This window comes from Arthrobacter sp. UYCo732, assembly GCF_040547265.1.
GTDB lineage: Bacteria > Actinomycetota > Actinomycetes > Actinomycetales > Micrococcaceae > Arthrobacter.
This window is the reverse complement of sequence record NZ_JBEPPJ010000002.1, coordinates 370935-423960: the sequence shown is the minus strand read 5'-3', so window position 1 is coordinate 423960 and position 53026 is coordinate 370935. Positions and strand designations below refer to the sequence as shown.

General features: G+C 63.5%; 71 protein-coding genes (2 of these 71 only partly in view). 11 read left to right on the top strand and 60 right to left on the bottom strand.

Annotated elements, in window-relative coordinates:
• Window positions 1-449: the final stretch of a helix-turn-helix transcriptional regulator gene (locus tag ABIB45_RS05945; protein ID WP_354214988.1), read on the top strand. It extends 1609 nt beyond the left edge of the window; 449 of the gene's 2058 nt are visible here — the last part of the coding sequence; its start codon lies beyond the left edge, outside the window; the stop codon is at window positions 447-449.
• Window positions 450-551: 102 nt separating this feature from the next.
• On the opposite strand, the gene ABIB45_RS05940 is transcribed toward ABIB45_RS05945, so the two are convergent.
• From ABIB45_RS05940 to ABIB45_RS05865, 16 genes are all read right to left on the bottom strand, one after another.
• Entirely contained in the window at window positions 552-908 is a 357-nt protein-coding gene (locus ABIB45_RS05940; RefSeq protein ID WP_354214987.1) for a DUF7455 domain-containing protein, read from the bottom strand.
• Between the two features lie 32 nt (window positions 909-940).
• The gene (locus ABIB45_RS05935) at window positions 941-1357 is read right to left on the bottom strand and encodes a hypothetical protein (RefSeq protein WP_354214986.1); all 417 of its coding nucleotides are present in this window, start codon (window positions 1355-1357) and stop codon (window positions 941-943) included.
• Window positions 1354-1770 carry a hypothetical protein gene (locus tag ABIB45_RS05930; protein ID WP_354214985.1) on the bottom strand — a complete coding sequence of 139 codons (417 nt, stop codon included), beginning with the start codon at window positions 1768-1770 and terminating at the stop codon, window positions 1354-1356. Before ABIB45_RS05930 ends, ABIB45_RS05935 begins: the two co-directional genes overlap by 4 nt.
• Window positions 1767-2042: a hypothetical protein gene (locus ABIB45_RS05925; RefSeq protein WP_354214984.1), complete on the bottom strand. Its 276-nt coding sequence runs from the start codon at window positions 2040-2042 to the stop codon at window positions 1767-1769. The genes ABIB45_RS05930 and ABIB45_RS05925 overlap by 4 nt, the downstream gene beginning before the upstream one ends.
• Before the next feature lie 38 nt (window positions 2043-2080).
• Window positions 2081-2941: a hypothetical protein gene (locus ABIB45_RS05920; protein ID WP_354214983.1), complete on the bottom strand. Its 861-nt coding sequence runs from the start codon at window positions 2939-2941 to the stop codon at window positions 2081-2083.
• A gap of 76 nt (window positions 2942-3017) precedes the next feature.
• Window positions 3018-3341, bottom strand: coding sequence for a hypothetical protein (locus ABIB45_RS05915; RefSeq protein WP_354214982.1), 324 nt, complete (start codon window positions 3339-3341; stop codon window positions 3018-3020).
• A gap of 56 nt (window positions 3342-3397) precedes the next feature.
• Window positions 3398-3679, bottom strand: coding sequence for a hypothetical protein (locus ABIB45_RS05910; protein ID WP_354214981.1), 282 nt, complete (start codon window positions 3677-3679; stop codon window positions 3398-3400).
• 82 nt (window positions 3680-3761) lie between these two features.
• Window positions 3762-4013 (bottom strand): hypothetical protein, encoded by a 252-nt coding sequence (locus tag ABIB45_RS05905; protein ID WP_354214980.1) that lies wholly within the window; start codon window positions 4011-4013, stop codon window positions 3762-3764.
• A 37-nt stretch (window positions 4014-4050) separates the two neighbouring features.
• Entirely contained in the window at window positions 4051-4563 is a 513-nt protein-coding gene (locus ABIB45_RS05900) for a hypothetical protein (protein WP_354214979.1), read from the bottom strand.
• On the bottom strand, window positions 4560-4835 hold the full coding sequence (locus ABIB45_RS05895; protein ID WP_354214978.1) for a hypothetical protein: 276 nt from the start codon (window positions 4833-4835) through the stop codon (window positions 4560-4562). Before ABIB45_RS05895 ends, ABIB45_RS05900 begins: the two co-directional genes overlap by 4 nt.
• 35 nt (window positions 4836-4870) lie before the next feature.
• Window positions 4871-5335 carry a hypothetical protein gene (locus ABIB45_RS05890; protein ID WP_354214977.1) on the bottom strand — a complete coding sequence of 155 codons (465 nt, stop codon included), beginning with the start codon at window positions 5333-5335 and terminating at the stop codon, window positions 4871-4873.
• 39 nt (window positions 5336-5374) lie between these two features.
• On the bottom strand, window positions 5375-6016 hold the full coding sequence (locus ABIB45_RS05885) for a hypothetical protein (protein ID WP_354214976.1): 642 nt from the start codon (window positions 6014-6016) through the stop codon (window positions 5375-5377).
• On the bottom strand, window positions 6013-6291 hold the full coding sequence (locus tag ABIB45_RS05880; protein WP_354214975.1) for a hypothetical protein: 279 nt from the start codon (window positions 6289-6291) through the stop codon (window positions 6013-6015). Before ABIB45_RS05880 ends, ABIB45_RS05885 begins: the two co-directional genes overlap by 4 nt.
• Complete coding sequence (locus ABIB45_RS05875; RefSeq protein WP_354214974.1) at window positions 6288-6527, bottom strand: hypothetical protein; 240 nt, start codon at window positions 6525-6527, stop codon at window positions 6288-6290. Before ABIB45_RS05875 ends, ABIB45_RS05880 begins: the two co-directional genes overlap by 4 nt.
• Window positions 6528-6616: 89 nt before the next feature.
• Window positions 6617-8083 (bottom strand): hypothetical protein, encoded by a 1467-nt coding sequence (locus ABIB45_RS05870; RefSeq protein WP_354214973.1) that lies wholly within the window; start codon window positions 8081-8083, stop codon window positions 6617-6619.
• Between the two features lie 111 nt (window positions 8084-8194).
• A complete protein-coding gene (locus ABIB45_RS05865) occupies window positions 8195-8575 on the bottom strand; it encodes a hypothetical protein (protein ID WP_354214972.1) in 381 nt (126 codons plus the stop codon).
• Window positions 8576-8693: 118 nt separating this feature from the next.
• Between ABIB45_RS05865 and ABIB45_RS05860 the strand changes: the two genes are divergently transcribed.
• Window positions 8694-8879 (top strand): YegP family protein, encoded by a 186-nt coding sequence (locus tag ABIB45_RS05860; RefSeq protein WP_354214971.1) that lies wholly within the window; start codon window positions 8694-8696, stop codon window positions 8877-8879.
• A gap of 57 nt (window positions 8880-8936) precedes the next feature.
• On the opposite strand, the gene ABIB45_RS05855 is transcribed toward ABIB45_RS05860, so the two are convergent.
• The 6 genes from ABIB45_RS05855 to ABIB45_RS05830 all read right to left on the bottom strand — a co-directional run bounded on the left by ABIB45_RS05855 (window position 8937) and on the right by ABIB45_RS05830 (window position 11365).
• On the bottom strand, window positions 8937-9527 hold the full coding sequence (locus tag ABIB45_RS05855; RefSeq protein WP_354214970.1) for a hypothetical protein: 591 nt from the start codon (window positions 9525-9527) through the stop codon (window positions 8937-8939).
• Between the two features lie 3 nt (window positions 9528-9530).
• Window positions 9531-9896 carry a DUF3846 domain-containing protein gene (locus ABIB45_RS05850; RefSeq protein ID WP_354214969.1) on the bottom strand — a complete coding sequence of 122 codons (366 nt, stop codon included), beginning with the start codon at window positions 9894-9896 and terminating at the stop codon, window positions 9531-9533.
• Between the two features lie 83 nt (window positions 9897-9979).
• A complete protein-coding gene (locus ABIB45_RS05845) occupies window positions 9980-10279 on the bottom strand; it encodes a hypothetical protein (RefSeq protein WP_354214968.1) in 300 nt (99 codons plus the stop codon).
• A complete protein-coding gene (locus ABIB45_RS05840; protein WP_354214967.1) occupies window positions 10276-10437 on the bottom strand; it encodes a hypothetical protein in 162 nt (53 codons plus the stop codon). The genes ABIB45_RS05845 and ABIB45_RS05840 overlap by 4 nt, the downstream gene beginning before the upstream one ends.
• Window positions 10438-10669: 232 nt before the next feature.
• Window positions 10670-10858 carry a hypothetical protein gene (locus ABIB45_RS05835; protein ID WP_354214966.1) on the bottom strand — a complete coding sequence of 63 codons (189 nt, stop codon included), beginning with the start codon at window positions 10856-10858 and terminating at the stop codon, window positions 10670-10672.
• A 36-nt stretch (window positions 10859-10894) separates the two neighbouring features.
• Window positions 10895-11365, bottom strand: coding sequence for a hypothetical protein (locus tag ABIB45_RS05830; RefSeq protein WP_354214965.1), 471 nt, complete (start codon window positions 11363-11365; stop codon window positions 10895-10897).
• Between the two features lie 53 nt (window positions 11366-11418).
• Here ABIB45_RS05830 and ABIB45_RS05825 point away from each other — a divergent pair, with 53 nt between their 5' ends.
• A complete protein-coding gene (locus ABIB45_RS05825) occupies window positions 11419-12081 on the top strand; it encodes a DUF7255 family protein (RefSeq protein WP_354214964.1) in 663 nt (220 codons plus the stop codon).
• Here the strand turns inward: ABIB45_RS05825 and ABIB45_RS05820 are convergent.
• The 13 genes from ABIB45_RS05820 to ABIB45_RS05760 all read right to left on the bottom strand — a co-directional run bounded on the left by ABIB45_RS05820 (window position 12076) and on the right by ABIB45_RS05760 (window position 24146).
• Complete coding sequence (locus ABIB45_RS05820; protein ID WP_354214963.1) at window positions 12076-13335, bottom strand: matrixin family metalloprotease; 1260 nt, start codon at window positions 13333-13335, stop codon at window positions 12076-12078. The genes ABIB45_RS05825 and ABIB45_RS05820 overlap by 6 nt on opposite strands.
• Window positions 13335-13976 (bottom strand): hypothetical protein, encoded by a 642-nt coding sequence (locus ABIB45_RS05815; RefSeq protein WP_354214962.1) that lies wholly within the window; start codon window positions 13974-13976, stop codon window positions 13335-13337. Before ABIB45_RS05815 ends, ABIB45_RS05820 begins: the two co-directional genes overlap by 1 nt.
• A 100-nt stretch (window positions 13977-14076) precedes the next feature.
• Window positions 14077-14379 carry a hypothetical protein gene (locus ABIB45_RS05810; protein ID WP_354214961.1) on the bottom strand — a complete coding sequence of 101 codons (303 nt, stop codon included), beginning with the start codon at window positions 14377-14379 and terminating at the stop codon, window positions 14077-14079.
• 289 nt (window positions 14380-14668) lie between these two features.
• Window positions 14669-15001 carry a nucleoside triphosphate pyrophosphohydrolase gene (locus ABIB45_RS05805; RefSeq protein WP_354214960.1) on the bottom strand — a complete coding sequence of 111 codons (333 nt, stop codon included), beginning with the start codon at window positions 14999-15001 and terminating at the stop codon, window positions 14669-14671.
• The gene (locus ABIB45_RS05800; protein WP_354214959.1) at window positions 14998-15591 is read right to left on the bottom strand and encodes an exonuclease domain-containing protein; all 594 of its coding nucleotides are present in this window, start codon (window positions 15589-15591) and stop codon (window positions 14998-15000) included. The genes ABIB45_RS05805 and ABIB45_RS05800 overlap by 4 nt, the downstream gene beginning before the upstream one ends.
• Window positions 15588-15782 carry a hypothetical protein gene (locus ABIB45_RS05795; protein ID WP_354214958.1) on the bottom strand — a complete coding sequence of 65 codons (195 nt, stop codon included), beginning with the start codon at window positions 15780-15782 and terminating at the stop codon, window positions 15588-15590. The genes ABIB45_RS05800 and ABIB45_RS05795 overlap by 4 nt, the downstream gene beginning before the upstream one ends.
• A 119-nt stretch (window positions 15783-15901) precedes the next feature.
• Window positions 15902-18277, bottom strand: coding sequence for a cutinase family protein (locus ABIB45_RS05790; protein WP_354214957.1), 2376 nt, complete (start codon window positions 18275-18277; stop codon window positions 15902-15904).
• A 538-nt stretch (window positions 18278-18815) separates the two neighbouring features.
• A complete protein-coding gene (locus tag ABIB45_RS05785; protein WP_354214956.1) occupies window positions 18816-19529 on the bottom strand; it encodes a hypothetical protein in 714 nt (237 codons plus the stop codon).
• A 51-nt stretch (window positions 19530-19580) separates the two neighbouring features.
• Window positions 19581-20567 carry an endonuclease/exonuclease/phosphatase family protein gene (locus ABIB45_RS05780; protein WP_354214955.1) on the bottom strand — a complete coding sequence of 329 codons (987 nt, stop codon included), beginning with the start codon at window positions 20565-20567 and terminating at the stop codon, window positions 19581-19583.
• Window positions 20564-21982 carry a hypothetical protein gene (locus ABIB45_RS05775; protein ID WP_354214954.1) on the bottom strand — a complete coding sequence of 473 codons (1419 nt, stop codon included), beginning with the start codon at window positions 21980-21982 and terminating at the stop codon, window positions 20564-20566. The genes ABIB45_RS05780 and ABIB45_RS05775 overlap by 4 nt, the downstream gene beginning before the upstream one ends.
• 12 nt (window positions 21983-21994) lie before the next feature.
• Window positions 21995-22894, bottom strand: coding sequence for a hypothetical protein (locus ABIB45_RS05770; RefSeq protein WP_354214953.1), 900 nt, complete (start codon window positions 22892-22894; stop codon window positions 21995-21997).
• A gap of 72 nt (window positions 22895-22966) precedes the next feature.
• Entirely contained in the window at window positions 22967-23368 is a 402-nt protein-coding gene (locus ABIB45_RS05765) for a hypothetical protein (RefSeq protein ID WP_354214952.1), read from the bottom strand.
• A 40-nt stretch (window positions 23369-23408) separates the two neighbouring features.
• Window positions 23409-24146, bottom strand: coding sequence for a PspA/IM30 family protein (locus tag ABIB45_RS05760; protein WP_354214951.1), 738 nt, complete (start codon window positions 24144-24146; stop codon window positions 23409-23411).
• A 129-nt stretch (window positions 24147-24275) separates the two neighbouring features.
• Between ABIB45_RS05760 and ABIB45_RS05755 the strand changes: the two genes are divergently transcribed.
• Complete coding sequence (locus tag ABIB45_RS05755) at window positions 24276-24470, top strand: hypothetical protein (RefSeq protein WP_354214950.1); 195 nt, start codon at window positions 24276-24278, stop codon at window positions 24468-24470.
• 2 nt (window positions 24471-24472) lie between these two features.
• Entirely contained in the window at window positions 24473-24826 is a 354-nt protein-coding gene (locus tag ABIB45_RS05750) for a hypothetical protein (protein ID WP_354214949.1), read from the top strand.
• A 238-nt stretch (window positions 24827-25064) separates the two neighbouring features.
• On the opposite strand, the gene ABIB45_RS05745 is transcribed toward ABIB45_RS05750, so the two are convergent.
• The 6 genes from ABIB45_RS05745 to ABIB45_RS05715 all read right to left on the bottom strand — a co-directional run bounded on the left by ABIB45_RS05745 (window position 25065) and on the right by ABIB45_RS05715 (window position 29679).
• Entirely contained in the window at window positions 25065-25439 is a 375-nt protein-coding gene (locus tag ABIB45_RS05745; RefSeq protein WP_354214948.1) for a hypothetical protein, read from the bottom strand.
• A complete protein-coding gene (locus ABIB45_RS05740; protein ID WP_354214947.1) occupies window positions 25436-25714 on the bottom strand; it encodes a hypothetical protein in 279 nt (92 codons plus the stop codon). The genes ABIB45_RS05745 and ABIB45_RS05740 overlap by 4 nt, the downstream gene beginning before the upstream one ends.
• A 43-nt stretch (window positions 25715-25757) precedes the next feature.
• The gene (locus tag ABIB45_RS05735) at window positions 25758-26420 is read right to left on the bottom strand and encodes a hypothetical protein (protein WP_354214946.1); all 663 of its coding nucleotides are present in this window, start codon (window positions 26418-26420) and stop codon (window positions 25758-25760) included.
• A gap of 39 nt (window positions 26421-26459) precedes the next feature.
• Window positions 26460-27821, bottom strand: coding sequence for a TM2 domain-containing protein (locus tag ABIB45_RS05730; protein ID WP_354214945.1), 1362 nt, complete (start codon window positions 27819-27821; stop codon window positions 26460-26462).
• 114 nt (window positions 27822-27935) lie between these two features.
• Complete coding sequence (locus tag ABIB45_RS05725; RefSeq protein ID WP_354214944.1) at window positions 27936-28691, bottom strand: lytic transglycosylase; 756 nt, start codon at window positions 28689-28691, stop codon at window positions 27936-27938.
• 646 nt (window positions 28692-29337) lie between these two features.
• On the bottom strand, window positions 29338-29679 hold the full coding sequence (locus ABIB45_RS05715) for a hypothetical protein (protein ID WP_354214943.1): 342 nt from the start codon (window positions 29677-29679) through the stop codon (window positions 29338-29340).
• 69 nt (window positions 29680-29748) lie between these two features.
• Here ABIB45_RS05715 and ABIB45_RS05710 point away from each other — a divergent pair, with 69 nt between their 5' ends.
• Both ABIB45_RS05710 and ABIB45_RS05705 read left to right on the top strand, forming a co-directional pair.
• Window positions 29749-30258, top strand: coding sequence for a Panacea domain-containing protein (locus ABIB45_RS05710; RefSeq protein ID WP_354214942.1), 510 nt, complete (start codon window positions 29749-29751; stop codon window positions 30256-30258).
• Between the two features lie 6 nt (window positions 30259-30264).
• Entirely contained in the window at window positions 30265-30567 is a 303-nt protein-coding gene (locus tag ABIB45_RS05705) for a hypothetical protein (RefSeq protein ID WP_354214941.1), read from the top strand.
• Here the strand turns inward: ABIB45_RS05705 and ABIB45_RS05700 are convergent.
• From ABIB45_RS05700 to ABIB45_RS05685, 4 genes are all read right to left on the bottom strand, one after another.
• Window positions 30564-31019, bottom strand: coding sequence for a hypothetical protein (locus ABIB45_RS05700; protein WP_354214940.1), 456 nt, complete (start codon window positions 31017-31019; stop codon window positions 30564-30566). The genes ABIB45_RS05705 and ABIB45_RS05700 overlap by 4 nt on opposite strands.
• A 72-nt stretch (window positions 31020-31091) precedes the next feature.
• Window positions 31092-31466, bottom strand: a complete 375-nt coding sequence (locus ABIB45_RS05695; RefSeq protein ID WP_354214939.1) for a type II toxin-antitoxin system death-on-curing family toxin — start codon at window positions 31464-31466, stop codon at window positions 31092-31094.
• 112 nt (window positions 31467-31578) lie between these two features.
• Window positions 31579-32193, bottom strand: a complete 615-nt coding sequence (locus ABIB45_RS05690) for a hypothetical protein (protein WP_354214938.1) — start codon at window positions 32191-32193, stop codon at window positions 31579-31581.
• A gap of 166 nt (window positions 32194-32359) precedes the next feature.
• Window positions 32360-33121: an SHOCT domain-containing protein gene (locus ABIB45_RS05685; protein ID WP_354214937.1), complete on the bottom strand. Its 762-nt coding sequence runs from the start codon at window positions 33119-33121 to the stop codon at window positions 32360-32362.
• 327 nt (window positions 33122-33448) lie between these two features.
• Here ABIB45_RS05685 and ABIB45_RS05680 point away from each other — a divergent pair, with 327 nt between their 5' ends.
• Window positions 33449-34366, top strand: coding sequence for a DUF2510 domain-containing protein (locus tag ABIB45_RS05680; RefSeq protein WP_354214936.1), 918 nt, complete (start codon window positions 33449-33451; stop codon window positions 34364-34366).
• A 117-nt stretch (window positions 34367-34483) separates the two neighbouring features.
• Here the strand turns inward: ABIB45_RS05680 and ABIB45_RS05675 are convergent, their stop codons facing one another.
• Together ABIB45_RS05675 and ABIB45_RS05670 are read right to left on the bottom strand one after the other, a co-directional pair.
• Complete coding sequence (locus ABIB45_RS05675) at window positions 34484-36052, bottom strand: TM0106 family RecB-like putative nuclease (protein WP_354214935.1); 1569 nt, start codon at window positions 36050-36052, stop codon at window positions 34484-34486.
• Window positions 36053-36124: 72 nt separating this feature from the next.
• Complete coding sequence (locus ABIB45_RS05670) at window positions 36125-36610, bottom strand: hypothetical protein (protein ID WP_354214934.1); 486 nt, start codon at window positions 36608-36610, stop codon at window positions 36125-36127.
• A gap of 171 nt (window positions 36611-36781) precedes the next feature.
• On the opposite strand from ABIB45_RS05670, the gene ABIB45_RS05665 reads away from it, so the two are divergent.
• Complete coding sequence (locus ABIB45_RS05665; protein WP_354214933.1) at window positions 36782-37240, top strand: hypothetical protein; 459 nt, start codon at window positions 36782-36784, stop codon at window positions 37238-37240.
• Window positions 37241-37382: 142 nt separating this feature from the next.
• Window positions 37383-39761, top strand: a complete 2379-nt coding sequence (locus tag ABIB45_RS05660) for a PxKF domain-containing protein (RefSeq protein WP_354214932.1) — start codon at window positions 37383-37385, stop codon at window positions 39759-39761.
• 65 nt (window positions 39762-39826) lie between these two features.
• Here the strand turns inward: ABIB45_RS05660 and ABIB45_RS05655 are convergent, their stop codons facing one another.
• The 3 genes from ABIB45_RS05655 to ABIB45_RS05645 all read right to left on the bottom strand — a co-directional run bounded on the left by ABIB45_RS05655 (window position 39827) and on the right by ABIB45_RS05645 (window position 42156).
• A complete protein-coding gene (locus tag ABIB45_RS05655; protein WP_354214931.1) occupies window positions 39827-40600 on the bottom strand; it encodes an HNH endonuclease family protein in 774 nt (257 codons plus the stop codon).
• 93 nt (window positions 40601-40693) lie between these two features.
• Complete coding sequence (locus ABIB45_RS05650) at window positions 40694-41029, bottom strand: hypothetical protein (RefSeq protein WP_354214930.1); 336 nt, start codon at window positions 41027-41029, stop codon at window positions 40694-40696.
• A gap of 104 nt (window positions 41030-41133) precedes the next feature.
• Window positions 41134-42156: a hypothetical protein gene (locus ABIB45_RS05645; RefSeq protein WP_354214929.1), complete on the bottom strand. Its 1023-nt coding sequence runs from the start codon at window positions 42154-42156 to the stop codon at window positions 41134-41136.
• A gap of 66 nt (window positions 42157-42222) precedes the next feature.
• On the opposite strand from ABIB45_RS05645, the gene ABIB45_RS05640 reads away from it, so the two are divergent.
• Complete coding sequence (locus tag ABIB45_RS05640) at window positions 42223-43074, top strand: hypothetical protein (RefSeq protein ID WP_354214928.1); 852 nt, start codon at window positions 42223-42225, stop codon at window positions 43072-43074.
• A 63-nt stretch (window positions 43075-43137) separates the two neighbouring features.
• On the opposite strand, the gene ABIB45_RS05635 is transcribed toward ABIB45_RS05640, so the two are convergent.
• The 10 genes from ABIB45_RS05635 to ABIB45_RS05590 form a co-directional block, all read right to left on the bottom strand.
• Window positions 43138-43410, bottom strand: a complete 273-nt coding sequence (locus ABIB45_RS05635; protein WP_354214927.1) for a hypothetical protein — start codon at window positions 43408-43410, stop codon at window positions 43138-43140.
• Between the two features lie 293 nt (window positions 43411-43703).
• On the bottom strand, window positions 43704-44294 hold the full coding sequence (locus tag ABIB45_RS05630) for a hypothetical protein (RefSeq protein ID WP_354214926.1): 591 nt from the start codon (window positions 44292-44294) through the stop codon (window positions 43704-43706).
• Between the two features lie 58 nt (window positions 44295-44352).
• On the bottom strand, window positions 44353-44868 hold the full coding sequence (locus ABIB45_RS05625) for a hypothetical protein (RefSeq protein WP_354214925.1): 516 nt from the start codon (window positions 44866-44868) through the stop codon (window positions 44353-44355).
• 2 nt (window positions 44869-44870) lie between these two features.
• Window positions 44871-45401 (bottom strand): hypothetical protein, encoded by a 531-nt coding sequence (locus ABIB45_RS05620; protein WP_354214924.1) that lies wholly within the window; start codon window positions 45399-45401, stop codon window positions 44871-44873.
• 183 nt (window positions 45402-45584) lie between these two features.
• Window positions 45585-46781: a hypothetical protein gene (locus ABIB45_RS05615; RefSeq protein ID WP_354214923.1), complete on the bottom strand. Its 1197-nt coding sequence runs from the start codon at window positions 46779-46781 to the stop codon at window positions 45585-45587.
• A 6-nt stretch (window positions 46782-46787) separates the two neighbouring features.
• On the bottom strand, window positions 46788-47627 hold the full coding sequence (locus ABIB45_RS05610) for a hypothetical protein (RefSeq protein ID WP_354214922.1): 840 nt from the start codon (window positions 47625-47627) through the stop codon (window positions 46788-46790).
• 11 nt (window positions 47628-47638) lie between these two features.
• Window positions 47639-48634: a hypothetical protein gene (locus ABIB45_RS05605; protein WP_354214921.1), complete on the bottom strand. Its 996-nt coding sequence runs from the start codon at window positions 48632-48634 to the stop codon at window positions 47639-47641.
• The gene (locus ABIB45_RS05600) at window positions 48634-51237 is read right to left on the bottom strand and encodes a DEAD/DEAH box helicase (protein WP_354214920.1); all 2604 of its coding nucleotides are present in this window, start codon (window positions 51235-51237) and stop codon (window positions 48634-48636) included. Before ABIB45_RS05600 ends, ABIB45_RS05605 begins: the two co-directional genes overlap by 1 nt.
• On the bottom strand, window positions 51234-51710 hold the full coding sequence (locus tag ABIB45_RS05595) for a hypothetical protein (protein WP_354214919.1): 477 nt from the start codon (window positions 51708-51710) through the stop codon (window positions 51234-51236). The genes ABIB45_RS05600 and ABIB45_RS05595 overlap by 4 nt, the downstream gene beginning before the upstream one ends.
• Before the next feature lies 1 nt (window position 51711).
• Window positions 51712-53026 carry the 3' portion of a site-specific DNA-methyltransferase gene (locus tag ABIB45_RS05590; protein WP_354214918.1) on the bottom strand. 797 nt of this gene lie beyond the right edge of the window, so the window shows 1315 of its 2112 coding nt (coding positions 798-2112); its start codon lies beyond the right edge, outside the window; the stop codon is at window positions 51712-51714.

Below are 53026 nucleotides of genomic sequence, written 5' to 3'. Positions count from 1 at the left end.
TGGATGGTGTCGGTCCTCGCGTCGAAGTGCACCGGCTGCTGCTGCGCGCCGCCGCCATGGAACGGCTCAACGACCCTGCCGGGGCACGTGACAACGCCCAGGCCGCAGCTTCCTTCATGAAGGAGTACGGGCTGACTATGACGGCCGCGCTCCTGCCAGGGAACGACATTGCTGTGGTGGCCGGCCACGTCCACACGACCGAGCCCGGCATCCTGGCACCGGTGTCGCTGATACCGGCGAGAGCCCAGACGGCGTCCCTGTCCCCCCGGGAGCTGGTGGTCCTGAACTCGTTCGCCACGCACGGGGCCGCGAACGATGTGGCCGTCGCGCTGAACGTTTCCGTCAACACCGTCAAATCCCAGCGGCGGTCGATCCTGAAGAAACTGGGGGCCCACTCTTTGGAGGAGGCCCTGGCCGTGGCCCGCCGCCAGCGAATCCTGGAGGACTAGGCCGCCAGCCGTTTCCGAGCCGCGCCGAGCGGGCCCGGGCTGGTTTCCACACCGTGCGCGCGGCAGGCGGAGCATGCGGCGGCGTAAGCGGTCTCGATGGCCTTAGCGGGAGCCATCGGTGAGGCCGTCACCGGTCTTGCCCCGGCCGGTGGATTCCACATTGATACCGCGGATGCTCAGCAGCTCCTGGGGTTCGATCCAGTAGGTTGCCGGGTTCTTGGAGAGCATCGCCGGCAGATGCTGCCGGGTGTGATGGCCGCACAGAATGATGTCCATTTCGGCGCCTTCACCGCCGTCGGCGTCGGCAATCCTGAACGTGAAAATCGACTGGGCAGCCTGAGGGCAGCGGTCGCAGATGTCCAGCCGGTGAAGGGTGCGCTCTTCGGACTGGGTTTTCAGGTGTTCGTTCAGCTCAACGGCCAGCTTGCTCAGCGGCTTCGTCAACGTATCAGTAGTCATGAAGCCCATGTGTACGGCAGCGCTGCCGGCTCTCACCCGGCCGCGTGCCTCAACCGGGTAGCCTCGACCGCCCAGTTGGTGCCGAAGGCGGCGATGACGGCCACCCCGGTCAGTCCGGCAGTAAACGGTGTCACCACGGCCCCGACCACGAGCAACGCCGTCACGACGGAAAGCCAGGACACGGCCGTCCCGGCCTGGGATGCAAGCCCGTTGACGACGGCTCCGACCAGGTACCGCAGCAGCAGCCAGAGCCCGAAAAGGGCGACGCCGAGGCCGACGACGTAGGCGTCCATGTTCGCGTTGGTGGCGCGTTCGATGGCGTCCACAATCGGGTCAGGCTGTGGGTCCAGGCCGGTCCAGAGCCGGATACAGAACATGGCAAAAGTGAAGAAGGTGACGGCGTTGATTCCGGACCGGAGATCGGGTGCCGGCGGCAATGACGTGCTCATGCGGTGGTTGCCTCTTTCGTTCGATCCGGTTCGTTCCCGCGCCGGAGCAGGTTGGTGATGGCGTCGATGGCTGTCTGGCTGTCGCACCCCTTGGCGCCCCAGCGGTCAGGGTGATCGTAGTTTTCGCTGCCGGCGCGGATCGCGGCGACAGCGGCGGCCAGGGTGTGGGAGACGACCTCGTCGGCGACGTGCTGGGCGTGCCGGACGGCCCAGTAGGCGAAGGAGTCCTCCGGGTAGGTCAGTCCGCAAATGCAGCCGGGCACCCCGGCGGTGATCTTGTCCTGGTGGCCGAGCACAACGTCGCAGCTGGTTGCTCTCAGCGGCAATGGTTCGGCGGCCGTGGCCGGTGGCTCTTGAACCGCTGCCGCACCTCGCAAGGAGGCAAGGTGCGCCGTGAATCCGCCGCGGCTCATCGCAGGGTCCTGACGGTGACCTGGTAGCCGAGCCTGGTGAAGGCCGAGATCGCGGCTTCGATGTCCTGCTGGTCCAGGACATTGACTGCGGATTCGAAGTCTCCGGGGTCCACGCATTGCTCCGGCGACCCGGGCCTGGGCCCGCCGTGAAGCAACCGGAGAACCCGCCCCTTGAAGCTGACTTCGGCGCTCTTGGGCGGCGGCGGCCAGGCGAGCTCGACGATGCGTTGTTTCTGGATCAGGTAGTAGCTGTGATTCTGTCCGGGGGTCATACCGGTATACATGCGTTGACGGTCCCTCCGGGCATTAGTCAGTCTTTCCTCGCCAGTTCCTTCTTGTCCTGCTCGTGGAGTTCCTCACAGGCTGACCTGACAGCGTCCCGGTAACCGGTGTCGACGGCATTCCGGGAGCCTTGGGTGATCAGCTCGGCGGTGATTGCGGGCAGGAAGGAAGCTACGGTGTCGATGACAGGGCGCACGCTGTGCCCGCGGCCGAAGGCGACGTGCTGGACGGCACGCATGACGTCGACGCCACACTCGAGGTGCAGGTGGTCGGCGTAGGCGTCCATGCCGGTGCCCTCGGCGCGGTCAGCCAGGTCATGGATGTGCAGCACGATGGTGTCGGTGTCCCGCAGTTCCTCACGGATCTCCACCGAATCGCGGAGGGTCCACGTGTCCATGGTGTCGGAGATCCGGCCCAGTCCTGGCAACATCCGGTCCCAGGCTGCTTCGCGGATCTTCCAGTCAGCTTCGGTGACACCCTCAGGGTAGGCATCGGTGTTGTCCCAGTAGCCGAATTCTTCGACACCGGACAGCTCCTTAAAGGCGTCCATCAGGACATGGTTTTCTGCGCGGGCAATGACCATGATGCGTCCAGTGCCGGGGTCGGTGCCGATGCTGAGCTCGAACCGGTTCAGGTCGTGGTCATAGTCGTAGGCACTCATCTTGGACTGGGCTTCGGACCACGTGGCGTAGGCGGCCGCGGCGGCGCCGGCAGGGATGGGCTCGCCTGCCAGCCAGCGGCTGTCCACGAATTTGGCTGTCTCGACGGCCAGCAGCTTGAGATCTTCCTGGTCCCGAAGCGGGTCGATGACGCTGCGAACCTGATACTTGAAGGTGGCGAGATCGGTGCCTTCGGTGAGACGGAAGCCGTGGTAGATCTTGGTGCTCATGGATGGGTCCTTCGGATTCTGGGACAGGTGGCTATGAGCAACATGTGTGCGGAGGGCGCCGTGGAGCTCTCCGGCGTCAGGCGGCGATGGGGTGCCTCCGGATCTCGGCCAGGTGGCTGCGGACCAGCGCGTCGACAGCTTCGAAGCGGGTATGCCCGTGCTGGGTGATACCAGCGGCGGTGCGGTCCGGAAGCCACGCGCGCAGGCTGCTGGTGGCAGATTTCAGGGTGCCGGCGACGGTGCCGATGCGTTCGCGGTTCAGGTAGACCTCATAGCTGGTGATGGAGCCATGCTCGCCGGGTGTCTTGCTGACCGGCCCGAGTTCCGCGACGTAAGCGCGATGCCACGCCGGCCTATTCAGGCGGCCGGGGCTGACGGGGATGAACTTGGTGGCGGACACAGGGGGCTCCTTCGGGGATCTGGTGGTCCGCATGTGTGCGGCAACCAGGAGTCCACTCACCGCAGGGCGTGCGCATGCACCCTGACGTGGTAACCCAGCTCCGTGAAAGCCATCGTGGCAGCCTCAATGTCCTGCGCCTCGATCAGCTGCACGGCAGCGGACAGTGCATCCGGATTCACGGTTCCCTCGGGGCTACCCGGCGCCGGCCCGTCGAAGAGCAGGCCCTGGAGGCGGGCACGGATCCAACTGCTTCCCGTGCGTGCCGGCCTGGGCCAGGAGGCCTCGAAAGCCAGCCCGTAACTGGGCAGGAAGTAGCGGTGATTCGTACAGGGGGTCATACCTATAAACATGCGCTGATAAAGCGTCCGGAAGGTTACATCCGGGGCATGTCCGGCAGTGATTTTGGCGACACTTTGCGGCCTACAGCAGGACACGCCCTGTAGCCCACGCCTGGGCGGCGGCGAGGTCTATCCGGGTGGCGACGGGCCCTTCCTGAAAGAACCGCATGTACTCGGCGTCCGAGTCCTCCGCGTGCAGTGCCCACTCGCTGACGATCTGCTCGTAGGCGTCCACAATCCGTGCGTCATCGGGGGTAGAGCCGAGTGTTTCGGCCAGCGTCTGAAGGATGTCATCGCGCGTGTAGCGGACCACGTCGTCGGGGTAGTGCGGCATAGCTGTCCTCCATTTCTGTGCCCACTCGGCACGTGGATCAGATGGTAGCGGCAGCGGGTGAATTCCAGGGAAACTGCGAAACAGCGGTGCCGGCCGGGATGTGGACATGCGAACGGTAATCGTAAGCGTCCTTGGGCCGTTTCCAAATGTTGGTGTGCCCGATGGTGACTCCGTCCCCCACGGCGTCCTCAATGGCCTGGCGGGCTTCGTCGAGCGTCTGGTGTGTCACGAATTCCGCGGCGCGGTTCTGGACCCGGGTGGCGTAATCCGGCGAGGTGGCGGGCCGGGGAGGCCGAACAAGTTTGGGGGCGGCAGCATCAATGAGCACCCACGCCTCCCGGTCTTCGTCCATGACCAGGGTCTCGTAGGATCCGGTCATGACTTCCCACACGGCTGCGGTCGGGAGGGTGTCCTCACTGCCAGGTTCCACCCATTCGTTCGGGGCGGACTTCTCGTGGATTGCGCTCAGGTAGTAGGCCGGGCAGACGAGCGAGTCGATGGCGACTGCATCGAGCTCCGCTTCGGAGCGGACAATACGGTAGGGGTTCACGCCAAATCACCAACCAGACGGGCCTTCTGGGAGTCAAACTCCTGCTCCGACAGCGCCCCAACACTGCGGTATTTGGTGAGCAGATCCAGGGCAGAAGCGACGGTGAGGTTTTGGGAAGGGTCAGCGGCAAGGTCCGCGACCTTCAATGCGTTTACGCGTCGTGCCGCGGTACGGGCCTTGATGACACGGGGTCGAAGGACGAAGGCGAGCACGATTCCAGTTACGGCGCCGGCAGACATTCCAATGAGGTAGATGAATTGCGTTTCAGTCACGTTCTTGTCCTTTTTGTTGGTTCTGCGCTGACTATTTACCAGGGCAGCTGGGATTTGAGCGTCCCTTTGGGGATGTTGTGAAGCACGACGTACTGGCTGCTGACCGGGTCCAGCTGCAGGATGGCCAGGTCTTCCTGGGCGACGCCGCTGTGGAGCTGACCCGTGATGGCGGACTTGGCGTAGCCGAACCCGATGTGGGCCTTCCGGCGCGGGGATCGCGACGGCACGACGGTGATGAAGGCTCCCTGCTTGGGCAGCGGGTCCTTCTTCGCAGCGGCATCCCACAGTACCCAGACCTCAGGCTTGTCGTCCGGGCAGTGCATGGTCAGGATCGTCCAGGCCTCCCGGTTGTCCCACTCTTTGGGTGACTCGAACGTCGTGAACAGGTCCGACCACGCCTTGCGGTAGGCCAGGCCGGGTTGCCGTACCGGGCAGACGATCGTGCTGATCGTCAGGGCAGCGAGTTCCTCGGGGGTCGTGATGATGCGAAACGGTTCCATACGCCCTATGTGTGCGTCGGGGGCCGGAACGCTCACCACTCAGGCGCGGTTGTAGCTGGCCAGCAGCTCCGTCAGGGCAGTGAGGGTGTCTGCGGCCATTTCAGGAGTCAGGTCGTCGGGGCTGAAGCTGACGAGCGGGCCGATCTTCTCGATGAGGCCGGCGTTCTCCTGCCCCTCCATACGGAGGTGGGTTTCCTCGACCCGTGCGGTGGATCCGCCGACGGTCACCTCGAGGGAGAACTGCCGTTCGATGGTTTGGTCAGGGTCGCCGTCCGCGTCGCCGTCGGCGCCGACGATTTCGGTGTTCCCGGCCCATGTCGGCTGGTCCGGCCAGTCCTGGAAAATGCTCACGGTCGATCGTACCCGGGCGTCCTGCGTAACGCGTGAGGGGTCGGTCAGTGATTCGAGTTCCTGGACGGCTTCGGTTACGGAGTCAGGTCCCCAGTCGAAGGAGGTGGTCCACTCCACGGCCTTCCAGACACCGCGCAACCGTTCGACACGGTCCATGACGGAACTGTCGAGTCGCTCCAGGTCAGCGTGGAGGGCTTCGGTTTCCGCCGCGGCGCCGTCGTGGCCCCAGTCACGGAGGGTCGTTGCCATCATGGCCATCTGTTCCTGCCGTTCAAACACGCCGTTGAGGTCGTAGGCCATGCACAGGTAGTCGAAGGCGCCGCCGCTCATGTCCGGTTGCTTGTGGGGAGGGCGAAGCCGAAGCGTGTGTTGAATTCGGAGGCGAGGAGGACATCCTGATCGACAGGCTTCCCGTCCTCGCCGAGGCGTTCAATGAGGACGGAGCCGGAGAACTGGATCCAGATGCTGCGGTCGGAGCCGCCGCGGTTGTACATGTCGTCGGTCTGGACGTAGTCGCCCTGGAGGCGGGCGGCGTCGGCCGGGACCTTCAGGACGCTCGCACGGTAGATTCCCGTCCCGACGCTGAAGACAGCGGGAGCGCTCATGCCACGAGCCGTCCGGTGACAGTGTCGATGACGGGGATGTGCACGACATGCGGTTCGTACGTGGGGCGGCGGGTCAGGCCCAGGCGGGTACGGGCGGTGTTTGCGACCAGGTCATTGGCGTCATCGATGAGCTGCCACAGTGCCTGGCTCTCGGTGGCAGGGTCCTGGGCAAGGTTGAGGCGGACGTTGACGTCGGGGCCTGCTGCCGGGTCCGCACCGGTGGTAAGTGTTTCCATGGTCCTGATGTGTGCGGAAGCCACGGCGGCTGTCACCAGGCCAATGGAGGCCGGCGCCGGCCGGACCCCACTGGCCGCAACCCGGCGGCCTAGATTGGCGCTGGCTCCTCGGCCGGCGCGATACTCCTCAGCCTTTGGGCCTCCGACAGCAGACGGGCCATCGGGGTGTAGTTCTCAGCGATCGAGGGGAGTTTCTCCGGGGCTCCCAGTGCTTCGGAAGTCTCTTCGGCGGACATGTCCAGGGGCCGGGGGCGGGTGATCCGGCCGGACTTGCGGACCTTCTTCACGATGGCACGAACGACCAGGAGGCCTGTCCCGACCGGGATGACGACAAAGAGGAAGGTGTACCAAACGGTCTTTTCGAGAGTGGACACCAGGTACCACGTGGGTGAAAAGGCAAAGAAGAGAACGGCAAGACCGCCGCCCCAGAGTGCGTTGACGTAGACCAGGTGCTTCCTGTTTGCCTGTGCCTGTTCGTTGGCTTCCACCCAACCGTGGCGCGCCACGACTTCCCGTGGTGTGGGCTTGTCGAGCTGCTCCAGCATGTAGGGCAGCCAGCCGATCAGGACACCGGTGAGGATCATCCCGATCGTCGTAGGAGCCCCCGGGTTGCCGATGAAAACCCTGGAAAGGTTGACCAAAACCGCGGTGAGCAAGTTGTCTACAGGCTGGTCGTACGCTTCGGTGATCCCGGGAGGCAGATAGGTGACGAGGTCGACAGCGGGGTCCCAGAAAGGTTTCACGGCCGCCAAATCAGAGTCTTTGGACAGTACGAAGAGGAACAGCAGGGGCAGCGCCACGAGTGCGCTTCTAAGCCACACGTAGAGGATGAGAAACAGGTAGGTGATCAATGCGACGAAGAAAAGAATGATGAGGACGAAGACGACCCAGAACATGGCCCCAACACCTGTACCTCCGACGAATTTGACGCCGCGGCCGAATTGGTTGGCCCACGACACCAGGTGGCCGGGCAGAAGGATCCCGGAGGCAACCAGCAGGAATGTGATGGCCAGAACCGCCGCCACGATAATGAACCGTCTGGGCTTCCGGAGCAGCCACAGCAGCGGCCTGGCGATGACGCGCCCGATCTTTTTGTCGACGTGGAAGAAGATGCCGTCCCATGCCCGCAGGGATTCCCGCGCCGGGGCGCCCATGAACCGAAGCACGGACAGAGGAAGGCTGCTCGTACGACGGCGGCCGAACAGCGCGGTGAAGACCCCGATGATCGGTGAGACGGCGAGCCAGACTGCGGCGGGCCCGAACATCAAGAGCTCAATCGGCAGGTCTCCAGTTTTGAGGCTTGCAACCATCGAGGCCGCGATGATTACAAGAAGGGAGACGGCGGCGATCATTCCGGCGCTTGAAACGATGAAGATCAGCGCGGCCAGGTATTGGACGGCGCGGAAGCGGGCTGCTGCTCGGAGCGCAAGGACGCCATTGAGAATCCAGGTCCAGACTTTGGCGCCCCCGATCCAGCTGGGTTCAGGGCTGTCACGTGCTATTTGCCGGCGGCCTGAGGCCACCGATTCTGAGTAGTAAATTTCAATCTCCCCCAAGTCGAATTTGAATCTTGCGCGCTCCGTGTTTGAACAGTTTTTGTATCGGATGCAGCCCGTGATTCCGGACTCCCGGCATCATGCTATCCAACCGGGCTACCGATATTGCGGTTAGCGGATCATCCTTCCAGTGGTCGGATCGAATTTTGGTAATCCCGGGATCCGGATAGAAGGGCGCGGGCGCGAGTCCAGGCCGAGGCGTTCACGGGCGGCGTTGGCGACCATGTCGTTCCGGTCATCGACCAGGGTTGTGACGAGGGCGGTAGGCGTGGACTGGTTTTTGGCGACCCCGAGGCGTGCCATGAAGTCGTCCTGGTCTATGGCCAGCTGCGCCAGTGTTTCTACGGAGGCGCTGGGGTTGGCGGCCACGTACTCGCGGCACCATCCGGCATCGGAGTCGCAATCGCCGCGATTTCCGGGAAGATCGATGAGCTCGTGGAGACGCTCGGGTGAGGTTTCGGGGTTCTGTGCTTCCGCACGAAAAGCTGTCATGCCACTGATGTGTGCGGCGGCACCTGTCGGGATCATCAGGGTGGCCTGTTGCCCTGCTTCTCGGTAGTGTGTGGCCCAGCGGCCATCTGGCCGGATTCACCGAAGCGGAGGGGCGCGCATGGCAGGAAAATTTGAGGTGTACAAGGACAAGTCCGGCGGTTACAGGTTCCGGCTCAAGGCCGGAAACGGCGAAACGATCGCTTCCTCGGAGAGCTACAAGTCCAAGGCCAGCGCCCTGAACGGGATCGAATCCGTGAAGAAGAACGCAGGCTCCGACGTCGTGGATCTCACCGAAGAATCCTGACTGCAGTAAGGCCGAAGGCCCGGCCGTCCCAGTGCGGGGTGGACGGGCCTTCGCGTGTCAGGCTCTGGGGATGTGACGGCCCTGATGCTTGCGGATCACGATCCGGTGGTCGGGCATCGGCGGCGTGTACGAGCCCCGACGCAGCGCCGCGAACGAGTGGCTTCCAAGCTTCCGCTTCGGGACCGGCTGCAGCCTGCTCATCAGCTCGACGAACAGCTCCGCTGACTCTTCAGCCTCCAGATGCCCGGCGTACTGCTCTCCGGTGACGTCGTTGATGACGGCGTACCAGACGGCGCGGGACGGGTGGCGGTCCAACGAGGTGTCCCGGCGAAGGTCCCGTTTCAGCATGAAGCCCATGAACCCGTCGTCGACGTTCCCCCGCCGCAGCTCACGCAGTGCCTTGCGGCGAGCGTGTTTGGCGCGGCTGGCAGCCACACGGTGGTCCGCTGTCCCGAGCGTCAGGGACGCGGTGTCGTAGCGGAAACGGAAGTAGAAGAACTGGCGGCCGATCCGCCCGGTGGCCTGGACCGGGACACTGCCGTCGAAACCAGTGTCGAAACGGATCTTCTGATGGGCGTACCGTTCGGTCAGCACTGCGATCAGCTCCTCCTGATCGGAGTGGACATTGCGGTACAGCGGTGCGGGCATCGACTAGTCTCCGACGTGATTCAGGTCGGAGAGTTCAGCGTCGAAGCGTTCCAGCCAGCTGCACTGGACCTCGGCCAGGCCGGTGTCCTCGCCCTCTTCTTCGTCGATCGGGCCGAGTACGACGGCGTCCCCGTTGATGTAATCGTCGGCGCGGATGGATTCGGCCCAGTTGCACAGAACGGTGGCTCGGAAGTTGGTCGGAAGGTTCTCGAGCTTGCCGTTCTCGTTCAGGTACATGTTCATCGAGTAGTCGCGGAGTCCCACCAACTGGAAATCCCCGCCGACCAGGCCGGACAACTCCTGCCCGGGGTCGATGTCGGCGAAGCGGATCGGCTGGGTGTTGTCGGCCGGGATGATGGCTGCCTTCATGGCGACTCCTTGGGTGAGGGGTGTTTCTTCCTGTACCTCATGTGTGCGGCGGCGTGAACCGCCCTCCCCCGGGCTTGGGCCCTTTAGCCGTGCGGAGAACGGTAAGGATCCAGAACGAGCCGAAGCCTTCCCTGTTTGATGGCCTGGGAGAGTTCGTGCGGTGGAAGGCTGGCCGCGAGGTGGCCGCCGCGGCTCTGGTTGCCGGCCCAGACGGCCAGCAGGGCATGGTTCAGGGAAGCATGGTCTCCCCGCTTCTTGGCCAGGGTGGCGGCACGGAGTTCCAGGTTGCCTGCGATGCGCCCGTAGAGCCATTCGGTGAAGGTCAGTGGTGCGACACCGTCAACGGCGATCTTGGCCCGGTACGTGCGGAACTTACTGATCATGAGGCGACCTGGACTTTCTGCAGGGCGGGGGCGAACGCGACGAAGCGCGGGGCGCCGCCGGTGAACAGTTTGGTGATGAGCTGGGCTACCTGGACGGGGCTGAGCGGCGGGTCGCTCGGGTGCAGGGGTCCCCCGAGCCAGGCTCGCGCGGCGGCCAACAGAACCTGTCAGAATTGATGAGTGCCTCTGCGCGCTTACGGAGCGTGGCGCAGTCGTGCAGGGCGTCCCCGTCGACGGGGAACCCTTCCGGGTGGCTGTCGATGACGGTGGTGTTGTTCTCGCGGACGGTGATGTAGACCGGGGTTCGTTTCATGCGCGTCATGTGTGCGGCATCAGCCGGCGCCCTGCACGTCTGACCGGCGCGCCCCTATTCCGTGGACGCGGCTCGTTCTACTTCTCTGCTTCGATCTTCGTGACCGACGTCGGAGGCTCGCAGTTCAGCGGGGTCTTGTTCCTGAGGTCGTCGCTCGATGGATCATCGCACTTCAGTCTCTGGCCGTCTTTCTCAATGACGATCTTGTTGGGGCCAGTCAGGCTGACATCCTTAGCAACGACCTTGACTTCGTAGGTGCTCTCCACGGACTGATTGCTACGTGTCCATTGCACCCTGAGCAGCTACTCGATGCGTTCCCACGGCCCCGGTTCCATGACGGAACGGCGCACGATGCCGTAGTCGCCGGAGTCGCCGGAGTCGCGAAGGACCGGGAGGGCTTTCAGGGCCTCACGGGCGTTCTCCAGGTTGCCGCCGTGCTCCACAATGTCGCGGGGCCGCGGGAGGAACTGGACACCGTATTCGAAATACGGCTCCTCGTGCGGCTGGAACTCCTCACGGAATTCCTCCCCGTTGAGCACGTTGAACTCACCGGTCGGCTGTCCCTTCCCGCCCAGGACCTCGATAAGGTACGTGTCCTCCGGCTGGGAGAACCGGCGGACGTAGTCGGGCGACGGCAGCTCGAAGGTACCGTCGGGTCGGGGGTAGTTGTCGTAGGTCCGGCCGTAATAGTGGACGGATTCGGGGGTGTCGAGGCGGGTGATGCGGTGTTGTAGTGGCTGTTTGTGCGTGTAGGTTTCGCTGAGAGTTGTCATGCGGTTCATGTGTGCGGAAGTCCGATTCGCCATGCTCGCCGTTAAAATGCAGCATGGGAACCACTGAGCGCCGGGCCAGATCCTTCATGGCGTCGCTGCAGAACGCCGGATACCGCGTGCTGTGGAAGCCGACGAAAGCCACTATCCCGTGGGCGACCACAGCTGCGCTTGCTGCAACTGCCGTGGACCCTCTGATGGTCAGCTTCAGGGCATTGGGAGGGGTTCCCGTCCGGCCTGTCTTGGCACCGCATGGATGGGACCTCCAGGCCGACGATCTACTCATCGAGTTCGATGAGGACCTGCATTTCAACCGCTACCGCAGCCTCTCCCTGGCGACCCCTGGATTCCCTCGCCTCCCGTGGACCCACGCCTACAGCCGCTACACGCTGGAGACGGAGGATAGGTGCCTAAGCGCGGGAAAGCACGGCGGGAAATGGGCTAACCCGTCATCGAATCGGATGTTCGGTGGATCCGACGCTGAGGGAATCCTTGGCCCGCTCGGGTCTTCCCGGTGGAAGCAGCGGGCAATGTACGACGCGCTCAAGGATGCCTACGCGCTGCACTCGCCCGGCGTAGCGCTTGCCCGGGTGTCCATCCACGACGAGATCGGCGGTCTGAACGTCAACCGGGCGACCAAGCGTGGTGTCCTCCTGGATCCGGCAGCGCTCCGGGGATTCATTCAGTCCCGCACGGTGCCGGCGGCCGCCGGTTCATAGGTCCGGGCGGCACTTCCCCGTGCCCAGGATGGCCAGCCCGGCCAGGTCCCCGGCACCGAAGTCAGTGGATTCTTCGGTCATGGTGGCGGCCATCAGCTGGGTTGAGTCGGGGACGTGGTCCAGGCCTATGACGTGGGCGAGTTCGTGCTGGACGACGGCTTTGAGCCTGTCCTGCCCATGGTAGCCGCGGCCAATTTTGGCCAGCGCGGCGGCGTTGAGCCGGACCTGTCCGGTCACGTAGGTGGGGTTCTTGCCGCTGACGGTGACGGAGATGCTGCCGCCCAGTCCGAGGGTGGTTGATCCTGCTCCCAGATTGTCGCGGAACTGCGGCTGTTCGGCGGTGGTCTCCCAGGCGAAGAGGACCGGCGCCCAGCGGTCGCCGTAGCGGTTTTCCTGTTTGGCGGCGCGGTTCTGGGAGGGACCTTCGGAAGTGAATCCGTCGTTGACGAAAACGAACCCGGTGGCGCGTGACACCTCGGCGACGGCGTCGGCGATGGCCTGCTCGCCTCCGGCCGGGGCGCGGTCTGGCCGGACAACGTAGTGGATGGGCCGGCACGGGTCGTACGAGACGAATGCCTGGTCGGTGCCGGCGCTCAGGAACGCATAGGAGCTGCTGTTCCCCGCCGCCGGCGCGGGAACCCCGAGCGGCTGATCGGAGTCGGCTCCGGGCGGGGGCGCCCCGCCGTTCGAGGTGGACGGCGGCCACCCGCCGGCGAGGATCTCCGGCAAGGGGTTCCTGATGCCGTAGGAGGCGCCCCAGCCTTCGATGTCGGAGGCCATGCCGGGGGCAAAGTGGGTGAGGGCGTTCCAGCCGGCGACACTGAGGATCGCTGCCAGGGCGAGGAACTTGACGAAGCTCCACACCCCGCTGACGATGTCGCGGACCGTGCTCCCCAGGGCACGGAAGAACCGCTTGATCGGAGAGGGGTAGCGGACAGAGGGAGGCACAAAGGCCTGGTGAGGTAAATGCGGCTTCGTTTCCCAGTCGTAGGTTACCGGCGCCAGTCCCCCGCGCCAGCCGGTGTCCTGCGGCGGATTTCCGGCTGCGTCGTCAACAGCCCATTGCGGGACCCGTCCCGAAGGCGAGCTGCGGGGCGCTGTGCTGTCCGGTGCGGGCCTCGGAGGCTCTGGCGGCGGCAGTTCCTGGCCCGACGGTTCCGGGACCGGCTGCTGGGTGCGTGCGGCCTCTTCGCGGCGGCGCACTTCCCGCCGGGTCAGGGGCGGATCGGTGAGATCGACGGATTGCCCGTCCATCAGCCTTCGTCGTCCGATGAGTCATCGGTGTACGGGAACCCGAGTTGCCGGACAGCGTCCAGTGCAGCCTTGACCCCTGCCTCGTAGGTGTCGGGGCGGCCGGCACGCGGTTGTCCCAACAGCCCGTAGATGGCGGCGGCGTACTGCCGGTGGATCACACCTCGCGCGTCAGCGAGATCCTGCTCAGCGAGTTTCCGCAGCTCGTGCGGAGTCTGGTGGGCGGACTTACAGAAGGTCAGGAGGTAGCGATGGTGGTCTTCTTTGTCGATGAGCGTGAATTCGAGGTAGTTCTCGGCCTCCGGGTTCATCTCGAAGGCCGCCTTGATGACGGGCAGGAAACTGTCGGCGATAAATTCCGGTGTCAGCGTCCGAACACCTTCGGGACCCAGGGCAATGATGTCCAGGTCCTCGCCGCTAGGCTCCACCCGCAAGTCCGCCGCAGTGACGTCATCCACGGTCTGTCGCTTCGCGTTGTCGACGCGGAAGATGACCTGGTCCCGGTACTTCTCATCATTGGTGGCCAGCTGGGCGCCGGGGTAGGCGGAGTCAAGCAGGGCACCGAGGGTCAATAGGACGCTGGACGGCAACGGGGTGGCGATCCTGATGTCAACCGTGGTGGTTTCGGACGTGTGTGCACTCATGCCATTTATGTGTGCGGCAGGAGGTCCGTGGCTCCACGTGGAGTGAAGGATGTCTCCCGCAGCCCCGGGGGTTTACGCTGGCGGTGCTGCGGGCAGAAGGCTATCTAGCCGCGGACGCAGCTGCCACGGCCCGAACCGATGCAGGAGCGAAGGCGTTGACCAACTCATCGGTTTTGTCCAGGTCTGCAAGGGTTTTGCTCAGCGCTGCGCTGGAGTGCTTGCCTACTCCCCCGGTCATATCGGCCGATCCCCACACGATGAGGTCTGTCTTCACCGCAGCGATCGCGTCCTTCCACTGTGAGAGCTCTTGTGGTTCGTTGTCGGCGCTGCCGGCGTAAGCTGCCTTGGCGGCTTTGTAGGCGCCGGAGATGACTCCCATGTCGTCCCTCTCCAGGTGGGTCAAGTCCCAGCATTCCTTCGCAGGGCATGCCTCCAGCGTTGGTGGCGTTCTCCGCGACGACTCGCTTGAACCCGGCACGATAGTTGTCGTTTGCCGTCTGGAGGGCTGTACCTGCTACGGCTGCGGGTGAAACGGACGGCGGAGGGGACGCATGGCTGCAGGACGTGATGAGAGCAACGGAGATCAGGGCCGCCCCGCGAGAAAGATCTTGGGGCGGAAAATGTACGGGTTCGATGACACGTCTTTGATTGTAGGGTGCTGCCCGGATGACGCAGTTCCAAAGAAACGATGCTCAGTCCCGCGTTTCTTCCAGCCAGACCCGGTGAGCTAACCCTCCACGTTTCGCCGACTTTGCGGCAGCCGACTCGATTACCTCCAGCAAGTCGTACCCGGTGTCGGCGGCCAGCGCCTTGAGGACCTCCAGTAGATCAGCGAGCTCGCTCAGCCGGTCATCAGGTTCTACCGCTCCGCGCAGCTCATCAGATTCTTCTGCCAGTTTGGCGTGCAGGGCGGCCCGGTACTCTTCTGGTTTCAGGGTGCGAGTTACCGCGGTGCCACCGTTGGCCTCGATGATGGCAGGGATGAGATCCCGCACCAACTTCTGATGCTTGACGGCGTCGCTCACGCGGTCTTCTTCCACGCCTTTTTGGCTGCGGGTGAAGGCTTCATGACCGGGAACAGCGAGTGGACGTCGGAGATCCCGGTGATCTCGGAAAGACGGACGGCCAGGTGCGCAGCCGCAGCGGCGTCCTCTCCGGCGTCGTGGTGTTGCAGGGGAGGTAGTTCGAGGTGTTCGACGAGCATGTTGAGCCGGTAGGACTCCTGGCCGGGAAGGTGGAGCTGGGCGGCGCGCTGGGTGCAGTAGAACGTGAACGCAGGCGGCACAACGCCGATGGCTTCGGAGGTCTGGCGGATCATGGACCGTTCGGCGACGACGTTGTGGGCGACCAGGGGCAGGTCACCGGTGAAGGCTTCCAGCCGGGGCAGCATGAGCTCCCAGCCGTCGGCGCCGTCGATCATGCGGCGGGTGATGCCGTGGACGTCGATCTGGCGTTGCCCGAAGTGCTGCTGGCCGACCGGGGGCATCACGTAATGCGTGTGGGTTTTGCCGAGGATGCCGTCGCGGACTTTCACGAGCCCAATCTGGCAGACGGAGGAGTGCTTCGGGTTAGCGAGCTCGAAGTCGATCGCGACGAAGTCGAGTCCGGGGATCACAGGCCCGCCGCTGCTTCGAGGTCCGCAAGCTTCTCGGGCTCATCATCGAGGACGGCCTGGACCATGCCAGCGGTCAGCACCGGAGCGTCCTCTCCGTGGCGGTCGCCGATGCGGACTGCGAATTCACGCAGGCGTGCGATGACGTCGGCTGATTCGAGAAGCTGGTCATTGGTGAGGACAGGCGACGCCATGGCAGGTGATCCTTTTGCTTGAAATTGGGTGCGGGCCCCGGGAGGTGGGTGAACGCTCCGGGGGCCCGTTGCACCCCATGTGTACGGCGAATTAGAAAAGCGTCACCAGGCCAAGGTCCCTACTGGTTGTGGACGAGGGGTGGCTCGAATCCTGGGTGGTATTCCCGCGTCTCGCCCTTCATAGCCGCTTTCACCTGTTCTGCCATCCAGTACGCAGGATAGTCAACGTACTCAGGAAGCGCGTAGCCGGTTCGGTGGAGCTCCTGGCCTGCCGCGAATTCCTCCGGAGTATCAGCTGTCTTCGGAAACCCGTGCAAATCTCGGCATTCCTTCGTGTTCCCGTCGCAAACGGAGTTGCTCCCATGGCATGTGCTGTCCAGCAATGCGCAGACGGTTACGACCTTGTTTTTGAGGTCAGCAGGAAAGGCGGGGGAAATGGCCATTGGAGCATCAATTGCGAAAGTGTCGCGGGTGACGAAGTCGTCTCCGCCGGCCGACTCCAAGACCGATCCTGCCTCGGCGGTAACACCAACCTTTATATGCGGATTTTCAGAGCGTGCGCGGGACCCGTCGCCGATCATCCAGACCCCAGCAAATTGGTTCCGCTGTGCGACGGGCATCTCGGGAATTGCGTTATGGAGGGCTACGGCACCGATGTCGAATCCGATGGCCACAATCCTTGTCTGGGGGCAGGCTGTCAGCTGTGCGTCCACCGTCTTGCTTACCTGGTCAGCGAGGGACTTAAGAGCATCGAAATATTCCGGGCCTGCGTAGGGAACGAACTTTCGGGGTTCCGTTGGGCCGCCGACGGGGATGAGCCGGACTTTGGTTGTGGCTGGCAGTTGTTTGATGAGCCCTTCTGCCGAAGCGCTGACCGTCGGGCCGAACCCTTCGATCGATCCTGAGTTGAGGGAATCAGCCGACCCACGTAGCCCGAGGATTGCCACGTCAGCTCTGCAGGTCTTGTCTTCTGACAGAACTGTTGCGCCTAGATTCGGGGTCTTCAAGGCCTCCACGACTCGCCCTGCTACCCAGCCGGCGGATGTCCCGTGGGCGTCGGGCGCATGATAGGCGCTGCCATGAGCGTCTGGGAGGTGACCGTTGCACACGAAGTCCAGCGGGTTGCAGTAGTGGAGGATCTTGCCCGAAAGCTTGACGTCGAATCGACCGAATTTGCCGTTGTTGGCTGCCAGCGTGCCAAGGGGGCCGTAGCTGACAGTCGCGAGCTTGGGATCCCCAGGACTGCTGCCATCTTCCCCGTAGTAGGAGCGAATTCCTCCGAAGGGGAAGGCGACAGGCACCCCCGCAATGTCTTCGGGCACAAGAGGGATCGGGACGTCTGTCGGGACACCGAGCAAGTTGGTGGTAGCGAGGTCTGTCGAATCCCGCATCGGATCTGCTATAAGCTCCACTGCGGCAACTGCCTGATACGTGCGCTTATCCATTTGGAGCAGTGCCTTATGGATCGTTTGCGCACCTTGGCTGTACCCCATGAGGACGATCTTGGTGTCCGGACACTTCTCGAGGAGTTCGCTGATGAGGAGGGTTGCCTTCACTACGCCCGAGTTGACCGAGTTGGTGTAAATCAGGTCCTGGTTGAGCTCTCTGAGCCTTTCCGGCGCAAATGCGTAGTCAGCCCTGACTGCCTCGTACGGCACGTGAATGAAGCGAACCTTGATCTCAGGAGAGAGGGTGGTCCGCAGTTTTTCTGCGGCCAGTGATACAGGTGTGCCAAAGCCTCGCAGGAAACTCCTACTCGGGTCGTAGTTCTGACCCTGCTGTGCACCTTCCGTGAGGCTTTCATATGATCCACGGGCGCCGATAACGACAACATCGGCCTCGCATTTGTCACTGGTCTTTTGGACGCCTCCTCGCCCAAGTGGCTCAGCGTCACCAGAGTCGACGACCACAGTGGCTCCCCCATCACTGAACTTCAGTTCACCGGGAACCGGGAGTTTTTCTGGGTATCCGAGTTTCGCGACTACATAGCGAGCAGGGGTGTCGTGCATTTTAGCGGGGTCCGAGTCCGACGAATAGATGCCTCTGTGGTTCTGCCATTGGAGGTTGTCAGGCCTCTTAGAGTAGTTGTGGCACACGTCATCCGTTGGGTGGCAGACCGAGATCACCTTGTCATCGGGAAGGCTTATCGTTCCGCTGGACCCGGCATGGACGCCACCAGTCGAGGCGATCTTCTTGTCTTCGCCAATCCACGGGCCCTCAAGGTACGACGTTACCGATTCGGTTGTTTTCCTTGCCGGATCCGAGATCAGCCAAAAGGATGCGACGTGCCCTGTGGTGGATTGGTCCAGCTGAGAAGCTGCGGTATGGGCTACCTCAGCCCCCTGTCCAAACCCCATCACGACCACTTTGGAATCCCTGCACGATGCCAGCTCGGCAAGTGTCTGGATGAGTGCCTTGGAGCCGCTCTCAATAGCTGTTCTGTAGGGGTCTGCATTGCGGAACGCTTCAGGACCAGAACTCGTCTGGTAGGTCAAGGGAAGATACTTCGCCCCGATTCCCTCAGGGAGCTGCTTTCGCAACGTCCGGGCGGCTTCCGTCACGATGTCTCCAAAGCCCCTGATACCACCCTGGTCCTGGTTCTCCCCGTCTCCCCGCACACCTACGATGACAACTGGCGCGCCACAGGCCGATGCCACGTCATGGACTAGATCTGGGTGGTCGACGGAAGAAGATGCCGGCGCGGCCTCATCGCCCGGCGGCGTGCACCCGGCAGCCCCAATAGCGACACATGCCGCCAGAACAGCAGATCCGTAGGATCGCAAGAGTGTCCTTTTCAAATTTCCCCATTAATCGTCAAGGGCACCCGTCGGCGCGCTTTGCTGAGCCCTGCCGGCTCCTTTCGAAGGATACCGTCGATTCCGGGCATTGTTTTGAGTCCGTCTGTAATGACTAAGCAGCCGCAGCTTTCGATTTCTGGCTGGCAGCCTCTTCCAGCGTGAGGATGAGGTGTTCTGCACGGGCAACGCCGCGGCCCCATGCCTACACGACCCTGTATAGGGAGGGGTGTTGTGGTTATTTGACGTTCTCCTTGGCGGACTTTTCGAGCTCCTGGACGAGGTACTCTGCGTTGGCGACGTCTGCGCGCCAAGCGGCTTGTTCGGCCAGAGTCTTTTCCCGGATCTTGACCGAAGCCGGGTCGGTGGCGGTGGATTCGGCGATTGCCAGCTGACGCTTGGTGGGTTCGTTGCTGTTCTGTCGGAGTACTGCGGCGACAACCTCGCGTGCGAGGGCATCGTCTGCCGAACCGCCCCGCTTCTGCAGGCACCTCAGGACGGCAGCTACCCGGTTGAGATCGGTTTGGAGATCCCTGTCCAAATTCGACCAGACGTCGACTCGACCGGACGCGGTCAACCGGATGAAGGAAGCCTTGATTTCGCGGCGGATCTGACCGCCCCGGATGTGGGCCCAGAAGAAGCCGGCCGTCATAGCCAGTCCGAGAACAAAACCGGCGCCGGTGAGGATGCGGTAATCGGGTTCAGCAACGAAGAAGACCCCGCCGCTGATGATGAGTCCGACGCCGATCAGGAAGACGACGACACTGACCAGTTTGTTGATCCAGGCAAGTGTCCTGCGCAGGTCGGGCCTGGTCAGCTCGTTCATTTCGTCAGCGGTCAGCCCGTTGTCGACCATCCGGACCGTGCTCGTTCCAAGAACCAGTGTGTAGTGCAGGTAGAGGGCGTCGAAGGTGACGCTGTAAGGGCGCGCGGCGGCGCTTTCGGTAGTCATGACCCTCATGTGTGAGGCGACCGGAGATTCGCTCCCCGGCCGCCTGGATGGTCACACGAACGCGCTGTCGTTTGCGGCGTCTTCCAGGTCCAGCATGATCTGGCCGGCCAGCATGTCATCGGCGCTGACCAACAGCGCGGGCACGGGTGCCAGCACCGGCGGGGTCCAGAAGTCGACGGTTAGGCCGTAGTGGTCCGAGGCCGGGTAGCCGTAGCGGGTAGTGTCAGTGAAGGAGCGCTGCATCGCGACCGGGCAGCCGGGCTTGCCGTACGCCCAGCCGTAGGTCCAGACGTAGTCGATGCGCCGGTCGGGGAGCATCTCAGGGAATTCAATGCCGACCCCGCGGGCGGTGGACTGTGCCCAGCGGTTACCGGCCGCAACCGTCGCTGCCTCCTCCGGATTCCCGACCGTGGCGAATGCTTCGGTCCAGAAGGTGTAGCCGCCGTTACTTCCGGCGCCGTGGCCGTTGAGGTACCGGTTCGTGTCACTGCCGGGCGCCGTGTTCAGGTCGCCGGCGAGGATCGCGACCGGGTTCTGGTCCTTGTACCGGGCCATGAGCATCCGGACCCTGCCGTCGATGGAGGTCATCTGGGTCAGGCGCGCCGCTTCCTGGTCGCCGCCCCAAGCGAGGTGGGCGGATACGACTATCAGGGTCTGGCCGGTGGCTGCCTGCAGGACCGCATAGTCGGCGCGGGTGACTCTCGCTTCCGGGGTGGCCAGGGCGATGGACCCGGATTCGAGCACCGGCAGGTATGACAGGATCGCGTTCCCGGACAGTGCCCCGTCGCGGGTGGCGTGCTGGGCGCGGGCCGAGACGACAGGGAGTCCTGTTTCCGCGGCGATCGTATCCAGCTGGACCGAGCCGCCATCGGTTTCAAACCGGACTTCCTGCAGGCACAGGACCGCCGGGAGCAGGGAGCCCAGCTCATCACAGGCGAGCCCGGTGCGGCGCTCGACTTCGTCGGGTGCGTGGTTGATGTTCAGGGTCGTGACCCTCAGCAGGTGCTCTGCAGGGATGCGGGATGCCACGGGGCTCATCTGGATTCTCCGTCAAGGTAGGTTTCGTGGGTGAAGGCCCACGGGGTGGGAGTGGTTTCCCAGCGGCGTGCCACTTTGCTGGCCTGGTCGGCGTCCCACGCAGCCCGGTATTCCTGGCCGGCGGCCCACAGGTCTTCGGTGTCTTTGTGCCTGACCGCCTCGGTGACCGGGATGCCGGCGCGGGACATGACGCCGAGCCGTTCAGGGGTGAGTCCGGCTTTGATGACATCGGCGTGGATGGCCAGGATGCTCTGTTCCCGGTTGATGAAAGTGTTGGCCCGGACGTGGACTGCTGCGGCATAGGGGCGCAGCTGGTCCGGGTGGTCGACGCCGAGTTTGTTCAGCCGGCCGATGGCTTTGGGGTCATCGGGGCGGAGGCGGCTGCCGGTGGCGGTGCCGAACAAGGCCATCTGGGCTCCGGTGGTGTGTTTCCGGGCGTTGGCGAGGGCCTTGGTATCGGTGGTGTGCAGGACCTGGCTGGCTGCCTTGAGGTCCGCGCCCGTGGTGTAGCCGGCGTCGTGGAGGGTCTTCATGTTGTCCAGGTCAAGGCGGAGGCCGGAAGAAAGGAAGGACCGGATCGTTTTGGGCGCAACCAGGGATTCGTCGAGCTCTTGCGCGGTGTACTTCTCACAGGCTTTGGAGCCGTAGGTGCGCAGGTGCGGGCCGGTGATGCCACGTGCGGCGAGCCCAACGATGAGCATGGGGCTCCGCTTGGTCTCCGGGAGGGCGTCACGCAGGTCCGCCAGATGTTCGAGCGAGTAGGCGTCGGCTTCGATGATGCCGCGGTCGCCGATTTTCATGTCGATAGCTCTCCGTGCCCGCGCAGACTTCGCTGCTTCCCCGAGCAGGTCCACGGTGGCGATGTACTTCTGCGCCCGGGTCGGGTCCTTGTCCGTGATGACCTGTTCGAGGTCTTCCAATGGGGCGTTCAGGTAGGCGTCTTTTTCCCAGCCGGACCACTGGTGCTCGTGGGTGGTGAGTTTGTCCAGGACTTCCAGCCGCTCCGGTCCGACGCCGTGGTCGATGAGGGACCCGGCACCGCGGAAGCGGTTGAGCTTCTCCCGGGAGAACTGGTTGACGGAGTCATAGCCCAGGGCGGCCAGGGCGTCGCACTGCTCCGGGGTGGGCCCGTAGACCGACCGGTCGATCCTGTACGGGGAGTCCGCGTTGTACATGGCATCGCAGCGCTGCAGGAACAGTTTCCGGCCGCCCTCCGTGGTGGTTTCGGCGATCCGGCGGCGGACGCCGGGGACAGCGCCGGGGCCGTCGTGGGTGGCCACGGCTGCGAGGATGGCTTCTTCGGTCAGGGTGTCTGCGCCGTCGGTGCCGAGACTTAGGGCAGGTTCTCCGTGCTCGGTGGCGGCGAACTGACCTCCGACGGGGATGCCTTTCGGCTGGCGGGTGATGGTTGTCATGGCTGCTTCCTTCTAGCGGGCGTCGCGGGCGGCTTTGCGGCGGGCCGCTTCGTCTTCCCGGAACTGGCGGGCTCGGTCGGTTTCGATTTCGGCGCGGCCCCAGTAGGCGACGTTGGCGTAATCGGCGTTGTTGCCCAGGTCTGTCCGGTTGTAGGCGTTAGTTATCGCCTCCACCCGCTCCTGGAGTTCCTCCGCTTCTTTCAGCTCCGCGTAGTCGCCCCGGTGGTTCAGGTTGGTGTGGTCGATCCGGTCGCTGTCGCTGACGCCTTGGACGCTGACATGGATGGACTGGCCGCCGGAGTATTTGTCGTTGGTGACCGAGTACTTCAGTCCGGCCGGCAGATAGTTGGCTTCGGTAGCCTTTTTGAGGTCAGCTCGGATGTCCTTGCAGATGTCCGTGGCGTTCCGGTAGCCGGTGTACTTCTGCCCGGTGGTCAGGGTTCCCTGCTCGTAGCCGGCCTGGTGGGTCGCCAGCGGCGGACGGTAGTCGCCTTTCAGGGTTCCGCCAGGGTGGGCTGCGGTGTCCGCGGCGGCGGCTTCGGCGACGATGGCCTTCCAGTCCTGGCCGGCGTGATGGGCGTCGCGGGCTTTGTTGAAGTAGCCGTAGGCTTCCTCAACCTGCAGGTTGGGCACGAGGTCGCTGAAGGATTCGGCCCGGTAGTCCATTTCTGCGTCAGAGAAGGCGATGACGGTCCGCTCGATCTCCCATTCAAGCTCGCTGGCCAGCCGCGGGTCTTGGAAGTGCGCCATGCGCAGCGACTCGGGGACGGGACGGTTGGCGGTGGCCGGTGCGCTGTGACGGCCCGTGGTGGCCGGAGCAAGGCTGAGGGAAGGCTCGGCGTGGGCGGTGGCGGCGAACTGGCCGCCGACGGGCACGCCTTTCGGCTGGCGGTTTATCGGGATAACGGTCATGCCTGGGATGTGTGCGGCAACCGTGAAACAGAGCAGGCCCCGGCAAAATTGCCGGGGCCTGCTGCATGGTGCCTACTGGGCGAATGCCTGGGCGATCCCGCTCAGGACGACTGCCGTGACGATCAAAGGAGCCGCCGTCAAGAAGACGGTGACGAAAGTGGTCGCCCGGTATCCCTTGCCGCGGATGCTGGTGAGCCACAGAATCCCGTAGACAATGTTGGCCACGACGTAGGGAATCACAGTGATGATGAACGAGAACCACAGAAACAGAAGCGTCCACGATTTCTGTGCAGTGCCGCCCATTCCCGGTTCGGTAGGAATCAGGACTGCCAGGAGATAGACGATAACGCCAACCATGCCTAGGGTATGGAAGACCATCAGGGTGGCTCGGAAGCCCTTCGCCCACTGCGGCAGCTCCATCCCACGGGTGACCATGGGCGGTGAAGGTGACGGGTAGTTCGGCGGAAGTGTCATGTGGTCCCCCTGCTTGATGACGCTGTCATTGGTACGCCGTTTATGACGGACCGATCTGCTGGTGGGGTGCGGTGGCACGCTTCAGGGCCGCGAGGCGGGCCTCCACTTCGGTCTGCTCACCGAGATCTTCCAGAGCCGCGAACTGGGCGTCCAGGCTGCTTGAGGCGAGCTCCTGCTGGCCGCGGACGGTGGCTTCTTCCCGGCGGATACGTTCTTCGAAACGTCCAATGGCGCTGGTCGGGTCCTGGGCATCCAGGCCCTTGAGTGCTTCGTGGACCTGGGACTGAGCGGCAGCGGTCCGGGACCGTGCGACGAGTTCGTTCCGCCTGGCAGTCAGCTCGTGGAGTTTGCCCTTCATGGAGTCCAGGCCGCCCTTGAGCTTGTCGACGACCTCGTTCTGCGCGGCCAGGCCCGGTGCGGCGTCCGTGACGAGCTTCTCCGCCGCGATCTGCCGCTGGATGGCCACCTTGGCAAGGTTGTCGAACTTCTGGGCGTCACCGTCATTTCCGACGCTGCGGTAGTCGTCGGCCTTCCGGGACGCGGCCAAGGCCTTGCGGCCCCATTCGTTCGCGTCCCCGATGTTGCGCTTCTGGTCCTCTTCGAGCATGCGGAGGTTCCCGATGGTCTGGGCGATCGCGCCCTCGGCCTCGGTGATGTTGTCGGAGTAGTCACGGACCATCTGGTCCAGCATCTTCTTCGGGTCTTCGGCGCGGTCCAGGAGGTCGTTGATGTTGGCTTTCGCGAGCTGGGCGACGCGGCCAAAAATGCTTTGCTTCATGGGGTCTTTCTCTTCGGACGGATACTCCGACAATATGTGTGCGGCGCGCCAGGGATCCAGCCCCGGTGATGATCCGACCGATGTCCGCACACATGGGAGTTGACCGCAGAACAATTGAAGGAGATCCCCATGGCTGCACCCAAGACCTACACCGTTGTCGAAGCCGACTTTTACGACCAGCAGGAGGGCCTGAAGGTGGGCGCCACCGTTGAAGCCGTCCCGGCGGCCACAGCGAACCAGCTGCTCGTCACCCAGATCGTGGGAGCGGACTTCCCGCTCGAGGAGCCGTACGCGGTTCATTCCCGACAGCTCCAGGCGGCCTGAGCATGCGCAGCGCGAAGACGACGCTCATCGACGACACCATCGATACACTGCTGAACCCGGCCGTTCTTGAGCGCACTGCAGAGGTGCTGTTCGAACTGGAACCAGTCAACATCCCGAACGGATTCGACCCCTCAGCCCTTACGAACTTGCATTCGGTGAACCGTTTGTTCGGCTCCACGGCAGGGCACTTTGGCGGCATCGGTGGAGCGGCCATGACGGTGTTCCGGCTGACCGTGGTTTATTCGCCCGAGATCATGCTGCTCTTCGCCAATGACCGGTTTTACGGCGTCGCCGGCTACCGCCCGGAACTGCTGACAGAGGTCGACGCGAAACAGTTTCTGCGCATCCCTGTGTAGATTGCTCACACTGGAAAGCTTTTCCTGAGCAGAATGTACAACGAATAGACAAACGTGTTAATGTTTGTCGTGTCGGGGGATAACGGGTGATGCCATAAGCCGGGCCGGGTGCAATATCAGAATGCACCGGGCCCGGCTTTTCACTGTCCAAGACGGGCAAACGAAAAGCCGGACGTGTAGAGGCCAATCTGCCACGTCCGGCTTTTACTTTGTGAACTACACCCGGGAACATGCGTAGTTATCGGCCGGATGCCTCCACGGCCGCGTCCAGGATGGACTGGTCGTATGGCTGCCCGGCCTGCTTCCTGAGGCTTTCGATCTGGTACGGGTACATGTGGTCCGAGTGATCCCGCAGGTAGCGGCGGGCTACGTCGGCCTCGGTTTCGTGTTCGACGGCCCCGGCAACGAGGGGCCGCACAATGTTTTCTGCCTCAGCACCTGGCACCTCAAGGTTCAGGACGAAACCCTCCGGACCCTCGATCCGGAGCTGCACCGCGCCGCGGTTGGCCACCGACGCGACACCGGCGTCGAGGTCTTCGCTGAGCCCGTTCACGGTGATGGTGTAGTCGTCCTGGGCTTTGGCGATGCCGGTGTCGAGGAGGTCGCGCCTCACTGGGTCAGTCCTTCGAGGGAGTCGGGCACGGAGAAGTCCGCAAGGATCTCATCGGCGGTTTCTTCAGCCGAGACAGGTTTGGCGTTCAGTTGCGTCAGAATGCCGGGCAGCGCGCTCCAGATCACGGGGAAAAACACCTGGCGCAAACGGGCGAGCTCGGCAGGGGGCTGGTTCTCGAACGGGGCAGCGCCGGTCAGCTTGCGGTCATCCAGGTAGTTGGAAATCGCAGCGTCAACAATGGTTTGGATGTCCAGTTCTTCGCGGTTCTTCGTCATGCCCGGAATGTGTGCGGCGATGGCCGGGACTCTCACCCGGAGCTCACGTCAACTCGATCAGCTTGCCGTGCCAGTCACGGCGCCAGGAACGGCCGGCTGAGTCCCGGAAGCTCAGGTCAACGGCCAAGCCATCCGTGACAGATTGCCCGTCCCAGATCTTCCATTCATCATCGGATTCAAACAGGACGGTGGTCGTCCTGCTCTTGGTGTACCTCACGCCGTCGTTCGGGTCCTTGTATCCGAACGTGTATCCATCCGGGCCCATGTTGAAGGCGTACTTCACGGCCCGCTGCGTGTCGTCTGGCCCGAGAGCGACGTAGCGTTCAATATGAACTTCATCAGTCGGCACCTTCTCGGCCATCCGCTTAACCATAATCCGGCAGACAACGTCGTAGGCTGGGCCGCCGTTACCGTTGCGCGCGAAGACCTCCATGAGGTTGCCAGACTTTGCCGGCTGGAGCCAGGCCGAGACATTACGGGCTTCACGTTCACGGTCTGCGGCCTGGGCCATCCTGAGCTGCGCGCTGGTAGCCTCCCAGGTCTTCCTGGCGTAGCGCGCAGCGAGGAATGCTCCGATGAGGAGGCCTACGGTCACAAGGAGCATCAAAAAGGCCCAGCGCGCTGATTCCCAGGAAGCGTCAGCAGCACGCAGTGCCTGTTCATTGGCGTCAATAGTCGTGAGGGTTTCGAGGATAACCGCAATCATGGAGCAACTACACCACAGCTGCGGACCTCGCAATTACTGTCAGCCCTGGACGGCCCATTCCTCGGCTTTGATGGTCCAGCCGTTCCCGTCGGTGCGCACGATCAACTGGTAGCGGCCGGGGCTGACCTTCACGTTGGCTTCGCCCTTACTGGGGAGTTCTTTGATGATGACGGTGTCGGCGGGGACCGGCGTGCTGCTTTCCTTCTGCAGGTAGGCATAGACGGCGCCCGGGAAGTTATAGGTCAGCCGCAGGCGGTCAGCGGTGACGTCCAGCACGATCGGATCGGGGCTGCCCTTGACGTCAGCGATGACATTCCAGGCGGGAACCGGTGCGGGCTTGGGGAAGAGCGCGTCGTTCACTGCCGTCACCCCCGTGGTTGCGACGGGCGCAACCGTCAGACCGGCTACGGGAACGAGGCCTGCGAACAGTGCGGCGATGATGGACCCGGCGATGATGCGGTGGTTCTTGTCGCCGCTGTAGGGCTGGCCGTCCTTGTCCTTGGTCCGGCCGGTCAGGATGGAGATGATGTCAGCGATCCACCAAACTCCCACGCCTCCGGCGGTAACCAGCTTCAGGGCGCCGGACGGGAATTTCCGCTCGTAGAATCGGTCCGCTCCGAGGAAGCCGAGAAACACTGAAAGGGCCAGGGGCAGTTTGAAGTCACGGCCTGGCGGCCGGAGGGGCGGGAAAGCGCCGTAGGATGCGAGCATGGAAGCGTATTCGGTTCCCGATGACAGCGGCGGCAGCTCCGGAAGGTGGTCGACGGGCTCGTCGTTGGCCAGCGCCACCGCCTTGGTCAGCCGTTGCTGGCGGACGGACGGGACGTCTTCCTCCACGTCAGATTCTTCGGAAAAGGCATCATCCAGTGCTTCCTCCAGCAGCGCGGCCAAGGCCAGGCCCGCCGCGTCGGGCGCTGGCTCTGCCGGTGCGACTGGAGCAGCTGGTTCCGCCACGACAACCGGGTCTTCGAGGGCAGGCGCTTCTACCGGGGCCGCCGGAACGATGGGCTGGGAAATGGTGACGGTTCGGACAACGTGGGGTTCTGCGGCGCGGGTTTGGCGCAGGGAACGGCGGCTCGGCAGGACATCCGCCGCAGGAGCAGGCACGGCATGAGGGAAGTTGCTGTCAGCTTGAGCCCGGAGGGTGTGCCGGTTTCGTTTGAGCTCGCGGGTCGGAGCTGGTTCGTCGCCGTGGATCCGGTCCGCTGGTACGAGCGCCGCTCGTGGTGGGAGACCGATCAGCGGATGGGGCGAGGGCCAGGAGAAGCCAGGCGCATCGACGTCGAGGTATGGCAACTCCAGGCCCGGCTCGGGATGAACGATTCCAGCGACCTCGTCACCTTCGAGGTCGTCCACGATGAAGTCGGTAAATGGCTGGTCCGGGCCCAAAGCTAGTGTCATACCACCGCATGTGTGCGGAATTAGGAATTGCTCTCCCCGCAGGTCACAAGGGCCCGAAGTAGCTACAAAAGCGAAGGCCCGCACTGTTCAGCAGTGCGGGCCTTCGAGTCGGGTCTACCGGAAGCTCTGCTGGTGCTTCAGCACGGAGGCGACGTAGTCCTTGGTGTCCTCGTACATGCCGCGGTTCATCACCGAGTATTGGCCCTGGTAGTAGGAGGCGATGGCGATCTCCTTGCTCGGGCTGGTCTTGATGAGGGCCGCGATGATGGCGACTCCGGCGGTGATGTTGTCCTGGGCGTTGCGCAGGTCCAGCTGCCGACCGACGAGCTGGGATGCCCACTCCCCCGAGGTGGGCATAATCTGCATGGTACCGATGGCGCCGGCGGAGGAGGTGACGTTCTGGCGGAAGGCGGATTCCTGCATAGCAAACGCCAGCGCCAGGGACGCTTCGACACCCATACGGCGGGCCGTGTCCGAGACCATGGTTTTCAGCTCAGCCGAGGAGGGGCTCGATGAGGGCGCGGCAGGGGCCGCGAGGGCCGGAGCCGGGGCGGTGCCGGCGACCTTGATCTTCTGGCCCGGGTAGATGACCGTGCTGAGCGTCATGCCGTTGGCCTGCAGCACGGTGGAGAGGCTGACGCCATGGGCACTGGCGATCCGGGACAGCGTGTCTCCGGCCGTGACTGTGTAGGCCGTGGCAACAGGAGTGGCAGCTGCCGGGGCTGCGGGAGCTGTTGGTGCGGGCTGAACGGCAGGTGCCGGTGTGGCCGGGGCTGCTGCTGCTGCTGCTGCTGCTGCTGCTGAGGTAGCAGCGAGCTTGATCGTCTGGCCCGGGTAGATGATGGAGCGCATCTGCAGGTTGTTGGCCACCAGCACGTCTGCGAGGCTGACGCCGTACTTGGTGGCGATCGTGCTGAGCGTGTCCCCTGCCTTGACGGTGTGGGCGGAGACGGCCGCAGGCTGCGCCGGGGCGGGCTGGGGTGCGGGGTTGTGCTCGTGGCGGGCCCGACGATGATCTTCTGGCCCGGGTAGATGACCGTGCCCATGCCCATGTTGTTCGCGGCGAAAATGGCCGCGAGGCTGACGCCGTGCCTGGCGGCAATCCCGCTCAGGGTGTCACCGGAGCGGACGGTGTAGGTTCCCGACGGGGAGGCCTGCATATGTGCAGCATAGGCGATCTGGGTTGTGGCGTGGGCGGCGGTTCCGCTGATCAGGCTGGACAGGACGGCGGCGGACATGGCCCCGGCGGTGACGGCGGCGCTGAGGCGCCGGACAGGATGACTCATGGGTTCCTCAAAGATGATTTCAGGCCTTGCCGGGTCCTTGTGGGATCCGGCGCGGCCGGTGCAGTGAAAGGCCACCGGCAGAGAAATCCGACGGTGGCCCGGGCAGTCTTCCGCCGCGGTGCGGGGTCAACTGAGAATATGTGTGCGGTGTCGCCGATTTCCCTCACCGCCTGACTTTCACCTCCGGTTTCACCCCTGCCGCGCCGGGTTGTTGCTTGAGCGCTCACAAATTAGGCGCCAACCCGGCGGGTTACGCGGTCAGCCATGTAGGTCGCGTACAGCTCCCGGCCCGTGGGCAGAATGATGAGCTGGACGGTCACGATGAGGGCCAACGAGATCCAGTACGAGGCCGAGACGTTGCCTTCGATGGCGCCGATCTTTTCAAGCCAAGGCAGGATCAGCCCGTCAAGGAAGTGGGTCAGTGGGAAATGCGCAATCAGCAGCACCCCTGAGGCCAGGAAGCGCACCTGGTTGATGAAAATGCCGCCGTCGCGAACGCACCGGTAGAGGGAGATGCCCGCGATAATCACCACGATTGAGCCCACCAGGACGGTCAGAATGGGGTAGATCAACGGGGGTCCTCCAGGGCTGGTGCGGTCATCGGGAAACATGCGTAGACCGGCGCACCGCTCTCCGCACACATGACCGGAATGGACCTGATCTCCCTTGCCACTGAATACACCCTCACCCCGTCCGGAACCGACCTGGACAGCCCGGGTGTCCGGCCGTTCAGTGTCCGGCTGCAGCGCCGCGGCACGGACTTGTGGGTGTTGCTGAGCCACGGCCAGGCCTGGAACGGCACCGAATGGGAGCATGACCTCCCGGCCGATGAACAGGACGCCGGCTTCAGCCGCCGGTGCCTCCGGAACCTGCAGACCTCATTGCAGATCGGCGCCGCCCTGCCCGATTCGGTGCTGGTCGCCGGGAAGACGTGGGCCCAATGGCTGGAAGGGACGATTCCTGTGCCGTCGCTGGGTCAACCGCGCGTGAAGCCGGCTGCGACTATCTTCGACCTCGCCGCAGCCATCCTGGCCCGCACCGGGGAGACCACGACCATGACACTTCACAAGCTCGCCTACTACTGCCAGGCGTGGCACCTGGTCTGGGAGGACAGGCTGCTCACGGACGCCGACTTCTACGCCTGGGGCTAAGGACCGGTGAGCCCGGATCTGCATGCGTCCCACCGGGGAACGTTCAAACTCGCCGAGGTATCCGGCAACCCGGGCATCTTCGATGAGGACGAGAACGAAAGCATCGACAGCGTGATCCGGTACTACGGCGGGTTCCTGGCGTTCGAGCTGAGCGGGATCGTCAGGAACGAGGACCCGTGGAAGAGCGCCTGGTCGGGGACGGAGCCGGGACAGCAGGGCCGTCTGATCGAAGTGGACCGCATGCAGTCCTACTATGTGGAACTCGACGGGGAGCCGGTCGAAGCAGCGGATCCCGCTGAGTCGGTCTAGGCGCTGAAAACGTTCACCGTGGTTGTGTGCGGGCCGGTGGGGTCGGCGGCTTCAAGGCTGTAGGTCCCGGTGACGGTGCCCTCCGGGATGGTCAGGACGGCGTCAAAGTTTCCTTTGACGTCGGCAACAACCTCGGCAGGTGTTCCGACAGCGGTGCCATCAGCTGAACGCAGTGTCACAGTCACTTTCGCGCCCGCTTCCCAGCCGCCGCCGGTGACCGTCCAGTCCAGGCCGGCCATCATGGACGGGTTCGCCGCGACGACCCGGGCGGTGTAGGCCTTGGCTTCCATTTCTTCCTTGGCCTTCTCCATGGCGCTCACGGGACCTACGGCCTGGCCGGCAGAGCCTTCTGCAGCCTGTTCGACGACGGTCCCCGTGACGGCTTCGACGGCGCAGCCGGTGGAGAGCAGGGCGGTTGCCACGAGTACGGCGGCGAGGACAGTCTTCTTCACGGGGTTACCTTTCGTCGGGCTCGCCGGAGGCGGCTCACTCAGGAACATGCGTAGAGGACTGTCCGGTGCCTGTCAGTTGGTGCGCGCTACGAGGCGGGCACCGATGCGCGCGGCGGATTCGTCCAGGCCGAGCCGGCCCTCAGCAACCCCGACCACGAGGTCGAACGCCGCGTCGGTGTCGAAGCTGTGCCGGTAGCCGTTCAGCCACAGGAACAGCACCATGAGGGTCCAGGAGGTGCGTTTGTTGCCGTCCACCAGCGGGTGGTTCCGTGCGGCCGATTCGAGCAGTACGGCGGCTTTGAGTTCCAGGGAGCCGAAGGCATCCGCACCCATGATGGACGTGGCCGGCCGGGCGACTGCCGAGGCCAGGAGGCCTTCGTCGCGGACGAAGAACCCGTAGCGGCCCATGAAGTGTTTGGCGTCCTCTACCGTCAGGTGGCGGGTCATGCGTCCTCCAGGCGTTTCAGGAGTTCAGCGTCATGGGTGAGCACGAACTGGAAGCCGTTTTCAAGGTCTTCGCGGTGCGCGCGCTCCTCGGCCTCTGTGGGGTCAGCAGCCATTACTCGTCCACGGACTTCCGGGCTTTGCGTTCGGCCAGCACCTCGCGGATGACCTGGTACACAAGACCTCCCAGCAGGACCGGGTTGAACTTCTTGGCCCGCCGGATCTTTACGGGGTCGTCCCCGGCCGTGAGCTTCAGGATGATCCACACGAGGGCCAGCAGTCCGACGGCGCTGAGCAGGATCAGCCAGATGGTGTTCAGGACAGCTCCGACCATCGGCATGATGGCCTTGAGTATCGCGGGAAGGATGAGGAACACGGCGACGATGCCGAGGATGATCTTCGCGATCAGCGGCATGCCCTCGCTCTGGGGAGCTGCGGGTGCCTCGTCCCGGCGAGCGAAGAAAAAGGGCTCGCCCGGCATATCCGGGACATCCGCGGGGGACGTGTATTGCCGCTCGTAAGTCGTTGGGTTGCGCTTGAACGCTGCCAGGTCCGCGCTGTACTCAGCGTGCTTGTACTTCCGGTTGTCGCTGTCCCATTTGTCGTACTGCGCCTGCTCGTAGTCGCTCTGCTTGGCGTTCCGCTTACGGGCATGCTCCGCTGCCTGGTTTTCGCCTCGAATGCGGGCAGCGCGTTCGGCGCCCGTTTCGTCATCAAACAACCAACCCATTTGTTATTCCTGTCCCCCATGGCCGGAGTCTCCGGCGTTTCGATGTTTCGGGGGCAAGGTGCAGCTGTAGAGATCCCCCACGTGAACTCTATGTGTACGGACCCGCCGGAAAGCCGCGTCACAGTCGCGCCACGGCGTTCCCTGGCAGTCCGAGATCGCCCGAGGGTTATCCGCGGCTGAGGATCTTCCCCTTCTGCTGGGCGAACTCGTCCGGGGTCAGTACTCCACGCTCAAGAAGGCCTGCGAGCTGCTCCAGTTCGTCGGCAATGGTTCCTGGCCGGGTAGCGCCTGCCGGACGACGCAGGACGGTCCGGAGGACGAGCCCGAGTACACAAACGGCGGCGCCAAAGCCGATGATGCCCCAGTAGATCACCGATTGCTGAGCCGCGGCCGCACGGCACTCGTCGGAGTAGTTCGAGTATTTTCCGCTCATGGCGGTGGCAATGTCGGCGCCGGCGGCCGAATTTTGTGTTGCGAAGGCCCCGTCACAGTACGGTCCCACATCCACCGTGTACCCCAGGAAGACACCGATACCGATGATCGCGATCCCCAGCATCCATGGCCAGGCGGGGGTTGATCGGCTTCCGCCTCCCTGGGCGGCGGGTACTGCTGCGGTGACGGGACGGCTCTGCTTGGCGACTGCCGCAGACCGTCCGCTGGCGACGAGTGTCCAGACCAGGGTGAGCGTGAAGAGGAGGAGCCCTGCGACGATCGCGGCAACCCAGATGGGTGCGTATTGTTCAGCGTTGGCACGGCACGCGGTGAGGGTGGCCGTGACACCGACCCTGGCTCCTGCGTCCAGGGACGCCTTCTGGGCGAGGAAGGCGCCCGAGCAATAGGGCCCCACGGGCAACAGAAACCCGCCGGCGGTGCCTGCGATTGCAACAACCATCCCCAGTACTGTCAGCACGACGCGCGGCTTGAACATCGGTCCCCCTTGATCGGTGTAGCTCTCCGCAGAGCATATGTCAGGGCAGCGTCTTCCGAGGTCAGAGGGCACAAGAAAGCCCAGCAGCACCAAATATGACGTGGCGGGCTTTACGGCCTCGTTTCCGATGGTTACCTCCAAAGGCTTCATGACGTAGAGGCGAACACCAACGCTGGGAAGGATGCACGGCATGTGGGTAACCGTCCTGGCTAACGCCCTCACCGGGCCGAGGTTGCCCACGGAAGTGTGCAGCTGTTCCTAGATCATCCACTGAGACGGCCGGACGAATGTTCAATTTTCACTCCAGCAACACCTAGGATTTCCCTTATGCAGACGAAAACGGCGGACGGACTGGTCCGCCTCACAGACACCGCGGTCATCATGGAATTTGGCCCGGAAGCAATGCCCGTCAAGGGCGAAGCCTCTCCCCGAGTGGTCCTCTACGAGAACATCCTCGAAATCGACTATCAGGCCCCGAAGGTCTTCTCCCAAGGTCATCTGCGCCTGATCGTGCGCGAAGGCCAGACCAAGGTCGACCCGATGATCGACACCTACGCCAGCCGGCTGACGGACAAAAAGGCAGCCGCTACCCTGCACGAGGCCCTGCAGCAGAAGGTGGGCGGTGTCGAATACGTGGCACCACAGCCCTCGGATGAGCCGGAGCAGGTGGCCCGCAAGATCACCGCGGCGGAAGTCAGCCATGCCTTCAGGAACGTGCTTCCGGCCACCGCCACCTTCCAGGACCTGGCCCTGGTCGGCCGTGAATTGCAGCAGCAGGCCGGCCGCGGACTTCTGCCCCCGAAGACCTGGCCGGTCGCCGAGTGCGAAGCCCAGGTGGATACCGGGGCGGCCATCAGCGCCCGGGTCACCGCCACCCGCGTCGTTGCCGGCGCCCTGACGTTCGGCAGCACCGGCGCTCTCGTTGGCGCCATCGCAAAGAAGGACCGGACCAAGGTCTACCTGAGCATCACCATCCCCGGCGATGTCATCCTGAAAGAGGTGCGCGGGCTCGACGAGACGAAGGCCAGGCAGTTCGCCCTCAAGATCAACCAGGCAGCCGCCAAGCACCGGGCCCAGCCTGTCGGCCAGGACGCGGACACCCTGATCAAGGCGGCAACCGCAGTGGCACCGCCGCCCCCGCCGCCCGTCAGTGTCCCCGCCGGTTGGTACCCGCAAGGCGACATCCAGCGGTACTGGGACGGGAGCGCCTGGACCGATCACACCGCGCCCCTGGCACCGCAGTAAGTGAATGACAAGGGGCCGTCCCCGCTATCCGGGGCGGCCCCTTTTGTCTGTGCAGTCACCGGCCAGGGACGGTGCCGATCTGAACTGAATCATCGCCCTTGGACCGCCACGCGGCGGCTACCGGGTGAGGTTGATCAGCCAGTCCCGCAGCTTCCACGTCGACAGGCAGTCGTAGTGGTTGTAGTCGGAAATGGCCCGGAAAATGTCCCTGGCGGCCATGTCCCGGCCGGAGTCGACCGCGTCCCGGTAGATGCTGTACTGCACCATGGAGTCCACCGCGTTGGTGACCCCGAGCCGGCCTGCCGGCATGTACAGCGGCTCCAGCTTCTTGATGCTGAAGGAACGGTCCGAGATCCGCACCGAGCCCTTCACAGTTTCGTAGAGGTCAAACATCACACCGGTTTCGACGAGTTCTTCCACTTCGTCGATCATGACCTGGTGCCGGCGGGCGATCTTCCGGAGGGCGGTGACCTCGTACTGGGCGTAGTGGAAGATGTGCAGGTCCGGGTGGATGGCGCGGCGTTCGGTCACGTGGTCGATGAAGTCGATGAGCGCCTGCCGTTCCTCATCCAGGCTGTGCGCGGTGAACGCGATGAAGTCGTGCCCGTCGGCGGAGTGCTCGACGAGCCCGAACAGGTACTCGATCCCCCAGTCCCCCGTTGCCGGGTCCTGCCAGAGCGGGTCACCTTCGAAGTCGAAGAAGATGTCGCCGGGGCTGGGCTTCGGGATGCCGATCAGTGCCGGGTTTTCCAGGATTTTGTAGGAGACACCGTTGGTGGTGCCGTCGATGTCACCGAAGCCGCACTGGAGTCGTGCCTGATCCTGCAGCTCGGCCCACAGCGGGTCCATCTTGATGCCGACGTCGGGCAGGTCCGCGGCGGCGAACATGGTCATCGTGGTCAGCCCGGTGTCCATGAGCTTGGCCCGGCGGGACCGGTTCATGCGGCGGACCAGCATCAGGTCATCGGCTGCGTCCATCTCCGCCTTGCAGTCGGCGCATTTCAGGCACGCCACCCAGCGCGGGTCGCCCCAGGCGGAGGGCTTGGAGGCCAGCCGGTGCGCTTCCAGGACCGCGCGGAGCCGGTCCCGGGCGGCGTCATAGAGGGGGATGTGCTCCGGCAGCGGGTGGCTGGTCGTTTCGTTGGTCCCCAGGATCAGGTGCCCTTCACGGTGCACCGGGACGCCGGCGTTCCGCAGCTGGTCGGCGTACGCTGCCAGCTGCATGAGGGCCTGGGATTTTGCGCTGCGGGCCAGCTTGGTATCGAACACCGCGTAGGTGCCATCTTCCTGCAGGATCAGGAAGTCGGCGCGGCCGTGGAAGCCGTCGGCGAAGAAGCAGCCCTGGTAGATAACGTCGAACCCGTCCCGGAGGGCCTGGATGGTTTCCCGGTGCCGGGCTTCCAGTCCGGGCCGGTCGAAGGTCCGCGGCGGGGCGACCTCGTAGACACGGGAGACCCCATATTCTTCCCGGAGCAGGCCGAGAACTTTCGCCTCATGCTTATCCCCCAGCGCCGCTGTCAGATCCATCATCGCGTCAGCTTCCTGGGCCACCGCGGGGAGCCGCTTGAGGAGCACATCCAGCTTGCGGACGGCCGCGAACTCGCACGTCGATCCGGCGACGATGTCACTGGCGGAGAGGATCAGTTCGTCCGGGTCTCTCCGGTCGGTGGTGGGTAGGAAAAACACTTGTGCCTCCGGTTTTCGGTACTGCTTACTGGTTCACATGCGTAGGCACCGGTATTCCCGGGCCGGGTGCTGTCAGGGCTTGGCGGCCGGCCAGGCATCGAAGACCATCGTCATAGCGATCACGATGATGCCCAAGGCGGCGAAGACGAGGCCGCCGAGCATCGGGGTTACGATGGGGAGGGCGACGAAGACGGCCACATAGCCCAGGACGTTGATGGCGGCGAACGCTACGGACAGCGCCGGGACGCGGAGGTCTTTGCGTCGGTGCCGGATGATGGCGGCGGACCCGGTGATGACGCTGCACAGCGCTGCGAAGCCGATGAGGAATCCCAGCCAGGTGAACCGCGGGCCGAGCAGGGTGCTCATTGAGTTCAGGGCCAGGGCGGCGCTTCCGCCCCAGAACCCGACGGCGATGGAGGCTGCACCGCCGGAAATCCGCAGCGCCGACTTCGCCTTTGAAGTCCGCACCGGGAGCTTGGCCGGGGCGGGGTAAGCGCCCTCAGAGGGAGGAAAGGTGGGCGGCAGAAAGGTTGCCTCTGGATGGCTGTACTCGCTCATGTCGTACCCTTTCCGCCGCCGGCGACCGGTGGGGAGCCAGTCGATGCCGATAGTACGGGCGGGCTACGACAATTTCGGAGACAAAGCTGCCGCGTGAGGATACGATGCAGTCAGCACCGCGCCGGCTGTCCGGCGAATGAGTGTCTGCACTGATGGCTTTGGGGGAACACAGTGAAGCAAAAAACAGCAATCATTACCGGCGTCATCACGGCTCTGGTTCTCGCCGTGACGGCTGCGCTCTTTATGGTCCGGGCTGCCGAAGACAAAGTTACTGCAGACGTGCTCTCCCGTGTCGATCGCTTCGCCATCCCTGCCGACTGGAAGCTGGAGAAGGAAATTGTCCGGCCGGAGCGCTTCCTGTGCACGAGTCCCAACCCGTGCCCCAGCATCTCCAGGCGCTGGGATGCAGGCCAGGAGATCACCCTGGATGAACTCAAGTCAGTGATCGCCGGGGTCGGCTTTGAAATGAAGATTGAACGGAACTGCCAGCGGCGGGGCGACGCCATCGGCGATACGACAGTCTGTGAGGCCAGCGGAAATGACGGGGCGTATGACTACATCCTGAACGTCACCAGCCCTCATCCGAACGAACCCGACATTGTCGTGCTCAGCGTGCAACCACACCTGTGAGTCGGTGCAAAATCTTCCGCACGGTTTATCTAGTCACTGGATAAAACGACGGGTACCCTGAGAGCATTCAGGCCGCACCCGCGACCTTGAGCCGCAGGACAGAGCGGCATTTCCGTTCAGTAACCACATGGGGGTAATTGCTGTGCGCCCGAAAACTCCGTACTACTTAACCGCTGCCGTGTTGACTGCAGCCCTGGCTGCTTTAACACTGGCGGTTCCGCCGGCAACCGCTGCGGATCCCGTGGCCGAAGCCTGCGCCAATGTCGAGACGATCTTCGCCCGGGGCTCCGGCCAAGACCTTCGCCAACCTGCGGCGCTCCGCTTCAGGGACCAAATCGACGATCGTCTCGCCGCGCCACTGACTTTGAACCAATACGAGCTCGGCACCTCAACCATTGACGGGCACAGCTACCCGGCCGTTCCCGTGGGAACAGACACGGGCTTGGAGTCCATCTGGAATACCGTCGGCGCGGGAGTCACCGCCGGTGGGGGGCTCGCCTACGGTGACAGCGTCAACGCAGGAGTCGACGAGCTCACCGCCTATCTGACCAAGCGCGCCGCAGCCTGCCCCGAAGCCCACTTCGTGCTCGGCGGCTACTCCCAGGGCGCCCAAGTCGTCGGCGAAGCCTATAACGAAAAGCTGAGCGACGGACTGCGCAACCGCGTTGTCTACCAGGCACTGTTTGGTGACCCCAGGCTGTGGCTCCCTGAAGGCTCCGGCGCTCCTCCGCTCTTCATCCCGAATAACTGCCTGAATGATCAGGACCGCTCCGAGTGGCGGTTCGACGTGCCCGACTGCGGGGTCTCCCAGGGTTCCTTGGGTGCCCGGGCCCCTTACCTTCCAGCAGGCCACACCTCAACAACAGGCCTGTCCTGCGCGAGCCACGACTTCGTGTGCGGCTCCAGCCGGGTTTTCTGGGATAACGAGGGCCATGGGACCTACTGGAAGGATGGGCTCAGCATCGACCGGGCAGCCATCGAAATCGCCAGCCGACTCAAGCCGCTACTGGCCGCCGGCCAGGTCAACGACACCGTCACGCAGCCTGGCGCCGGCACGTCCGGCCTGGACATGGTCTTCCTGATCGACTCCACCGGATCGATGTGGAGCCGGATTGAGGCAACCAAGGCTTTCGCAGCCGAAATGGCCGACACCATCAAGGCTGACCGCGGCCGCGTCGCCCTCGTTGAGTACAAGGATGCCGGGGACCAATTCACAGCGCGGATCCTCAGCGGATTCCAGGAAGACACCACAGAGTTCAACACCCAGCTCTCCACCATCTACGCCTCCGGCGGCGGTGACCGACCAGAAGCTGCACTGCACGCCCTCATGACGGCGTTCAACGGACTGGAATGGCGCAATGGGGCCACCAAGGCAGCCGTCGTCCTGACCGATGCCGACTATCACGACCCAGACCTTGTCGACGGCAGCACCCTTGCTTCCGTCGCCAAGCGGGCCCTGGAAATCGACCCTGTTAACGTCTACCCGGTCGTGCCGTCCTACTTCGGGGGCTTCTACACCGCTCTGGCCGAAGCAACCACCGGTCAGGTAATCATCGACGGCGGCGACACGAAAGCCGCGCTGACGACTGCCGTCACCCGGATCCAGGCACGGCCAGTACCGTTGCTCAGCCACCCCGACTACTACGCCATGCCGGGCCAGGAGATCACTTTCGACGCCTCGGCGTCCTACTCCCCCGCCTCGACCATCGTGAAGTACGACTGGGATTTCAACGGCGACGGCGTCTACGAATCGACCGGAACCGAACCTGTTGCCAAGCACACGTACACGGCAGTTTCCGAGGGGGTCATGCAGGTCAGGATGACCGATGCGAAAGGCCTGGTCTCAAACGCCTCCGCTTTCGTCCACATCGGAAGGGGTCCCTGGGACGGGCTTCCGTCCGCACCCTCCAACGTGACCGCAGTGCCGACTTCCACACCCGCAGGGATCAGCACCGTCCAGGTAAGTTGGGAGTCCTCAGACCCTCTGGTTTACCGCTGGGTACTGACGGTGGACGGAATTCCTGCCGGGATCGTGGATGCCAAGACACGCACCGTCCCGATGACGGACGTACGCCGGGACAGGGATCTTGAAATCGGCGTCGTCGGCTTCACCGAAGGAGGCGGCATGGGCACCCCGTCGACGGTAGTCCTTCCGGCGGCCAGCTCCCGTTACGACTTCGGCGGGTTTCTCGCGCCGGTCGATGCAGCACCGGCTCTGAATGTGATGACTGCCGGCCGGGCCGTTCCCATGCAGTTCAGCCTCGGCGGTGACTTCGGCCTGGACGTCCTGGCTGCAGGATCGCCGGCGTCCGTACCGGTCACCTGTGAAACCGGGGCGGCGCTGGCCGAGGTGGAAACGACGTCAACGGCAGGTTCCAGTAGCCTGTCCTACAGTGCCGGGAACGGCAAATACACCTACGTCTGGAAGACAGATAAGGCATGGGCCAACTCGTGCCGCATGTTCCAGTTGAAGCTCAATGACGGGTCAGTCCACACGTCCTTGTTCAAGTTCCGCAGCTAACCCTGCTCAAGAAAGAAGCACCCCGTACCTCTCAGGACGGGGTGCTTCTTTTTGGCACTAGGGTCCTACTTGCAGGTGGCCAGGATGCCGGCGATCGCGTCGTGCTCAGCCTGAGTCACCCACAAGCTGTACTTGGCCTTTACCGCGGTCTGGCGGGCGACGTACTCGCACCGGAATGCCTTGTTCGGCGGCAACCACGTCGCGGCATCCTTATCGCCCTTGGCGCCGTTCGTGGGGCCGTCGGCGGCCATCAGGTTCAACGGGTCGTTGGCGAGCTGCTTGCGCTGGTCGGCGCTGAGCTGCTGGGCGCCCTTCTGCCAGGCATCACTGAGCGGAATGATGTGGTCGATCTGCACGAGGGTGCTCGTGTCCTGGCCACGGACGAAATTGATGGTCTTGCCGGTGTACTTGTCGGCCAGTGTGCCGGTCGCGACTACGCAGTTCTTGGTGCCGGGCTTGAACGTCTCGCCGTCAAGGTCCCGGGCCAAAATGTCGTTGCGGGTATCGCAGCCATTGTGATCAACGTCGGCCCAGGCAGGCCCGAACTCGTCCCGGCTGTAGCCCGTCTTCGGGGCGCGGCCCTTTACCTCGATGGTGTCGAGCAGGGCAATCGCGTTAGCTGTCTCATCTGACGCTGCGGGCGCCTGAGTTGGTGCAGCTGGAGCTGGCACGGCCGGGGCCGCCGGAGCCTCGGTAATGATGCTGGGCGCGCTCGTGATGGCTTCGGCAGCCTTGGTACCGGCCTGGGCTGCGGCGTCGCAACTGGCAAGTGAAGCAGCAAGAAACAAGCTGGCAAGGACGGTGAGGGACTTGGTGGCGGCGGAGGCTGTGATCTTCATGATTCCTATGTGTACGGACGAATCATTCACGCTACCCGCGAGGACGACACGCCAAAGGCAGGCGCGTCCATCGAGCCGGTGACATGGTCGGGTCTAGCTCGTGCGCCGAGCCGACTTTGACTCTGCGGAGGCCACGGCTTCGAGGCCGGCCTCCCTTGCACGCCGAACCAGATCTGCGGCCAGGACAGTCGCGGCTTCGGGGTCCCTGAACTTCAGCTCAGCCAGGCAGGGCGCGTTCTTGCGGTCAATGGTTCCATGCACAGTGCCGAAGGCGCTGTAGCCGTTGCTGGAGACCATGAGGCAGACGTCGCTCTCAAACATGGCGGCGAGCACTTTGTTGCACTCGTTGGCCGCGTCCACATGCGACTGCTGGACTCCACTTTCTCCTGCGTCGATACGGGTGGTCACGGAGGCGTCGAATCTTCTCATGGCCGCAATGTGTGCGGAACCGGGCGCCGCGATCCCCACCCAAGCCGACGGCCCCTCCCACTGATGGACGTCCATCAGTAAAAGGGGCCGAAGCTCGCGCTTGGTTAGCGGATGAACCGTCGGTCCGTTTCCCGGAACACTTCCCGCAGGCTGGAGACGAACGCGTCCCGGTTTGCATGCCCGGTCTGCGCTGCCATGTGGTCCAAATAGCCGCGCGTCATCGACGGGTGCAGAGGCTTCTCATCCTCGGTTTTGAGGACGGGCTCATCGCCGGAGACGTCCAGGACGCTCTCGGTCCCGTCCGACGTCAGGGTCGCTGTGCGGGCGCCGCGGTCCAGTTCACCGAAGTTGTCCGCGTAATCGGCGAACGGCGAGCTGGCCATGACGTCCATCATGACGGCGTACTCGCGGTGGCCCTCATAGTGGCTGCGCAGGCGCTCCGAATGGCCCTTCTCGAAGATGGACCCGCCGTAGGACCCGATGTCGGCGCGGTCCAGCCAATCACGGCGGGCGTAGTCCTCCTCATCCTCCGGCTTTGCCGCAAAGGACAGGAGACCGGAGCCGACGCGGAGCGAGTGCGTGACGTTGGCGTCCTGCACTGTGAACTCTGAAACGTCACCGATGTCGGTCAGCGTGACGGTTCCCGAAATTCCTGCCTCATGGACTGTGTTCTGGGCGGCCAGGGTCATGGCGATGTTTCCATCCTCCAGGTTCAGGCCCTCACCGACGTGGATCCGGTCAGTGCCCAGTGTCTGCCCGGGCTCCAGCATGTGCTTGGCCACCGAGAGGCCAAGCGTGTCCATGAGCTTCTCCTGCTCGTCCCGTGGGAGAGCTTCGAAGCCTTCGGCCTGGCGGACCGCCTCAAACAATGCGGACGGCATCGGTTCAGTGGATTCGTGCTCGTAGCCGTAGCGGCCCTTGTCCATGCGCCGCTGCCAGCGGCCAACCTCGACGTTGGCGTTGGTTCGCACGAGGTCTCCAACGGCGGCCAGCACCGCCTGGTCTTGCGGTGAAGGGGTGCGGGTGAGAAGGACGCCGTGGGGTTCCTGATGGGCTTCGGCGGCGAACTGCCCGCCGGTTTTGATGCCGGCCTGGACTCTGGTGCGGTTGTCTACGTTTTTGCTCATGCCCTGCATGTGTACGGCGACCGCCTTGGCCGCACACACCTGGGTAGGGCCAACGAAAGGAACACCATGGGTCACTGGGATAGCCAGCACGGAGAGATCGTCCTCCCCTCCGCCGAATTCGCCGCCGTCCGCCAGGTCGTGCAGAAAGCCACGCACGATCACCAGTCCGAGGTCTTCGAAGCGACGCAGGCCTTCTGGAAAGGGCTGACCCGCAAGGAGCAGACCGATCCGGCCGCCTACACGGCAGCGCTCCGCAAATACACCGACGCCAAACACAAGGAGCTCTACGCCGACCAGGACCGGTCGTCGTGGAGCCGCCCGGCGAAGCCGGCGTTCACGGAGGAGTTTCTTGACGACGTCGAATGGCGTCTCGGTCTCCCTCGCGGCGGCAAGCCGGCCCGGGTGCTCAAATCGGATCTGCCGTTCCCGACCAACCGGACCACCAGCTTCCCGGCCGGTGAAGGATCTGTCAGCTTCGACAAAGACACCAACACCGTCCGGTGGAGCACCGGGGAGAACCGCGGCGCCACCGACCGGGCCCACGATTCGGTGGCCGGCACAGCCTTCTTCAACCGGCTCAAAACCGTGAAATGGACCCGGAACACCGGCGGGGTCATCATGGGCAACAACGAGTACGCCGCCGAAGAAGGTGTCGGCGATTCCTGCCATGTGGCGTATGGGCCACTCGGCGCCGCCCAGGAGCCGTCCAGTTGCCAGGAGTACACGGACTCGAAAGGCAACCGGGTCGGCCGGAACGAACTCTCCAAACTCCAGCAGGAACTGTGGGACGCCCAGCGCAAGCTGCAGAACCGGATGGCCAAGGCGACGGCCGCCGCCGGCCGGGGCAAGACGACGGCAGCGTCCAACCGGGGCAGTTTCGCCTCGTACCAACATGCCGAGCCGACATTCCGGCTGTAACGACCCCTGGTTGCACCGGGCACACGAAAGCCCCGGACCACAGGTCCGGGGCTTCGTCGTCTGCTAACGGTCGATGGTGACGCTGAGGTCCAGGTGGATGTTATCCGCAGCCAGGCGATCCTCAAGGTAACGGGCGAAACCCGCGTCAGTGGCGGTGTGGGCACCCTTCGGGACGGCGCCTCGGAAGAGGGCCTGCGTGTTCGTGGACCGTAGCATATCCAGCGGCGCGAACCGCAGATGGCCGGCGGAAATCCGCTGGATGTCGGTACGGAACGTGCGCTGGTCGTCCTCACGGGCCGAGGCGCGCATGGTGAACGGGATGAAAGCTGTGGGCAAGGGGTCCTTTCACGGGGCAGCCAACTGACGGCGGCCCACTAGGAACAAGGCAAATTTCGGCCCTGGTATTCCCTCACAGCGGTGGGGAGCTGAGAATCACAGCTGATCCGCTGCCAGTTCCCACGGGGAAAGCGGAATGAGGTTCGGCAGGGCACCGGCGCCGTTGACGGGCCCCGCCATGGCTGAACATGCGTAGACCATTTGAGCCTCATGGGCGGTCGGTCTACGCCTGTTCCTGCGGCGCCCGCGTGCGTCAGCGGCTGAGGGCGTGCTCATGGCCGGATGGGTTCCCGTCAGGCGGTTTTCTTGTCCAGCGCCAGGCCAATACCGAGGAGGATGAGAACCGGGGCAGCCAGCAGCAAGGAGAAGATGAACAAGGTGACGCCGTAGTAGTCGTGCATCAACCCGACGAAGCCCAGGAAGAGGGCGAAGCCCGCCGTACTCAAGGAGGTCACGGGGGCCCACTTGCTTCGGTTTCGCTGATTTATGAGCAACAGAATTCCAGACGTAATGTTGCCAAGGCTCGCCAGGAGGACCAGGAATCCCAGGAATTTGGCATCTCCAGGTCCGGCGACGAGCCCGGCAAGCGACGGCAGGAGAAGGAAGACGCCGAGCAGGATGCAGATGATGCCAGCAGCGATCCGGAGACCCGACATTTTGGGCTTCGCCGGGGTCTGCCACTGCGGAGCGTACTGCTGGGGCGAGTAGGAAGCGTACGGCGGTTGACCGTACGGCGCCTGGCCGAAGGCCGGAGGCGCCTGCTGGGCATAGGTCTGTGGCGGCCCGTACGGCGGCTCGTTGCCCTGGACTGGACCGAAGGGGCCTTGGACCGGGTAGCTCGGAGGTTGCGGTGCCGGTGGGACCGGCGGAATGTTCTCGGTCATTGTTCCCCCATGGGTAGTGGTATCGACGTCAGGTTACATTTTTCGCTTCAGAGCTCAGCTAGGACTTGCCCTGCTCCTCGGCAGCCAGCAACAAGTCAAAACTTTCGAGCCCATACTCCGGTGTGGTGACAGTGGCCAAAACATGCTTCATCTCTAACCGTTTTCCGTCGACCCTCAGGACAAGCCCGGGAACGCCGTTCACAGGCAGGGCCAGGCTGCCTTCGTATTCCACTATTTCTCGGAATTTACTGACCGAAATTTGGGCCGTCGGGTCGCCGGTCATTTCGAGGATCAATTCGTTGATGGTCGCCGTCACCCCGACCAAGAATGCTTTTTCGCGTCTGACCGTGGAGCCGATGTCAGCAAACATGGCGACGAACGCGAAGAGCGTGCAGACAAGGACAACGACAAAACCGTCCCGCAGCGGTTCGATGAAGATCATCAGCACCAGGCACAGAAGGAAAGCAATAAAGCCGGCACCGACGAAGAGGTTGCCCGCTTCTTTTGCGGGCGCCCCGGCCCACTGTTTGGGCCCGAACGTCGCGAGGACCTGTTCGGTGGTCTTGGTGGCCATCTCTAGTTTCCCTTCAGTTCAAGCAGCGCTTCAGCCAGCAGGACGGCCTCACGCGCGGCCTTCAAATCGTCACGCAGGCCTCCGTCGGGTGTCGGGGCAGCGATGCCTTCGGCGGTTCCGGCGAGTCCCAGCACGGTTCTACTGAGGTTCTCCCGTTCCTCCGCGATCCGGCGGGACGAGGTGAGCTTCTGCTTGCTCAGCTCGAGGGCTTGAAGTGACCTGTTGATTTCGTCCAGGCGTGCCTGGACCGCCGCGAGCCTTGAGCTCACGCGTTCCGCCCGCGTCCCGAAGACCGACACCATGTTTGCGGAAATACCGCGAAGGTCCTTGAGCGCGGTCGTGGCCGGCACGTCGTTACCGCCGAGGAGCATTTCCAACTTTGCGCGGCGCTTCGTCCATTGCTGTAGACCGAACTCGTTTTGGTCAGCCAAAGTCGACACGACAGCCCTGGCAGTATCGAGCTTGGTCTGTCTTTTCTTTAGGCTGGCGGCGGCCGTATCGAGCCTTCGCAGAAACTCCGCGTAGTTGTCCATTGGCATTCTGGTCTCCCCTTTGAGAGTTCGGGACGTGCTTGAGCAGTTAATAGGTGGCTGCCGAGGGTTCTCGGTTGTTGTCTGCTTGCTTTCGCGGCTGGAGCCACCAACGCCGGAGGGGGTGAGGCTGTCCCGCGCCTAGCAGCCAGCGCGGTGCCAACGTCTTGCCTGGCCGCTACGAAGCTACGATTCGAACTGGATGTCGTCGACCTTCCAAATGTCGCCGTCCTTCTTCATGAACACGTGGGCCCTTTGAACCTTGTCGGCGGCCGCCGTACCCCAGCCGGTGACCGCTTCAGCAGTGGACGCTGACACCCTCGAACCGTCGTACATGTATTGGCCGGTGTAGGCACAGCTCAGATACCCGCGGTCCAGGACGGTCAGGGTCTGCTCATGCATGGGGCAATACATGGCCGTCACCTGGTAGGTGTAGCCGGCGTCGCGGGGAGGAAACTGACCGGTCCCCCATTCGGTCTGGTCCTTGTTCTGGTCGCGGTACTTAGGGGTGATGACACCCTGTTCGAACAGATCCTTGTAGACCGACGTCGGGCTATCGTGCACCGGCGAGAACCCGTTCAGGATCTCCGGCAGGGCGGTGTAGGCGCGCAGCCGGGCGACTTTTTCCTCCGGCGTGGTGATCGTCTCAACGTACCGGCTCATCGGATCCTCGCCGGAGCCCAGGTCACCGAGCGGGGTTGCCGCTGCAGGAGCGTAGGAGGGCTGCTCAGTCACGTAAACGCCGACGTCGCGGGTGTTGCTGGATGCGTTGTATTGCGTCTCGTATTTCACCGCGACACCCGTGGCGTAGCCGACGCCAAGATCATTGCTCCCACTAAATTCCGGGGTATTGGTGATTCCCCGGATCAGCTGATGCGTGGCGTGGCTGGGGAGGCCATACTTCTCGACGCCGTTTCTGAGTATGGCGAAGAACTCGTCATCAGTTTTTGCTCTGGAAACGTAATAGATGACATTGCTCTCCCGCGAGGTGCCGGTTTTGTAGATCACATGATGCGCTGTCGCCTCGATGGATCCCTTCGGACCGAGGATTGTCAGGTCCATGCCCTCGGCTACCTCAAAAGCGGCATCCTTGGCCTCGCTGCCCAGGCCGGTGTCGTCGCGGGTGAGCTTTCCGGATCGCAGGTCCAGCAGGGCTGTCTTCGTGGCAATGATCTTCTCTACGCCGGGGCCGTCCAGCTTCGAATAGGCGGGCCCGGCATCAAGGATGCTTCCGCCCGGGCTCTGGGCACATCCGGCCAACAGGACAGGGACAAGCAGGAGCAAAGCGGCGAAGCGTTTCAATTTTCCCCCAAGGAAGTAATCGGCCGGTACGGCCGGAGTCAGTTTATGGGTCAACGGCCCGGAAACCAGCGTGGGCGGCACTCGCGCCTACCCTTGATCAGCCACCAGGAACCGCCGATCCGGGCGGACAAGGCGGGTGCGTTCGATACCGTACTTGGTCGCAAAGGTGACCGCCAACATGCCATTCTCGGCCGGGACAACCTCGGTGACGACGAAGACTTCACGTTCGGGGCTGTGCGACCACCAGCGGACATCCACCGCTTCGAGGACTGTGTTGACGGCCATCCGGTCGGCGCGGACTGTGCTGCCGGTTGGCAGGCCGGCGGCGCGGGCGGCCAGGAAGTCATCGACCATGGCGGCGACCAGTTCCTGCTTCTCGCGCTCGTGCCGCTCCACACCGGCGAGAGCGAACGCCCGCTCCAGGTTGGGAACGGCGGAGGCGTATTCGGCCCAGGAGTTCAGCCGCCGCGGCGTGTAGCGGCTGAAACTGCCGGAAAGGTCGGTGATGAACCGGTGTGCAGCCTTCAACGCCGGGGTGTCCGGGTTTTCGACGACGATGCCGCCGCCGGGCACGAAGAACGCGCTGTAGCCGAGGCCCGCCATCTGGTCGGTGTCGTCGTTGAACTGCAAGCCGGAGGCCTGGAAGGTGTAGAAGTCAACGCCTTCGACCTCGATGCGGGCAACCCACTCGGCCTCACCCCAGTCGGTGTCGTCCTCAGAGCGGATCCAGACGCCGTCTTTGTCGAACTTCAGCTGAGTCTGCGGGCGGCCGCGCTCGAACAGGTCGATGAGCGATTCGCGGGACACCGCGTACTGCTTTGCGAGGGCCGGTACGGGGACGGTGTCGTCGAAGCTGAGCCAGATGATGGTTTCCATGGCACCCATGTGTGCGGACGTGGCAATAGCTCTAATACTGGACTTGTTCACAGCTCCAGCGCTCATTGGTAGGGGATGACAGCGACATCGTCTCCCATCATCAGGCTCATGGCCGGTGTGTCAGCTCCCAAATTCGCTGCGGCTTCAATGTGGGCACGCATCAACGCAATTAACGTCTCCTTCTCCGACTCAAACTCTGGCCTGGCGGGCACTAGGGTCCATGCGTGCAAGGCAGCAGGGCGCCAGAGGGGCTGTGGGTTGATCCCAGCTCGCTTGCAGTACAAAAGCACGGCGCCATGAAGTGCCTCCACCGCTGCGCCAACTACCTCGGAGATCTCTAAGGGGCGGGGTGCGAGCCAGTCCCGTCGCTGCTCTCCGTCCAGGCCAGCCTCGAGATCATATGCGTAACGGGAAAGCCATTTCTTCCCGTGCGCAGCGGCGCTAGATCGATGCCACAAGTGCTCCCAGCTATCCGGCACCTGGCCTATCACTGCGGCTGCTTCCCGAATCATCTTCAGATAAGAGATGTGCTTCAGTGAGGATCCGGGGCTCATAGCGTTGGCGTAGGCCGAAATTTCAGCTTCGAGCTCGTTCAACTCATCAATACGAGCAGAGCCCGCTGGGAGCTTCCGTTCTTCGTAGGAGTCGACAAGCATAAGGCGCATGTGACGGATCAGTCGGGAGGACTCATCCTCAGGTGAAAGAACCCACAACGCCTGGGCGGCACATTCAAGTCCTGCGCGACCAAGCATCAGCTGCGGCTTGAAATGCAACATGGAAAACTCCAGCTGATCGCAGGCATGCCGCGGGATAGCCAGATCGGCCCATTGACCAAGATGCTCACAGGCTGAAGCAAGGTACGACCTTACCCAAGCAGATTCCGGCTCCGGAGAGAACTTGGCATCGTCAGTCGCCAGTTCGGAAGATACCTCCTCTCCAGCCACGGATTCGACTACGTGCGCCAGGGTGCGGATCTCGTGGGATAGATGCAGCCAGACGCTCCGTTCTTCGTCCGAAACGACGACAACGTCTCCTTGGGGAGCTCCATAGGTCGCCATTAGTACGTGCCGCCGAACTCCTCGAACACCGCGGCGATGCCTTCCCCTCCGGAGGAGGCCGCGATCCGGTCCTCCACGACTGTCGATGCGCGACCCGTGAAGTCCAGGCCCTTCAGTTTCCCGTTCTTGTTCCGGATGACCGCTGTGACCCGGCGAAAGGTGGCCGGGTGCTGGCGTGCGAACCGGGACAGCGCCGCCCACTTGCCCGGGGTGTCACCGAGGCTGTGGCTGTGCGGGTCCACGATGTCCACGACGATCCTGCCGTCAACGCGGTGGAAGAACAGGAAGTCCGGGTACAGGGACTTGTCGACCCCGCCCTCGGCGTAGGAGACGGACAGCCCGCCGGCTCCGGCCGGGTTCCGGTACCAACCGATCAAGCTGGACTGGGTCAGTTCCTTCTCGATGACTTCCTTCTCCCAGCCGGTGGCCACCATCGGGAAGTCGCCTTGAGCGTCGGCGAACAAGTGACCCCTGAAGGTTTCGATTGGTGCGATCGTGTCGGCTGTCTTCCCGGCGTTGTCTTTGCTCTTCACGATTGTCTGGGTCCGGGTGCGGACCTTCTCCGGGAGCGTGAACTCTCCGGGGACCGGGACACCGTGCGGGTGCCAGATCTCATCCAGCTCCGCGCGCACCTTGATGTCCAGACGGGACACCGCCGGGTTGAGCTGCTGTCGCCAGGAATCGATCAGGTTGGACGCGGAGGCTTCCAGATTACGGATGACTTCCTCGTGCACGGAGAGGGCCGAGAGGCGCACGACGGATTCCTCGTGGTCCTGAAGCTGAGTGTAGAGCGCGTCGTAGAGCCAGGAGCCGGCGGCGTCGGGCATCCTGTTCACGGCCTTGTCTTTGAGCTCACGCAGGTTGGTCGCCGATGTTCGCACGGAGTGTGAGGTAACCGTGGCCTGGGTGCCGTTGTACTGGTCGTAGCCGACCCGGTCGTAGGTGACTTCCAGGAGGCTCTGCGCGTCCGCGTCAATGGCGGCCTGCAGCCGGGCGTACTCGGCCAGCAGGATGGCCTTCACCCGCGTCTCCACCTCGTCGGTTAGAAGCACGGCGGGGTTGGCCGGGTTGGCGACCTTGAGGCTGTCCAGACGGGTACCCAGGGCCGCGAGGCGGGCCGTCTCGGACGGGTAGGTTCGCTTGGGCTTGATCTCCTTCGGCAGGACCATCTCCCAGAGCTCGTCCGGGATGCCGGCCACGCGCGGGAAGTCGACCGGGTTGATCGAGACGGGCACCTCGACGTCTGCGCCGTCCACGAAGGATTTCACGACGGTTGCGACCTCGGTCTTGTCGTAATGCGGCAGGTAGAGCGAGACAGTGTTCAGCTCCTCCAGATCCTCGGTGTCGATGCGGCCGGCGACCGGAGTGCGTACCATGCGCCCGATCAGCTGGGCGATCGCGGTGTGCTCCTTGGCCGGGCGCAGCGAGACCATGACTTCCGCGCGCGGGCAGTCCCAACCGGTGGTCAGCGCTGTCTTGAACATGACCACCTTGACGTGGTCGTTCTCCTGGATGTTCTGCGGGGCAACGTACGGGATCATCCGGCCGTCGGGCAGGTCCAGGTGCTTCTTCTCACCGAAGGAGTGCACGATCACCGGCGCCTTGCCGGTGGTGTGCTGCAGGCCGGAGGGCCATTCGTCGGTAATGGAGGTGACCAGCTGCTGGATGGCCTTCTCGCTGACCTTGTCGGGCAGCTGAACGACCATGAGCGGCTTGACGTTGTGGAGCCCGTTGGAGGCGGCGTTCTCGGCATTCCACAAATTTGTGTACCGGACCAAGTCCCGCACGGCGGCGCGCAGCAGCGTGTCATCGGTGGGCTGGTTGTCGGTCGGGTGGTTGATCTGGATGAGGTCCTTGATCAGGCCCGAGGCGCGCACCTTGTCAGTGTCCGCGGCGACCTTGAACAGGGTCCTGTCCGCGGTGTTGGCGGACATGGCTGCCTCGAACTTCTTCGGGGTCGCCGAGATGCCCAGCATGATGCCTGCCGGGTCGTTCACGATGGTCCGGGCGTAGCCGGAGCCGTCTTTGATTTCGATTGGGCCGCCATCCAGGACGGTGCGCATGATGGTCTTCTTCTCTCCCGCCGTGACGGAAGAGCCGCGGTGGGCCTCGTCGACGATCAAAAGGAAGTCCCTGTTGAACTTGCGTACGGTGTTGCCGATTGTCTCCCACAGCGACCAGCGGCGCGAGTCCCCGGTGTTGACGTGGGCGGTGGCGCCGTCGGCCAGGCGCTGAATGTTCAGAAAGTGGATCTTGCCCTGCTCCAGAGTCTCCCGGTCATAGTTCGCGTCGAGCGTTTCGATCTGGGACGGCTGGATGAGCGAGGACGCCTTCAGGATTTTGTCCTTGCTCTGTTCGTTGAGCGCCGGGTCATCGGTCAGCCACAACACGGTTAGGTACTTGTTCGGCGACTGGGTGCCACCGCCGAACAGCAGTTTCTCCAAGACAGCGGTGGCGATGACGGTCTTGCCGGCACCTGTCGGGGCGGTCAGGCCCACGGCGGAGCGGGCCCCGTCGTTGTCGAACATGCCGACGGCGGCGTTGAGGCGCTGGACGACAGTGCTGGTGACGTCACGCTGGTAATCGGTGAGTGAGAATTTCATGCCCACATTCCCCCTTCGCGCTCCGCTGAGTTGGCCGAAAACCTGAACGCAAAACCCGCTTTGCGGGCGGCTTGAGCCAGATGTGCCTCGACGGCGCGGTGCAAATCTGCGTCTACGTCCATTGACTGTCGCTCAACGTATCCCGCTTCGTCTTCCAGCGGGCATTCTTCCCAGGCACGAAGAGCGACATCCAGGTCCGACTCAGGCTCAGCCACGATTTTCACATCGGTATGGATAAACATGGCATCGTCTGCTTTAGAGACATACCCGGGTTCGAAACTGACCGTCGCCAGGTTCGAGGCGAGCATCGCGTCGACACGTGTAAGGAACGTCGCAAGGTATTCCTTGAAGAATTTATCTTCCACCATCTGACCCTCACCATGGGCCGGGGCCAACAGGGGTCGAATTTCGAGAGACGACGTCACCATGACCTTTTCGTCAGTTCCTGCATTGGCCACCGCATTCACACTCATTTCAGTCCTTCCTGTTTACCTGGAATGCCTCCAGGTAGCTTCCGTAGATCCGCTCGACGGTGATTCCGCCGGGGAAATGTGTTGCTGCTTCATCGCCCTGGGCTTCGGAGTCGGTGACGATGAAGAGATGGCTGATCGCGTGTTCCGTGGCGTTCAGCTTCTCGGCCAACGCCTTGGCACGGCCTGGGCTGAACAGCACCGCAGTGCGGCCTGACGCGGAGATAGCGAACCCGTCGGCCTTGGCGCCCGGCGTGAGTTCGACGGTGCCGCCGACGCCGCCAGCCTTGAGCCAGAACAGACCGGCCAGGTCGTTGAAGGCGCGGCCGGTGACGATCTCTGGCTCATCCAGGTAAGTCAGCTCGAAGAACGCGATGTTCGCGGCCAGTCCCTCGCTGTACTTGGACCCGTCTTGGCGGATACCGGTCACGACCGTTTCGAGGCGGGGCTTCGTGACGTGGTGGAAGACGCCCAGTGCCTCGTACTCGTCATCTCCTGGCTTGCTGCCGGACTTCCGCAGCTTCGTGTCGTCCATCTTGGACAGCTCGTTGTTCGTTACGAGGATCGTCTGGCGTGTGCCGCCGTCCTCAGCGTTCAGCCGGATGACAGCCTCGGCCGTGGTGCCGGAGCCACCGAAGAAGTCGAGGATGACTGCGTTCTTTGGCGTCATGAGACGAACCCAGCGCATGAGGACCTCGTGGTCCTTCGGGAAAGGGAATCGCTTGTCACCAAGAACCTTCGATACGTGACTCGGCGCTGATCTCCGACTCCGATAGAAGACCGAATCGGCAACCTCGGAGGCTTGATCGGCAAGGTACTTCTTAGGCCGGGCGAGATCCTTGTGGTCTTTCCCGAAATGGACGTCCCCTGCGAGGATCATCGCTTTGTACGACTCTTCCTTGAACCGCCATCCCTTTTCCGGGACACGGCACGGCAGCTGAGTAAGCGGGTGAATAACGTCGTATCGAGGCCCAACGCCGTTTGGGAACCCGGGATCGCCGATTGCGTACAGACGCCCCTGGTCATCGAAGTAGCGATAGTTGGTAATGGAGTAGCCAAAGCGGTCCTTTGGCTGTCCACCGAACCATGCTCGAATTTCAGAAGTGGCCTTTTCAACATCGTGCGCTGATTGTTCCCAGATCTGCTTCGCGATCGCCAGAACTTCGTCTACTCCGTCTTTGTCTTCGCGCCAGCGGATGCCGTTCGCAGCGAGCTCTTCTTCATTCCTGGCGTAGACGAGCATGTAGTCCGAGCCGTTTGAAATGTATCGACTGTCGTTTTTCTTGCCACCCTGCCAAACGAGGTTCGAGATGAAATTG

Bases quoted from the DNA above. Each gene is read 5' to 3' on its own strand.
- ABIB45_RS05940 (WP_354214987.1), bottom strand. From the start codon at position 908: ATGACTACTGATACGTTGACGAAGCCGCTGAGCAAGCTGGCCGTTGAG.
- ABIB45_RS05935 (WP_354214986.1), bottom strand. From the start codon at position 1,357: ATGAGCACGTCATTGCCGCCGGCACCCGATCTCCGGTCCGGAATCAAC.
- ABIB45_RS05930 (WP_354214985.1), bottom strand. From the start codon at position 1,770: ATGAGCCGCGGCGGATTCACGGCGCACCTTGCCTCCTTGCGAGGTGCG.
- ABIB45_RS05925 (WP_354214984.1), bottom strand. From the start codon at position 2,042: ATGACCCCCGGACAGAATCACAGCTACTACCTGATCCAGAAACAACGC.
- ABIB45_RS05920 (WP_354214983.1), bottom strand. From the start codon at position 2,941: ATGAGCACCAAGATCTACCACGGCTTCCGTCTCACCGAAGGCACCGAT.
- ABIB45_RS05910 (WP_354214981.1), bottom strand. From the start codon at position 3,679: ATGACCCCCTGTACGAATCACCGCTACTTCCTGCCCAGTTACGGGCTG.
- ABIB45_RS05905 (WP_354214980.1), bottom strand. From the start codon at position 4,013: ATGCCGCACTACCCCGACGACGTGGTCCGCTACACGCGCGATGACATC.
- ABIB45_RS05890 (WP_354214977.1), bottom strand. From the start codon at position 5,335: ATGGAACCGTTTCGCATCATCACGACCCCCGAGGAACTCGCTGCCCTG.
- ABIB45_RS05885 (WP_354214976.1), bottom strand. From the start codon at position 6,016: ATGAGCGGCGGCGCCTTCGACTACCTGTGCATGGCCTACGACCTCAAC.
- ABIB45_RS05880 (WP_354214975.1), bottom strand. From the start codon at position 6,291: ATGAGCGCTCCCGCTGTCTTCAGCGTCGGGACGGGAATCTACCGTGCG.
- ABIB45_RS05875 (WP_354214974.1), bottom strand. From the start codon at position 6,527: ATGGAAACACTTACCACCGGTGCGGACCCGGCAGCAGGCCCCGACGTC.
- ABIB45_RS05865 (WP_354214972.1), bottom strand. From the start codon at position 8,575: ATGACAGCTTTTCGTGCGGAAGCACAGAACCCCGAAACCTCACCCGAG.
- ABIB45_RS05860 (WP_354214971.1), top strand. From the start codon at position 8,694: ATGGCAGGAAAATTTGAGGTGTACAAGGACAAGTCCGGCGGTTACAGG.
- ABIB45_RS05855 (WP_354214970.1), bottom strand. From the start codon at position 9,527: ATGCCCGCACCGCTGTACCGCAATGTCCACTCCGATCAGGAGGAGCTG.
- ABIB45_RS05850 (WP_354214969.1), bottom strand. From the start codon at position 9,896: ATGAAGGCAGCCATCATCCCGGCCGACAACACCCAGCCGATCCGCTTC.
- ABIB45_RS05845 (WP_354214968.1), bottom strand. From the start codon at position 10,279: ATGATCAGTAAGTTCCGCACGTACCGGGCCAAGATCGCCGTTGACGGT.
- ABIB45_RS05830 (WP_354214965.1), bottom strand. From the start codon at position 11,365: ATGACAACTCTCAGCGAAACCTACACGCACAAACAGCCACTACAACAC.
- ABIB45_RS05825 (WP_354214964.1), top strand. From the start codon at position 11,419: ATGGGAACCACTGAGCGCCGGGCCAGATCCTTCATGGCGTCGCTGCAG.
- ABIB45_RS05820 (WP_354214963.1), bottom strand. From the start codon at position 13,335: ATGGACGGGCAATCCGTCGATCTCACCGATCCGCCCCTGACCCGGCGG.
- ABIB45_RS05815 (WP_354214962.1), bottom strand. From the start codon at position 13,976: ATGAGTGCACACACGTCCGAAACCACCACGGTTGACATCAGGATCGCC.
- ABIB45_RS05795 (WP_354214958.1), bottom strand. From the start codon at position 15,782: ATGGCGTCGCCTGTCCTCACCAATGACCAGCTTCTCGAATCAGCCGAC.
- ABIB45_RS05785 (WP_354214956.1), bottom strand. From the start codon at position 19,529: ATGACTACCGAAAGCGCCGCCGCGCGCCCTTACAGCGTCACCTTCGAC.
- ABIB45_RS05780 (WP_354214955.1), bottom strand. From the start codon at position 20,567: ATGAGCCCCGTGGCATCCCGCATCCCTGCAGAGCACCTGCTGAGGGTC.
- ABIB45_RS05775 (WP_354214954.1), bottom strand. From the start codon at position 21,982: ATGACAACCATCACCCGCCAGCCGAAAGGCATCCCCGTCGGAGGTCAG.
- ABIB45_RS05770 (WP_354214953.1), bottom strand. From the start codon at position 22,894: ATGACCGTTATCCCGATAAACCGCCAGCCGAAAGGCGTGCCCGTCGGC.
- ABIB45_RS05765 (WP_354214952.1), bottom strand. From the start codon at position 23,368: ATGACACTTCCGCCGAACTACCCGTCACCTTCACCGCCCATGGTCACC.
- ABIB45_RS05760 (WP_354214951.1), bottom strand. From the start codon at position 24,146: ATGAAGCAAAGCATTTTTGGCCGCGTCGCCCAGCTCGCGAAAGCCAAC.
- ABIB45_RS05755 (WP_354214950.1), top strand. From the start codon at position 24,276: ATGGCTGCACCCAAGACCTACACCGTTGTCGAAGCCGACTTTTACGAC.
- ABIB45_RS05750 (WP_354214949.1), top strand. From the start codon at position 24,473: ATGCGCAGCGCGAAGACGACGCTCATCGACGACACCATCGATACACTG.
- ABIB45_RS05740 (WP_354214947.1), bottom strand. From the start codon at position 25,714: ATGACGAAGAACCGCGAAGAACTGGACATCCAAACCATTGTTGACGCT.
- ABIB45_RS05735 (WP_354214946.1), bottom strand. From the start codon at position 26,420: ATGATTGCGGTTATCCTCGAAACCCTCACGACTATTGACGCCAATGAA.
- ABIB45_RS05730 (WP_354214945.1), bottom strand. From the start codon at position 27,821: ATGACACTAGCTTTGGGCCCGGACCAGCCATTTACCGACTTCATCGTG.
- ABIB45_RS05710 (WP_354214942.1), top strand. From the start codon at position 29,749: ATGACCGGAATGGACCTGATCTCCCTTGCCACTGAATACACCCTCACC.
- ABIB45_RS05695 (WP_354214939.1), bottom strand. From the start codon at position 31,466: ATGACCCGCCACCTGACGGTAGAGGACGCCAAACACTTCATGGGCCGC.
- ABIB45_RS05690 (WP_354214938.1), bottom strand. From the start codon at position 32,193: ATGGGTTGGTTGTTTGATGACGAAACGGGCGCCGAACGCGCTGCCCGC.
- ABIB45_RS05685 (WP_354214937.1), bottom strand. From the start codon at position 33,121: ATGTTCAAGCCGCGCGTCGTGCTGACAGTACTGGGGATGGTTGTTGCA.
- ABIB45_RS05680 (WP_354214936.1), top strand. From the start codon at position 33,449: ATGCAGACGAAAACGGCGGACGGACTGGTCCGCCTCACAGACACCGCG.
- ABIB45_RS05670 (WP_354214934.1), bottom strand. From the start codon at position 36,610: ATGAGCGAGTACAGCCATCCAGAGGCAACCTTTCTGCCGCCCACCTTT.
- ABIB45_RS05655 (WP_354214931.1), bottom strand. From the start codon at position 40,600: ATGAAGATCACAGCCTCCGCCGCCACCAAGTCCCTCACCGTCCTTGCC.
- ABIB45_RS05650 (WP_354214930.1), bottom strand. From the start codon at position 41,029: ATGAGAAGATTCGACGCCTCCGTGACCACCCGTATCGACGCAGGAGAA.
- ABIB45_RS05645 (WP_354214929.1), bottom strand. From the start codon at position 42,156: ATGAGCAAAAACGTAGACAACCGCACCAGAGTCCAGGCCGGCATCAAA.
- ABIB45_RS05640 (WP_354214928.1), top strand. From the start codon at position 42,223: ATGGGTCACTGGGATAGCCAGCACGGAGAGATCGTCCTCCCCTCCGCC.
- ABIB45_RS05630 (WP_354214926.1), bottom strand. From the start codon at position 44,294: ATGACCGAGAACATTCCGCCGGTCCCACCGGCACCGCAACCTCCGAGC.
- ABIB45_RS05625 (WP_354214925.1), bottom strand. From the start codon at position 44,868: ATGGCCACCAAGACCACCGAACAGGTCCTCGCGACGTTCGGGCCCAAA.
- ABIB45_RS05620 (WP_354214924.1), bottom strand. From the start codon at position 45,401: ATGGACAACTACGCGGAGTTTCTGCGAAGGCTCGATACGGCCGCCGCC.
- ABIB45_RS05605 (WP_354214921.1), bottom strand. From the start codon at position 48,634: ATGGCGACCTATGGAGCTCCCCAAGGAGACGTTGTCGTCGTTTCGGAC.
- ABIB45_RS05600 (WP_354214920.1), bottom strand. From the start codon at position 51,237: ATGAAATTCTCACTCACCGATTACCAGCGTGACGTCACCAGCACTGTC.
- ABIB45_RS05595 (WP_354214919.1), bottom strand. From the start codon at position 51,710: ATGAGTGTGAATGCGGTGGCCAATGCAGGAACTGACGAAAAGGTCATG.